We start from the raw sequence: 54,799 nt of genomic DNA on the forward strand, positions 1-54,799 counted from the left end.
GCCGGCATGGGCTGGCTGATGCTGGCGGTGGGGCTGAACCTCTCCGGCGTGTTCCAGCTCGGCGGGCCGGTGGCGCTGGGCTCGGGCGTCGCGGCGGCGGGGCGGGTGCCTGGGCCTCCGCCACGGGAGCGGCGAGCAGCAGGCCGAGCGCCATGGCCAGAACGGCATGGAGACCGGCGCGGCAGCCGGCGCGCGCCGCTCCCGCCGGGCGCGCCCGCGCCCCCGCTGGCCGCCACAGGCTCATAGGGGCATCGGGCCCACGGCGAACTGGCTGTCCGGCGTCACCACCAGGCCCCAGAGCAGGCTCAGCGCCACGCCCAGCACCAGCAGGCCGAGCAGGGCGCGCGTCTCCTCGCCACGCAGGCGGGTGCCCATGCTGGCGCCGAACTGCGCCCCCGCCACGCCGCCGATCAGCAGCAGCAGCGTCAGCACGATGTCGACGCTGCCGGTCTGCACCGCCTGCAGCAGCGTGACGTTGGCGGCGACGAACACCACCTGGAACAGCGAGGTGCCGATGACCACGGCGGTGGGCATGCCGAGCAGGTAGATCATCGCCGGCACCAGCATGAAGCCGCCGCCGACGCCCATGATCGCCGAGAGCACGCCGATGGCCAGCCCCACCAGCAGCGGCGGGATGACCGAGATGTACAGGCGCGACTTGCGGAAGCGCAGCTTGAAGGGCAGGCCGTGCATCCAGAAATGCGCGTGCAGCCGGGCGGGGCCGCCCTGCCGCCGCCGGCGCAGGATGGCGCGCACGCTCTCGCGCACCATCAGCGCGCCGACACTGCCCAGGATGACGACGTAGAAGATCGAGACGGCGAGATCGACCTGCCCCAGCCTTCGCAGCCAGGCGAAGAGCTGCACGCCGAGGCCGGAGCCGATGAAGCCGCCCACCAGCAGCACGCCGCCCATGCGGGGGTCGACATTGCCGCGCCGCCACTGCGCGATGAGGCCGGAAACCGAGGCACCCAGCGTCTGGTTGGCGCCCGAGGCCACCGCCACCGGGGCGGGAATGCCGATCAGGATCAGCAGCGGGGTGAGCAGGAAGCCGCCCCCCACGCCGAACAGCCCCGAGAGCCAGCCCACGCCAAAGCCAATGCCCAGCAGCAGCAGGGCATCCACCGACATTTCGGCGATCGGCAGGTAGACCTGCATCGCGGTTCCAGTCTTTACGCCAGAAGGACAGGCTTCCGGTTTGGACCCGTCATGCCCGGCAGACAAGGGACATTCCGAATGCGGCGGGACTTGGGCTAAAGCGGGGCTGCCCGTGGGGAATCCGTCATGCCGCCCGACTCTCCTGCCCCCTCCCCCGCCGCCCCCGCCCGGCCCGGCCTGCCGCGCCGCGCCCTGCTGCGCGTCGCGCCGCTCGGCTTGGCGCTGGCCCTTCCCGCCCTGCGCCGGCCCCGCGCCGAGGTGGAGGCGCGGCTCGCGCTGCTGCACCTGAACGACTTCCACGCCCGGCACGAGGGCCAGCAGCCGAGCGGCGCCGCCTGCGCGCCGGGGCGGGACTGCCTGGGCGGCAGCGCACGGCTGGCCACCGCCCTGGCGGAGGCCCGCGCCGAGGCCGCCGCCGCCGGCCGCGCCGTGCTGCAACTCGACGCCGGCGACCAGTTCACCGGCAGCCTCTACCACACCGCCCATGGCGGGCTGGCCGAGGCGGCGGTGCAGCGCGCCACGGGCTGCGAGGCCATGGCGCTCGGCAACCACGAGTTCGACCACGGGCCGGAGGGGCTGCTGCGCTACGCCGGGGCGGTGGATTTCCCGCTGCTCTCGGCCAATCTCGACACCCGCCGGATGCCGGCGCTGGCCGCGCGCATCCGCCCCTCGGCCCTGTTCGAGCGCGGCGGCGCGCGGATCGGCGTCATCGGCCTGACGACGGAGACCACGCCGCGCGCCTCCAGCCCCGGCCCCGACCTCGCCTTCACCGACGCGCAGGAGGCCGCCGCCCGGCAGGCCGCCGTGCTGCGGGCGCAGGGGGCCGGCACCATCCTCGTGCTCTCGCATCTGGGCCTGGCCAGCGACCTCGCTTTGGCCGCCGCCGTGCCGGGCCTCGACCTCATCGTCGGCGGCCATTCCCACACCCTGCTGGCCGATGGCCTGCCCGGCGCGGAAGGCCCGCACCCCCTGCTGGCGGATGGGCCGGACCGCGCCGTCCGCATCGTGCAGGCGGGCTCCTACGGGCGCTGGCTCGGCCGGCTCTCGCTGGACCTCGCGGCGGATGGGCGGGTGCTGGCGCATGGCGGCGCGGTGCGCCCCGTCACCGCCGCCCTGGCCGAGGATGCGGCGGTGGCGGCGCTGCTGGCCGGCTTCGCCGCGCCGCTGGCCGCGCTGCGCGCCAGCCCCGCCGGCCCCGGCGCCCCAGGACTGACGCCGGAAGGCTGCCGCGGCGGCGAATGCGCCCTCGGCAACCTCGTGGCCGACGCCATGCTGGCCGCCGAGCCGGAGGCCGAGATCGCGCTGACCAATGGCGGCGGGCTGCGCGCCGGCCTGCCGGAAGGGATGATCAGCCGCGGCGCGGTGCTGGAGGCGCTGCCCTTCGGCAACACCCTCGCCTTCCTGGTGCTGCGCGGCGCCGACCTGCGCGCGGCGCTGGAGATCGGCCTCTCCCGCGCCGGCTCGGGCGGCGCTTTCCCGCAGGTGGCGGGGATGGCGCTGCGCATCCGCCCGCAGGCGCCAGTGGGCGAGCGGGTGGCGGCGGTGACCATCGGCGGCCGGCCGCTGGAGCCGGAGCGGGCCTACCGCCTCGTCACCAACGACTTCCTGCGCCGCGGCGGCGATGGCTACCTGCCCTTTCGCGACCGGGCGCTGATGGCCCGCGACAACGGCCTGCCCATGGACGAGGCGGTGGCCCGCCACCTCGCCGCCGGGGGCGCCGCGCGCGCCGCGCGCGCCGCGACGGAGGGGCGCATCCGCGCGGAGTGATAGGGCGGGTTTTCACGGGCCGCCGGGCATGGTTCTTGCCCCATGGTTCTCGCGCATGATTCTTGCTGCGCCGGACATTACCGGCGCGGCGCCCCGCCCGCCCGCTTTGTAGAGGTTCCCCCGCGATGCTCCGCCGCACCCTCCTCGCCGCTCCCCTTGGCGTGCCCGCCCTGCTCTCCACCGCCGCGCGGGCGCAGTCGCCGGGCCGCGCCGGCACGCTGCGCGTCGTGCCGGAGACGCTGACCACCATCCTCGACCCGCACTTCACCACCAGCTTCACCGCGCGGGACTTCTCCTACCTCGTCTTCGACACGCTCTTCGCGGTGGACGACCAGTGGCGGCCCCGGCCGCAGATGGTGGAGCGCTGGGAGCGCAGCGAGAACGGGCTGGAGTGGCGCTTCACCCTGCGCGAAGGGCTGGTCTTCCACGACGGCGCCCCCGTCACCGCCGAGGATTGCGTGGCCAGCCTGCGCCGCTGGGGCGCGCGGGACGCGCTGGGCGGCATGCTGCTGCGCGCCACCGCCACGCTGGAGCCGGTGGATTCCGCCACCTTCCGCCTGGTGCTGCGCGAGCCCTTCGGGCTGGTGCTGGAGGCGCTGGCCAAGCCGGGCGCCATGGTGCCGATGATCATGCCGAAGCGCCTGGCCGAGACGCCCGCCACCCGCCCGGTCACTGAGCCGATCGGCTCCGGCCCCTACCGCTTCGTGGCCGAGGAATACCGCCCCGGCGACCGCATCGTGCTCGCCCGCCATGCCGGCTACCGGCCGCGCCCGGAGCCCTCCGTCTGGGCCAGCGGGGCCAAGCATCCGCGCTTCGAGCGGATCGAGCTGATCGCCATGCCGGATGTCTCCAGCCAGGTGAGCGCGCTCTCCACCGGCGAGGTGGATTATCTGGAGCGGCTGCCGGCCGATGTGCTGCCCATCCTGGAGCGGAACCGGCAGGTGAAGGTGCAGGTGGTGAGCCCCTTCGGCTACCAGGGCATCCTGCGCTTCAACCACCTCCAGGCGCCGTTCGACAACGTGCAGGTGCGCCGCGCCGTGATGCTGGCGGTGAACCAGGCCGACTACCTGCCCGGCGTCGCCGGCCGCGCCGAATACGGGCGGGAATGCCGCAGCTTCTACGGCTGCGGCACGCCCTACGAGACCGCCGCCGGCATGCCCGCCGCGCCCGATTTCGAAGGCGCCCGCCGCCTGCTGGCGGAGAGCGGGGCCGATCTCTCGAAGCCCGTCGTCATCCTGCACCCGGCCGACGCCCCCGGCATCGCCGCGCTGGGGCTGGTGACGCAGGATCTGCTGACCCGGCTCGGCTTCACGGTGGACATGCAGGCGATGGACCTGAACACCTTCTTCGGCCGCCGCGCCCGGCCGGAGGGCTGGCACATCTTCCACACCACCAACACCGTGCCGGACATGCAGACGCCGTTGCAGAACGTCTATCTGAACGGCGCCGGCCCCGGCCCGGCGGGCTTCGCCGGCTGGCCGAAGGACGAGGCGGTGGAGCGGCTGCGCGCCGCCTTCGCCGCCGCCGGCAGCGAGGACGAGCGCAAGCGGCTGGCGGGCGAGATCCATGCCCGCGCCGCCGAGGCCGGCTTCTACATGCCGCTCGGCCAGTTCGTCGCCGCCTCCGCCTGGCGCGCCGAGCTGACCGGCGTGCCCACCGGCCCGGCCATGTTCCTCTGGAACATCGCCCGCGGGGGGCGCTGAGCGCCATGCTGGGCTATTCCGACTATCTCGACCTCGTGCCGAAGGTCGAGCTGCACCTGCACATCGCCGGCGCGGTGCGCGCCACCACGCTGGTGGAACTGGCGGCGGCCAATGGCGTGCGCCTGCCGCGCCCGGCGGAGACGCTCTACCAGTGGCCGGATTTCTACGGCTTCCTCGAGGTGCTGCGGCTCGGCGCCCTGGCGGTGCGGCGGCGCGAGGAGTTCGCCCGCGTGGCCTATGAGTGCATCGAGGATTTGCACCGGCACGGCAATGTCCGCCACGCCGAGATCTTCTTCAACCCGCACTACTACACGCCGAACGGCGCCACCTACCCGGAGATCGTCGATGGGCTGATCGACGGGCTCGCCCGCGCCGAGGCGGAGTTCGGCACCTCCGCCCTGCTCATCGCCTGCATCGACCGCAGCGTCTGCCTGCCTTCCGAGGCGCTGGAGATGCTGGAGTGGGTGCAGCGCCACCCGCGCCCGCAGGTGGTGGGCATCGGGCTGGATGGCGCCGAGCGCGCCGGGCCGCCGCTGCTGTGGGTGGAGGCGTGGCGCCGCGCCGGCCGCGCCGGGCTGCGCCGCACCGCCCATGTCTGCGAGGACAACCAGACGCTGTTCGAGGGCCCGCCCGCCCACTTCACCCATTGCCGCGACGCGCTGGGCTGCGACCGGCTGGACCACGGCTACAACATGCTGGCCGACCCGGCGATCCTGGCCCGCGCGGCGGCGGAGCAGGTGCCCTTCACCATGGCCTGCTGGTCCTCCATCCCGGCCAACCGGGCGCCGCGCCAGCAGCGCATCCGGCAGCTCTACGAGGCGGGAGTGAACATCGTGCTGGGCACGGACGACCCGACCTTCTTCCACACCAGCATGGGCCATTGCTGGCGCACCCTGTTCGACGCGCTGGGCTGGCAGCCGGCGCAGGCCCGGCAGCTCAGCCTGGCCGGGGTGGAGGCGAGCTGGCTGCCGGAGACGCGCAAGGCCGAACTGCGCGCCGAGTTCAGCGCGCGGCTGGATGCGCTGGAGGCGGCGCTGGACCCGGAAGACCGCAGGCTGGATCTCGCCATCATGCGAGAGGTGAAAGAGTCAGAAAGAAGTTCTTTTTAAAAAAAGAACAAAAAACTTTTTGTCAGTTTGGTGTCACGCTTCTCAACCAGCGCACCGCCAAACTGACAAAGTCTTTTTGCTTCTTTTTCTTCAGAAAAAGAAGATTCCTACCCCCCTGCCACGCCCTGCGCATTGACGTAAACGCTGTAGAGCGAGCGCGAGGCGGCCATGAACAGCCGGTTGCGGTGCCGCCCGCCGAAGCAGATGTTGGCGCAGCGCTCCGGCAGGTCGATCTGCCCGAGCGGGCGGCCCTCGGCGGTGAAGACGCGCACGCCGTCGAACTCCGCGCCGCCCATGCCCCAGCCGCACCAGAGGTTGCCCTCGGTGTCCACGCGGAAGCCGTCCGGCGTGTCGCCCGCGGCGCCCTGCACCACGGTGCGGCGGTTGGAGAGGCGGCCATCCTCGCCCACGTCGTAGCCGACGATGCGGCGCGGCTCGGCGCGGCTTTCCACCACGTAGAAGATGCGCTCGTCCGGGCTGAAGGCGAGGCCGTTCGGCCCGGCCAGCTCGTCGGTGACGAGGGTGACGGCGCCGCTCTGCCCGTCGATGCGGTAGACGCCCTGCGAAAGCTCCGGCTCCGCCTTCTCGCCCTCGATGTAGCCGAGGATGCCGAAGGGCGGGTCGGTGAACCAGATGGAGCCGTCGGACTTCACCACCACGTCGTTCGGCGAGTTCAGGCGCTTGCCGTCGTAGCGGTCGGCCAGCAAGGTGATGGCGCCGTCATGCTCGGTGCGCGTCACGCGCCGCGTCAGGTGCTCGCAGGTGACGAGGCGGCCCTGGCGGTCCCGCGTGTTGCCGTTGGCGTAGTTGGAGGACTGGCGGAAGGTGGCGACCTGCCCCGTGGCCTCGTCCCAGCGCAGGATGCGGTCGTTCGGGATGTCGGACCAGTAGAGGGCGCGCTGGTCGCCGAACCAGACCGGCCCCTCCGCCCAGCGGCAGCCGCCGGCCAGCTTCTCCACCGTGCCGTTCATGGCGCGGAAGCGCAGGAAGGCGGGGTCGAAGGCGCGGAAGCGCGGCTCGGGGTAGCGCTGGCTGGGCTCCCAGGGCGTCTCGTTCAGGCCGGTCGGGGTCATGGTGTTCTCCCTCACTTGTCTGATGAGAAGACTGGCACGGGGCGTGGCGCGGCACTATCCCTGGCGGCCAGGGCGCGGAGGTCGTCGGCCAGCGCCCGCATCCGCTCCGGCCGGGCATCCCAGGCGAACATGAAGCGCGCCCCGCCGCCGATGAAGGTGTAGAAGCGCCAGCCCTTCGCCTTCAGCCCTTCCAGCACCGCCGGCGGCGCCTGGAGGAAGACGGCGTTGGACTGCACGGGAAACATCGGCGCCACGCCGGGGATGCCATCGAGCATGGCGGCGAAGTCCCGCGCGCAGGCATTGCCATGCGCGGCGTTGCGCAGCCAGGCGCCGCTTTCCAGCATGCCCACCCAGGGCGCGGCCAGGAAGCGCATCTTGGAGGCGAGCTGCCCCGCCTGCTTGCAGCGGTAGTCGAAATCCTCGGCCAGGGCGCGGTTGAAGAAGATCACCGCCTCGCCCACCGCCATGCCGTTCTTGGTGCCGCCGAAGCAGAGCACGTCCACCCCCGCCTGCCAGGTCATCTCGGCCGGGGTGCAGCCGAGGCTGGCGCAGGCATTGGCGAAGCGCGCGCCATCCATGTGCAGGCGCAGCCCGAGCGCCCGGCACTCGGCGGCGATGGCGCGGATCTCCGCCAGCGAATAGACCTCGCCCGTCTCGGTGGGCTGGGTGATCGTGACGGCACGCGGCTTGGGGTAGTGGATGTCGCCCCGCGCGGTGGCCAGCGTGCGGATGGCGTGCGGCGTCAGCCGGCCGCCGCTGGCGGGCGCCACCAGCAGCTTGGAGCCGTTGGAGAAGAATTCCGGCGCGCCGCACTCGTCGGTCTCGACATGCGCCGCCTCGGCGCAGATCACGCTGTGGTAGCTCTGGCACAGCGCGGCCAGGGCCAGCGCATTGGCCGCCGTGCCGTTGAACACGAAGAACACCTCGCATTCCGTGCCGAACAGGGCACGGAAGCGGTCGGCGGCGCGGGCGGTCCAGGGATCGTCGCCATAGGCGGGGGCGTGGCCGGCATTGGCCTCGGCCATGGCCTGCCAGGCTTCGGGGCAGAGGCCCGCATAGTTGTCGCTGGCGAATTGCTGGTCCATCGGCGGCGCCCTTCCTTCCATGCTCCGCATCGAGGTGGGCGCCGTTGGATTGCCGAGCGCGGCCACATCCCCCGTCGCCGGGGTGCCACCTTGCCACGGACGGGGCAGGTTGGCGTCGGGGCGGGGCCCGACTCGCGATGCTGGCGCGGCTTCTACACCGGGAGCCTCAGCCCTGGCCAGGGGGAGGGGCAGGGGGCGGGGCGGCCGGGGCGCGGCGCACCTCCCACCAGGCCAGCGCCGCGTCATAGGGCAGGGCCAGCGCCTCCCGCCCGCGCCACCACCAGCGCTCCCGCCAGGCATGGGCGGCCTCGGGCGGCGGCGCGGCGCGCGCGCGCAGGCCGTAGAGCCGCAGCAGCATGACGCAGCGCGGCAGGTGGTAGCCGCTGCTGGCGGCATAGACCGGCCCCTGATGCCCGCGCAGCAGGGCGGCGCAGGCGCGGGCGGAGGAGAGCGTGTCCGTCCCCGTGGGTTCCAGCCGGATGGCGGCGGCGGGCACGCCGAGATCCTGCAACAGGCGGCCCATCACCTCGGCCTCGGCCGGGCCGTGGCGGCCCTTGGCGCCGGTGGGCACGTAGAGCGGGCTGGGCAGGGTGGCGCCGAAGGCGGCGGCGGCCATCACGCGGCGGCGCAACGTCAGGCTCGGGCCGCCATCGGCGCGCACGGCGGCGCCGAAGATGACGATGGCCGGCCGCTGCTCCAGAGGATCGCTCATCCGGGCGGGGCGGCCAGCAGCAGGCGGTTGAGCGGCTCCATGGCATCGCGCAGCGCCGCCCAGTCCCGCGCGAAGGCCTCGCGCGGGATGCCGTTGGCGGCCAGCGCGTCGCCGATCTCGCCGATGCGGCGTTGCCCGTCCACCCGCGCCAGGATGGCGGCGGCGAGGCGCGGCAGCGGGATGCCGAGGCGGATGTCGTCGAAGGTGACGCGCAGCACCCCGTCCCGGGGCAGCCCCTTGGCCAGCGCCGCGCCGTCCAGCTCGCGCAGGACCGGGATGGCGGCGGGGTCGTCCCAGGCGGGTTCCGGGGCCTCGTCGCGCGTCACATAGGCGATGTGGATGCCCATGTTGCCGCAGATCGACTCGGCGAGCGCCGCGCGGGCCACGGGGTCCAGTGCGGCGGTGCGGGCACGCAGGCGCGGGTCCGGCAGATAGCGGTCCGGGTCGTAGCGCAGCGGCTCGACGAAGCAGCGGAGCCTGAGCCCGGCCCCCCCGATCAGCGCCGCCAGCTGCGGCACGCTGAAGGAAGCATCGCGCGGGTTCAGCAGCAGGTCGTAGAGTCCGGCATCGCCGCCATCGAGATGGTCGGTGATCCAGGGGTTGCGGCGCAGCCAGGCGGTCTCGGGCAGGTGCTTCCACAGGCGGCGGGCGGCCTCCACCCGGGCGGCGGGGGGCTCCTCCTCCGGTGCCAGCAGGCGCAGCGCGTCCTGCAGCATGTAGACGCCGGTGCGGCCATGCGGGGCATAGACCATCAGCCCGATGCCGCCCCCCGGCGCCAGCGCGCCCGCCAGCGCCGCCAGCCCCGCCGCCGGGTCCGGCAGGTGGTGCAGCACGCCGCAGCAATCGATGTAGTCGAATGCGCCGAGGCCCAGCGACGGCAGGTCGAGCAGCGAGCCGTTGACGAAGCGGATGTTGGCGAGGCCGCGCTGCCTGGCCCGCGCCTCGGCCACCTGGCGGGCGGCGGCGGAGCGGTCGAGCCACACCACCTCGCCGGGGCGGCCGGCCCATTGCATCTGCTGCGCCAGCATCATCGTGCCGTCGCCGCTGCCGCCGCCCGCCATCAGCGCCCGCAGCGGCTGCGTGGCCGGGCGGCGGGCGCCGAAGATCCAATGGTCGATCTCCCGCAGGTGGCTCGGGCTGCCGACGATCAGGCGCTTCGCCTCCTCGCGCGGGTCGCGCTGCGGGTAGGGGTAGGCCTCGTACTGGGCGGCGAGATGGGCATCGGTGGCGTCCATGCCCCACCGGATAGGCGATGCCGCGGCGCCGCGCCAGCGAGCCTTCCATGCCGGGCCGCCAGGAACCATGTGGAGGGCATGCCGCCGATCTCCACCCTCTCCCGGATCGTCCTGGTCCTGCTCGTGGTCAGCGCGCTGGTGCGGATCGCGATGTTCGCGATGGAGCGCCAGTAGGGGCGCCAATAAAAAAGCCGGGGGAATGAATTCCCCCGGCTCCAAATCGTCATTCCTGCGAGTCGGCGCGCCCGGAGGCGGTCAGTTCTCTTCCTCGCGGTCGGTCTCGACCTCGATCTCGGCGTCGATGTCGTCCTCGGCGTCATCGAGGTCCTCGGCGTCGTCGATCGCGTCATCGGCGTCGACGTCCTCGATCTCGACCTCGTCGCCATCGGCCTCGACCGGGACGGGCCGCTTCTTGACCTTCTCCTCGACCACGGCGGCGGCGCGGCGCAGGCGCGGCTGCTCGGCGGGCTGCTCGGTGCCGCACTTGGGGCACACCGCCGGCTGGCGGGTCAGATCGTAGAACTTGGCACCGCAGGCGACGCAAGTGCGTTTCAGACCCAGTTCGGGCTTGGCCATCAGCGTGAGTATCCCGGGAAAGGCGGGCCAGGGATGGGCCGGCCGAAAAACACGGGGCGCATTGCCACGCACCCCGCCCCCATGTCAAACCCCGCCCTTGTGGAACATGGAACGAATGCAAGGCCGCTGCGCGCCTCCCGGCCGCTTCAGGGCCTCTCCGGCCGCCTGACGGTCGCCGGCGACAAGTCGATCAGCCACCGCGCGCTGATGTTCGGCGCGCTGGCCGTCGGCCGCACCGAGATCTCCGGCCTGCTGGAGGGGGAGGACGTGCTGCGCACCGCCGCCGCCATGCGGGCGCTGGGCGCCACGGTGGAGCGGCTGGGCGAAGGCCAGTGGCAGGTCTCCGGCCGCGGCGTCGGCGGGCTGGTGGAGCCGGCGGACGTGCTGGACATGGGCAATTCCGGCACCGCCGCGCGGCTGATCTGCGGCCTGCTCGCCGGCCACCCGCTCTTCGCCGTGCTGACCGGCGACGCCAGCCTGCGCAAGCGGCCGATGAAGCGGGTGACGGACCCGCTCTCGGCCTCGGGCGCGCGCTTCACCGGCCGCGCCGGCGGCCGGCTGCCGCTCGCCATCGAGGGTGCCGCCCAGCCGATGCCGCTGGACTACACCCTGCCCATGGCCTCGGCGCAGGTGAAGTCGGCGGTGATGCTGGCCGGCCTCTGCGCCCGCGGCGTGACCCGCGTGGTGGAGCCGGAGGCGACGCGCGACCACACCGAGAACATGCTGCGCCATTTCGGCGCCACGGTGCGGGTGGAGGCCGATGGCCACCGCCGCGTCATCGAGCTGGACGGCCAGCCGGAGCTGGTGGCCGCCCCCGTGGCGGTGCCGGGCGACCCCTCCTCCGCCGCCTTCCCGCTGGTGGCGGCGCTGCTGGTGCCGGGCTCGGTCCTGACGGTGGCGCATGTCGGGCTGAACCCGCTGCGCACCGGCCTGTTCACCACGCTGCGCGAGATGGGCGCCGACCTGGCGGTGGAGAATGCCCGCACCGAGGGCGGCGAGCCGGTGGGCGACCTGACCGCCCGCTTCGGCGCGCTGCGCGCCGTGGACGTGCCGCCCGAGCGGGTGCCCTCGATGGTGGACGAATACCCCATCCTGGCCGTCGCCGCCGCCTGCGCCAGCGGCGTCAGCCGCTTCCGCGGCCTGGCCGAGCTGCGGGTGAAGGAGAGCGACCGCGTGGCCGCGACCGCCGCGCTGCTGGCGGCCAACGGCATCCGCGTGGAGATCGAGGGCGACGACATGCTGGTGCACGGCACCGGCGCGCCGCCGCCGGGCGGCGGCACCGTCGTCACCCATATGGACCATCGCATCGCCATGAGCGCGCTGGTGCTGGGCCTGGCCACCGCGCAGCCGGTGACGGTGGACGATGCCAGCTTCATCGACACCTCCTTCCCCGGCTTCGCCGACCTCATCAACCGCGCGGCGGGGGGCGATGCCCTGCGCCGGCTGAACCACCCGGCCACCGCATGAGCGGGGCGCAGCCGGCGCCCGCGCGCAGCCTTGCCGGGGTGGTGATCGCGGTGGACGGGCCGGCGGCGGCGGGCAAGGGCACGCTGGCGCGGCGCCTGGCCGAGTCGCTCGGCCTGCCCTACCTGGACACCGGCCTGCTCTACCGCGCCACCGGCCGCCGCCTGCTGGACGAGGGCGCCGACCCCGCCGATCCGGCCCGCGCCGAGGCCGCTGCCCGCGCGCTGACGCCGGAGGACCTGCGCCGCCCCGACCTGCGCGGCCCGGCGGCCGATCGGGCCGCCAGCGCCGTGGCCGCCATCCCCGCCGTGCGCGCCGCGCTGCTGGACTGGCAGCGGGATTTCGGCCGCACCCATGGCGCGGTGCTGGACGGGCGGGACATCGGCACCGTGGTCTTCCCCGAGGCGCCGGTGAAGCTGTTCGTCACCGCGAGCGACGAGGAGCGTGCCCGCCGCCGCTGGCTGGAGCTGCGCGGCCGCGGCGTGGAGGCCGACCCGGCGCAGGTGCTGGCCGAGCTGCGGGCGCGGGACGCGCAGGATGCCAGCCGCGCCACCGCGCCGATGAAGCCCGCCGGGGACGCGCTGCTGCTGGACACCACCGCGCTGGACGCCGAGGCGGCCTTCGCCGCCGCCTGGGCGCTGGTGCGCGAACGCCTGGGCTGACAACGCCCGGCCTGACAACACCCTGGCTGACGCGGCCGAGAACTTTCGAAAGGAAGAAGAGGGAGGCCGGGCGGGAGAATTCATTCTGCCGCCTGAAATCCTCCCCCGCCGGATTGTTGCGCCTTTGACAGAATCCGCTTGACGCTCGCGGCCCAACTGGCCTAGGCGAGTCCCCCATTCCCGCTGCCGCAGGGCGGCGGGAAGTCCGGACCCTGGCGGGCGGCCCTCGGGCTTCCCACCTTCCCGGACCGGAAAAGGCGGGCCGACACTCCGCCTGTCATGATCTGGACCGAAGGGCGTCCCTCCTGCCGGAGCGGGCGCTCGGTCAAGCCGTGCCCGCGCGAGCGGGGGCGCAGGAATCCTCCCGCGGCGCCGCCGGGGCGGATCAGGAACACTCTGCTTCATGGCTAATGCCAACAGCCCGTCCATGACCGAAGACTTCGCCGCCCTGCTGGACGAGACCCTGGGCGCCGATACCGGCTTCGCCGGCTCCGTCGTCACCGGCAAGGTGATCCGGGTGGACGATGACTTCGCGGTCGTGGATGTCGGGCTGAAGTCCGAGGGGCGCGTGCCCCTCAAGGAATTCGCCCCCCAGGGGCAGCGGGCCGAGGTGCAGCCCGGCGACGTGATCGAGCTGTTCGTCGAGCGCTACGAGGACCGTGACGGCTCCGTCGTGCTCTCGCGCGAGAAGGCCCGCCGCGAGGAGGCCTGGACCAACCTGGAGAAGGCGTTCAACGCGCAGCAGCGCGTCAACGGCGTCATCTTCGGCCGCGTGAAGGGTGGCTTCACCGTCGACCTCGGCGGCGCCGTGGCCTTCCTGCCCGGCTCCCAGGTCGATATCCGCCCGGTGCGCGACGTGGGTCCCCTGATGGGCTCGCCGCAGCCCTTCCAGATCCTGAAGATGGACCGCGCCCGCGGCAACATCGTGGTCTCGCGCCGCGCTGTTCTGGAAGAGACGCGCGCCGAGCAGCGCTCGGAGCTGATCCAGGGCCTGAAGGAGGGCATGATCCTCGACGGCGTGGTCAAGAACATCACCGACTACGGTGCGTTCGTCGACCTCGGCGGCGTGGACGGCCTGCTGCATGTCACCGACATCGCCTGGCGCCGCATCAACCACCCCTCCGAGGCCCTGACCATCGGTCAGCAGGTCCGCGTGCAGGTCATCCGCTTCAACTCCGAGACGCAGCGTATCAGCCTCGGCATGAAGCAGCTGATGTCCGACCCGTGGGAGGGCGTGTCCATCAAGTACCCGGTGGGCGCCAAGTTCTCGGGCCGCGTGACCAACATCACCGACTACGGCGCCTTTGTGGAGCTGGAGCCGGGCGTCGAGGGCCTGGTCCACGTCTCCGAGATGAGCTGGACCAAGAAGAACGTCCACCCGGGCAAGATCGTCGCCACTTCGCAGGAAGTCGACGTGATGATCCTGGACGTGGACGAGCCGAAGCGCCGCATCTCGCTCGGCCTGAAGCAGGCCCAGGGCAACCCCTGGGAGCTGTTCCTGGAGAGCCATGGCCCCGGCTCGATGGTCGAGGGCGAGATCCGCAACATCACCGAGTTCGGTCTGTTCGTGGGCCTGGCGCCCGAGATCGACGGCATGGTCCACATGTCCGACCTCTCCTGGGAGATCCCGGGCGAGCAGGCGATGGCCGCCTACAAGAAGGGCGACATCGTCAAGGCCAAGGTGCTGGACGTTGACGTCGAGAAGGAGCGCATCTCGCTCGGCATCAAGCAGCTCCAGGCCGACCCGGCCGCCGAGGTGCTGGACCGCGTCCGCAAGGGCGACGTCGTCACCTGCGTGGTGACGAAGGTCGAGCAGAACGGCATCGAGGTCCGCGTGGACGAGGTGCTGACCGGCTTCATCCGCCGCGCCGAGCTGGCCCGTGACCGTGGCGACCAGCGCCCCGACAAGTTCGCCATCGGCGAGAAGGTCGATGCGAAGGTGACCGCCGTGGACCGCGCCGCCCGCCGCCTGGCCCTGACCATCAAGGGCAAGGAAGTGGAGGAGGAGCGCGAGGCGATGAAGGAGTACGGCACCGCCGACTCCGGCGCCTCGCTGGGCGACATCCTGGGCGCGGCCATCCGCCGCCGCAACCAGATGGCCTCCGAGGACTGATCCTCAGACCAGCGCGCCCGGCCTCGTGCCGGGCGGGTTGCGCGGCGCCCCGGGTGGACCCTCCACCCGGGGCGTCCGCGTTTCGGGGCCCGGCGACTTTTCCGCACCGATGGCTGGCCTCACGCCTCAACGACTGGGGCTAGGCCGCGTTCTCCCCCGCGAGTGCTGCCGCGCCCGCTCCCTCCTGCGGGTTCCCTGGCGGCGGCAAGGCCCAAGGGAGACCTGCCATGAGCAACGACACGCTGCGCGGCGACGCGCTGCAACCCGCCACCATCGCCGATGCCGAGATCCATCGCGGGGCGGGCGGCGAGACCCACCAGCTCGCGGGCGGCGAGGTGCCGGTGCTGACCACCCAGCAAGGCATCCCCGTCGCCGACGACCAGAACACGCTGCGCGTCGGCCCGCGCGGCCCGGCGCTGCTGGAGGATTTCCACTTCCGGGAGAAGATGTTCCACTTCGACCATGAGCGGATCCCGGAGCGGGTGGTGCATGCCCGCGGCGTCGGCGCGCATGGCTTCTTCGAGCCCTATGAATCGCTCGCCGAGCTGACCCATGCCGACCTGTTCCAGCGCAAGGGCGAGAGGACGCCGGTGTTCCTGCGCTTCTCCACCGTCGCCGGCAACAAGGGCTCGCCGGACCTGGCGCGGGACGTGCGCGGCTTCGCGGTGAAGTTCTACACGCAGGAGGGCAACTGGGACCTCGTCGGCAACAACATCCCGGTCTTCTTCATCCAGGACGCCATCAAGTTCCCGGACCTGATCCACGCCGCCAAGCAGGAGCCGGACCGCGGCTTCCCGCAGGCGCAGACGGCGCACGACAATTTCTGGGACTTCATCTCGCTGAGCCCGGAGGCCATGCACATGGCGCTCTGGATCATGTCGGACCGCACCATCCCGCGCAGCCTGCGCTTCATGGAGGGGTTCGGCGTCCACACCTTCCGGCTGGTCAACGCCGAGGGCCGCGCCAGCTTCGTGAAGTTCCACTGGAAGCCGAAGCTCGGCCTGCAATCCGTGGTGTGGAACGAGGCGGTGAAGCTGAACGGCGCCGACCCCGACTTCCACCGCCGCGACCTGTGGGACGCCATCCAGTCCGGCGACTTCCCGGAATGGGAGCTGGGCCTGCAGGTGTTCGACGAGGATTTCGCCGAGAAATTCCCCTTCGACGTGCTGGACGCCACCAAGATCATCCCGGAGGAGCTGGTGCCGGTGCGCATCGTCGGCCGGATGGTGCTGGACCGGATGGTGGACAATTTCTTCGCCGAGACGGAGCAGGTGGCCTTCTGCACCCAGAACATCGTCCCCGGCATCGACTTCACCAACGACCCGCTGCTGCAGGGCCGCAACTTCTCCTACCTGGACACGCAGCTGAAGCGCCTGGGCGGGCCGAACTTCACCCACATCCCGATCAACGCGCCGAAGGTGCCGGTGCGGAACTTCCAGCAGGATGGCCACATGGCCATGCGCAACCCGAAGGGTCGGGTGAACTACGAGCCGAATTCCTGGGGCGGCGCCGCGGGCGGCCCGCGTGAATCGCGCGAGCGGGGCTTCCGCACCCATCCGGCGCAGGAGAGCGGCGCGAAGCTGCGCATCCGCCCCGAGCTGTTCGCCGACCACTACAGCCAGGCGCGGCAGTTCTACGTCAGCCAGACCCCGGTCGAGCGGACGCACATCAAGGATGCCTTCGTCTTCGAGCTGAGCAAGGTGGAGACGCTGTCCATCCGCGCCCGCATGGTCTCCCACCTGCGCAACGTGGACGAGGCGCTGGCATGGGGCGTGGCCGAGGGGCTGGGCCTGGGCGACATGCCGCCCGCCGCCGAGCCGGCCCGCCCGGTGGTGGCCGACCTGCCGCCCTCCCCGGCGCTCAGCATCCTCCGCAACGGCCCGAAGGACTTCAAGGGCCGCAAGCTCGGCGTGCTGGTGACGGACGGCACGGACGCCGCGCTGCTCCAGGCGCTGCAGGCGGCCGCCGAGGCGGAGGGCGCGCTGGTCGAGCTGGTGGCGCCGCGCGTCGGCGGCGTCACGCTGAGCGACGGCACGACGGTGCCGGCCAAGCAGAAGGTCAATGGCGGCCCCTCCGTGCTCTACGACGCGGTGGCGGTGATCCCCTCGGAGGCAGGCGCGGCGCTGCTGGCGAAGGAGGCGACGGCGAAGGATTTCGTCAACGACGCCTACGCCCACGCCAAGTTCATCGGCCATGCCCCGGCGGCGCAGGCGCTGTTCCGCAAGGCGGGGCTGGACGAGCCGGATGCCGGCTTCCTCCCCCTCGGCGGGGCGGCGGACGCCAAGGCCTTCCTCGCCGCCTGCCGCCAGCTCCGCTTCTGGGAGCGCGAGGCGCAGGTGCACGCCGTCTGAGGCCGGCCGGAGGCGCGGGGCGGCGGGAAATCCGCCGCCCCGGCCCCGGGCGGTCGCTCCCATGCTTGACCCGCCGCCCCGCGCCCCGGCATTGATGCCGGCAGCATGAGCGCCTCCCTCGAACACGACCTGCTGGTGGACCGCCGCCGCCTGAAGCGCCGCCTGGCGCTGTGGCGGGTGCTCGCCGTGCTGGCGGTGCTGGCGGCGCTGTTCGCCGCCTTCGCGCCCGGCCTGGAAGGCGGCGTGGGCGGGCTGCGGGGCCATGTGCTGCGCCTCTCGGTCGAGGGCACCATCACCGACGACCGCAAGATGACCGAGGCCATCGCCCGGGCGGCGAAGGACCCGGCGGTGCGCGGCATGATCCTGTCGATCGACAGCCCCGGCGGCACAGTGGCGGGGGGGGAGGGGCTGCACGCGGCGCTGCTCCGCTTCCGCGACTCCGGCAAGCCGCTGGTGGCGGTGATGCGCGGCACCGCCGCCTCGGCCGGCTACATGATCGCCATGCCGGCGCAGCGCGTCTTCGCCCGCGAGTCCACCCTCACCGGCTCGATCGGCGTCATCCTGCAATCCTTCGACGTGGGCGAGCTGATGCGCACCCTCGGCATCCGCGCCGAGATGCTCACCTCCGGCCCGCTGAAGGGCGAGCCCAACCCGTTCCGCCCGCTCAGCCCCGAGGGCCGCGCCGCGCTGGAGGCGGTGCTGCGGGACATGCACGCGCAGTTCGTGGCCCTGGTGGCGGCGGGGCGCGCCCTGCCGGCGGAGGAGGTGGCGCGCCTGGCCGATGGCCGCGTCTACACCGGCCGGCAGGCGCTGGCGCTGAAGCTGGTGGACGCCATCGGCGGCGAGCCGGAGGCGCGCGCCTGGCTGGAGGCCGAGGCGAAGCTGCCAGCCGGCCTGCCGGTGCGCGACCTCGACCCGCGCGGCCCGGCCGAGCGGGCGCTCGGCTTCTCGCTGCGGGCGCTGGTGCGGGGCATCGCCTCGGAATGGGGCGCGATTGACGGCGTCCGGGCCGTTTGGCAGCTTCCGCGATGACCGGCGCTGGCGCAGCCAGGGGCGGGGGAACGGGCGCGCAGCCCGGCAGGGGCCGCGGCCGGCGGCAGGAAACCCGGCGGCAGGAAACAGGGGCGCCATGACCAAATCCGAACTGATCGCGCAATTGGCCGCGGCCAACCCGCATCTGCGCCAGCCCGATGTCGAGCTGATCGTCGGCACCATCTTCGACGAGATCACCAACGCCCTGGCGCGTGGCGACCGCGTCGAGCTGCGCGGCTTCGGCGCCTTCTCCGCCAAGCAGCGCGACCCGCGCACCGGCCGCAACCCCCGCACCGGGGAAGCGGTTGAAGTGTCCGGCAAGTCCGTCCCCTATTTCAAGCCTGGCAAGGAGCTGCGGGAGCGTGTCAATGGCGGCCCCCTGCAGGCCCCGAAGCGCAGCCCCCGCGGTACGGTGACCCCTTCATGAAAATCCTCGGCTTCCTGCTGACCGCGCTGCTGCTGCTGCTGCTGGTCCTGTTCACCATCTCCAACACCGACCCGGTGTCGCTGCAGCTCTGGCCCTTCGACCTGCGCTGGGAGGTGCCGCTGGCGGGCGCCATGCTGGGCGCCGCCGCGCTGTTCTTCCTGCTCGGCGCGCTGGTGGCCTGGGGCGGCGCGCTGCGCTACCGCCGCCGCGCCCGCAGGATGCAGCGCGCCGCCCAGCTGCTGGAGGCCGAGCTGGCCGAGCTGCGTGGCCAGCAGGAGGCCAAGGGCGCCGTGCCCGGCCTCGAGGCCACCCTGCCCGCGCCTGCCTCCTCGACAGCCGTGGCCGCCCGCTGACGATGCTGCGGAAGCCGAACGCGGCCGGCCTGATCGCCGCGCTGGACACGCCGGACGCGGCGCGGGCCGAGGGCTGGGCCCAGGCGGTGGCGCCGCATGTCGGGCTGGTGAAGGTGGGGCTGGAGCTGTTCTGCGCCGCCGGGCCGGGGGTGGTGGGGCGCATCGCCCGGCACCGGCCCGTCTTCCTCGACCTGAAGTTCCACGACATCCCGAACACCGTGGCCGGCGCCGTGCGCTCCGTCTGCGCCGACCGCGCCGCGGCGCCGGCGATGCTGACGCTGCATGGCGGCGGCGGGGCGGCGATGATCGAGGCCGCGCGCCGCGCCGCCGAGGATGCGCTGGGCGAGGCGCGCCCGGCCATCCTGGCCGTCACGGTGCTGACCAGCTTCACCGCCGCGGCGCTGGCCGAGACGGGCGTCTCCGGCGGCCCGGCGCAGCAGGTGCTGCGGCTGGCGCGCCTGGCGCTGGAGGCCGGCGCCGACGGGCTGGTGTGCAGCCCGCAGGAGGTGAGCCGCCTGCGCGATGCCTTCGGCGACGCGCCGCTGCTGGTGGTGCCGGGCATCCGCCCGGCCGGCAGCGCGGCGGGCGACCAAGCGCGCATCGCCACGCCGGAGGAGACAGCGGCGCTGGGGGCGGATTGGCTGGTGGTCGGCCGGCCCATCACCGGCGCGCCGGATCCGGGCGCGGCGGCGGCCGCCATCGCGGCCAGCCTGCCACGCTGATGCCGGCCCTGCTCCCCATCCCCCAGGTGAAGATCTGCGGCATCAACGACGCCGCGGCCTATGACGCCGCCTGCCATGCCGGGGCGGAGTGGGTGGGCTTCGTCTTCTACCCGCCCTCGCCGCGCGCCGTCCCGCCGGAGCAGGCGGCGGCGCTGGCGGCGCGCGGCGGCACCGGGCGGCGCCCGGTGAATGTCGGCCTGCTGGTCGATGCCGAGGACGCGCTGATCGAGGCGGTGCTGGCCGAGGCGCCGCTCGGCCTGCTGCAGCTGCACGGCATGGAGAGCCCGGAGCGCTGCGCCGCCATCCGCGCGCGCTTCGGCCTGCCGGTGATGAAGGCGCTCGGCATCGCCGGGGAGGAGGATCTCGCCCTGCTGGCCGAATACGCGCCGGCGGTGGACCGCTTCCTGCTGGATGCCAAGCCGCCGCGCGGCGCCGAGCTGCCCGGCGGCAACGCGGTGAGCTTCGACTGGTCCCTGCTGGCCGGCCGGGAGATCCCGCGCCCCTGGATGCTGGCCGGCGGGCTGACGCCGGTGAACGTGGCCGCCGCCATCCGCGCCACCGGCGCGCCGGCGGTGGATGTCTCCTCCGGCGTGGAGCGGATGCGCGGCGTGAAGGACCCGGTGCTGGTCTCGGCCTTCGTCGCCGCTGCCCACGGCGCCTGACGGCCAGAAAAAAGAAGGGGGCCCGGGGGAATTCATTCCCCCGGCCGTCGCTTCGTTTAAAACTATGAGCCGGCCCCAGGGTGGCGCGGTCCGCCCTGGCCCCATATGACAGCGCACGCGTGACGATGCGCGGCCTGGAGGGATGAGTGAACAAGCCTCTGCCAAATTCTCTGCGTCAGGGCCCGGATGGGCGCGGTCGCTTCGGTCAGTTCGGCGGCCGTTATGTCGCCGAGACGCTGATGCCCGTCATCCAGGAGGTCGAGCAGGCCTATAACGAGGCCCGCAACGACCCGGCCTTCATGGCGGAGTGGCGTCGCTTGCTGAAGGACTATGTGGGCCGGCCCAGCCCGCTCTGGCTGTGCGAGCGGCTGACCGAGCACCTCGGCGGCGCGAAGGTGTACTTCAAGCGCGAGGAGCTGAACCACACCGGCGCGCACAAGATCAACGCCGTGCTGGGCCAGATCATGCTGGCCAAGCGGATGGGCAAGCCGCGCATCATCGCCGAGACGGGCGCCGGGCAGCATGGCGTGGCCACCGCCACGGCCTGCGCGCTGTTCGGGCTGAAATGCGTCGTCTACATGGGCGCGACCGACGTGGAGCGGCAGCAGCCCAACGTGTTCCGCATGAAGCTGCTGGGGGCCGAGGTGGTGCCCGTCACCTCCGGCGCCGGCACGCTGAAGGACGCGATGAACGAGGGGCTGCGCGACTGGGTGGCCAATGTGTCGGACACCTACTACTGCATCGGCACCGTCGCCGGCCCCGCGCCCTTCCCGCAGATGGTGCGGGACTTCCAGTGCGTGATCGGCGAGGAGACGCGCCAGCAGATCCTGGCCGCCGAAGGGCGGCTGCCGGACGCGCTGGTCTGCGCGGTGGGCGGCGGCTCCTCCGCCATGGGGCTGTTCCACCCCTTCCTCGACGATGAGGGCGTGGCGATCTACGGCGTCGAGGCGGCGGGGCGTGGCCTCGAGAGCGGCGAGCACGCGGCGGCCATCGCCGGCGGGCGCCCGGGCGTGCTGCACGGCAACAAGACCTACCTGCTGCAGGACAATCACGGCCAGATCACCGAGGCGCACTCGATCTCGGCGGGGCTGGACTATCCCGGCATCGGGCCGGAGCATTCCTGGCTGCACGAGATCGGCCGCGCCACCTATGTCAGCGTCACCGATGACGAGGCGCTGGAGGCGTTCCAGCTCTGCTCGAAGCTGGAGGGGATCATCCCCGCCCTCGAATCCGCCCATGGCCTGGCGCATGTGATGAAGCTGGCGCCGACGATGGACAAGGATAAGATCATTGTCCTCAACCTCTCCGGCCGGGGCGACAAGGACATCTTCACCGTCGCGAAGCACATGGGAGTGACGCTGTGAGCCGCATCGCCGCCCGCTTCGCGCAGCTCAAGGCGGAGGGGCGCGGCGCCCTGATGCCCTTCATCGAGGCCTACGACCCGGACCCGGCCACCAGCATGGCGCTGCTGCGCTGCCTGCCCGGCGCCGGGGCGGACCTGATCGAGCTCGGCGTCCCCTTCACCGACCCGATGGCCGACGGCCCCACCGTGCAGCTGGCCGGCCAGCGGGCGCTGAAGGCCGGCGGCACGCTGGCCGGCGCGCTCGCCATGGTGCGGGACTTCCGGCGCGAGGATGACGAGACGCCGATCGTGCTGATGGGCTACCTCAACCCCATCCTCTCCTATGGGGAGGAGCGCTTCTGCCGCGATGCCGGCGCCTCCGGCGTCGATGGCCTGATCGTGGTGGACATGCCGCCCGAGGAGGCGGACGCGCTGGCCCCGCACGCCGCCACCGAGGGGCTGGACCTGATCCGCCTCATCGCCCCCACCACGGACGATGCGCGGCTGCCCAAGGTGCTCGCCGGCACCAGCGGCTTCATCTACTACGTCGCCATCGCCGGCATCACCGGCACGCGCAGCGCCTCGCGCGACGTGCTGGCGGAGGCCATCCCGCGCGTGCGGCGGCACACCGACCTGCCCATCGCCATCGGCTTCGGCGTCCGCACGCCGCAGCAGGCGGCGGAGGCGGTGCAGATCGCCGATGGCGCGGTGGTGGCCTCGGCACTGATCGACACGCTGGCGAAGTCGCTCGACGACAAGGGCCGCGCCCGCCCCGACACGGTGCGCAAGGTGCTCGACCAGGTGCGCGAGCTGTCGGAAGCCGTGCGCGGCGCCCGCGTCCCGGCCTGAGGATGGGAGCGCGCCGGGCCAGGCCGGCCCGGCGCAACTCCTCCGCTTCCGCCGGGTTCCTGGCGGCAGCATGGCAGGAGGGACGGGCATGAGCCGCTGGCGCTGGCTGCTGCGCAGGCTGACACGGAAGCTCTGGTTCCGCGCCGCCTTCTTCGCCCTGCTGGCGGTGGTGACGGCGCTGTTCTCCGCCGTGGCGGCGCCCTTCATCCCCTACGAGATCACCGCCACCATCGGCGCCGAGGCGGTGGACAACATCCTCGGCATCCTGGCCAGCAGCATGCTGGCGGTGACGACCTTCTCCCTCACCACCATGGTCTCGGCCTTCTCGGCCGCCACCAGCAACGCCACGCCGCGCGCCACCCGCCTGCTGATCGAGGACCGGACGGCGCAGAACGCCATCTCCACCTTCCTCGGCAGCTTCCTCTACGCGGTGGTGGGCATCGTCGCGCTCAGCACCGGGCTGTATGGCGAGAGCGGGCGCGTCATCCTCTTCGCCGTGACGGTGCTGGTGATCGTCTGGATCGTGGTGACGCTGGTGCGCTGGATGGAGCACCTCTCCCGCCTCGGCCGGGTGGGGGAGACCACCCACCGCATCGAGACGGCGGCGCGCGAGGCGCTGCGCGAGGCGGCGCGCCTGCCGCATCTGGGCGGCCTGCCGCCGGTCATGGTGCCGCCCGCCGCCCGCGCCGTGGAGCCGGAAGGGCGGGGCTATGTGCAGTACATCGACACCGGGCTGCTCTCCGAACTGGCAGAGGAGGCGGGCGGTGCGGCGCATGTGGCGGTGCGGCCCGGCGCCTATGTGCATCCCGGCCGGCCGCTGCTGTGGCTCGACGGGCCCTTCGACGACGCGATGGCGGAGCGCCTGCGCGGCGCCTTCACCCTGGCCGAGGAGCGCTCCTACGACCAGGACCCGCGCTTCGGGCTGATCGTGCTGTCCGAGATCGGCTCGCGCGCCCTGTCGCCGGCGGTGAACGACCCCGGCACGGCGATCAGCGTCATCAATGCCGGCGGCCGGCTGCTGGCGGAATGGGCGGTGGCGATGGACCGCCCGCCCGCGGAGGAATGCCGCTACCGCAACCTGCACCTGCCCGGCTTGCAGGCCGAGGAGATGTTCGACGATTTCTTCCGCCCGCTGGCGCGCGACGGCGCGGGCGTGCTGGAGGTGGGGATGCGGCTACAGCGGACCCTGGCCATGCTGGCCGGCGCCGGCCATGGGCGCCTCGCCCCCATGGCCGCCCGGCACGCGCGGGAGGCCCTGGCGCGGGCCGACAAGGCCCTCCTGCTCCCGGCGGAGCGGGAGACGCTGCGCCGGCTGGCGGAGGCGGTGCCCGCCCCCCTTCCGGGCTGAGCGGCCTCAGCCCCGCGCGGCGGCGATGGCGGCCTCGGGCGTGATCCGCCCATCGTAGAGGGCGCGGCCGATGATGGTGCCGGCCACCCCGCCGGCGGCGCGCAGCGCCAGGATGTCCTCCACCCCCGCCACGCCGCCCGACGCGACGACCGGCGTGGACAGCCGCGCCGCCAGCGCCGCCGTGGCCTCCACGTTCACGCCGCCCAGCATGCCGTCCCGCTCGATGTCGGTGTGGATGATGGCGGCGGCGCCGGCATCCTCGAAGGCCAGGGCGAGGTCGAGGGCGGAGACGCTGCTCACCTCGGCCCAGCCCTCGGTCGCCACCATGCCGTCCTTCGCGTCGATGCCCACGGCCACCTGGCCGGGGAAGGCGCGGCAGGCGGCGCGGGCGAAATCCGGGTCCTTCACCGCCGCCGAGCCGAGGATGATCCGGGCGATGCCGCGCTTCAGCCAGGCCTCCACCGTCGCCATGTCGCGGATGCCGCCGCCGAGCTGAACAGGGCGGGTGGTGGCGGCCAGGATGGCGTCCACCGCCGCGGCATTGGCCGGGCGGCCGGCGAAGGCGCCGTCGAGGTCCACCACGTGCAGCCAGCCGAAGCCGGCCTTGTCGAAGGCGGCGGCCTGGGTGGCGGGGTCGCCGTAGATGGTGGCCTGTGCCATGTCGCCGCGCTTCAGGCGCACCACCTGGCCGGCCTTGAGGTCGATGGCGGGGTAGAGCGTGAAGGGCATGGCGCGGTCCGGAGGCTGCTGGCGGAGCGGCGGGGATAGCCCGGCCCGGCCGGGTGGTCCAGCAGCGCCGCCGCCTCTTGGCCGCGGCGTGCCGGGGCTGCATCCTGCGGCGATGAAATTCCGTATCGGCATCGACCTGGGCGGCACCAAGACCGAGATCGTGGCGCTCGACCCGGCGGGCGCGGTGCGGCTGCGCCGACGCGCCGCCACGCCGCAGGATTACGACGGCATCCTCGGCCTGCTGGCCGGGCTGGTGGCGGCGGCGGAGGCGGAACTGGGCGAGGAGGGCGGCGCCAGTGTCGGTGTCGGCATCCCTGGCAGCCTCAGCCCGGCCACCGGGCTGGTGCGCAACGCCAACACCCGCTGCCTGAACGGCCGGCCGCTGGACCGCGACCTGGCGGCGGCGCTGGGCCGCCCGGTGCGCCTTTCCAACGACGCCAACTGCCTGGCGCTGAGCGAGGCGGCGGATGGCGCGGGCGCCGGCTTCGGGGTGGTGTTCGCCGTCATCCTGGGCACCGGCGTGGGCGGCGGTCTGGTGGTGGAGGGGCGGCTGATCGAGGGGCTGAACCGGGTGGCCGGCGAATGGGGCCATACCCCCCTGCCCTGGGCGGCGCCTGGGGAGCACCCCGGCCCCGCCTGCTGGTGCGGCCAGCGCGGCTGCCTGGAGACGCTGCTCTGCGGCCCCGCCCTGGCGGCCGACTGGAAGGGGGAGGGCCAGCGCGATGCCGGCGGCATCGAGGCCGCCGCTGCGGCCGGGGATGCGGCGGCACGAGCCGCGCTGGAGCGGCACGCCGGCCGCCTCGCCCGCGCCCTGGCGGCGGTGACCAACCTGATCGACCCGGATGTGGTGGTGCTGGGCGGCGGCCTCTCCAACCTCGCCACCCTCTACGAGACGGTGCCGCGGCTGATGGCGGCGCATGTGTTCGGCGACGTGGCGCAATGCCGGCTGCGGCCGGCGCGGCATGGCGATTCCTCCGGCGTGTTCGGCGCCGCCCGGCTCTGGGACCTCCCCGGGCCGGGGTGAACAAGGATGGTTGCGCGGACAGGCATAGGACGTATGATGACCTGACAAACAGCCGGAGGAGCCGCGCATGGCCCGCATGACCCCCGCCGAGATGGCGCAGCAGATCGGCAGCGGCCTGCTGTCCTTCCCCGTCACCCACTTCAGGGCGGATTTCAGCTACGACGCCGCGCCCTACCGCGAGCATGTGGGCTGGATGCTGGGCCACGGCCCCGCCGGGCTGTTCGCCGCCGGCGGCACGGGCGAGTTCTTCAACCTCTCCCCCGCCGAGATCGCCGTGGTGGTGAAGGACGCGGTGGAGGAGGTGGGCGGCAAGGTGCCGGTGATCGCGGCGGCCGGCATGGCGACGCCGATCGCGAAGGAGCTGGCGCAATCGGCCGAGGCGGCGGGCGCCGACGGGCTGCTGCTGCTGCCGAACTACCTGGTGAACTCGGAGCAGGCGGGCCTTGCCGCGCATATCGAGGCGGTGTGCAAGAGCACCCGGCTCGGCGTCATCGTCTACAACCGCGACAACGCCATCCTGAACGAGGACACGCTGGCCGGGCTTTGCGAGCGCTGCCCGAACCTCGTCGGCTTCAAGGATGGCGTGGGCGACATCGAGCTGATGACGCGCATCTACGCCAGGATGGGCGACCGGCTGACCTATGTGGGCGGCCTGCCCACCGCCGAGACCTTCGCCCTGCCCTATCTGGAGATGGGCGTGACGACCTATTCCTCGGCCATCTTCAACTTCGTGCCGGAGTTCGCCAATGCCTTCTACAAGGCGGTGCGGGCGAAGGATGCGGCCACGGTCTATCAGGGCCTGCGGGAGTTCGTGCTGCCCTACATCGCCATCCGCAACCGCCGGAAGGGCTATGCGGTCTCCATCGTGAAGGCGGGCTGCGCCGCGGTGGGCCGCCCGGCCGGCCCGGTGCGCGCGCCGCTGACCGACCTGGACGCGGCGGAGATGGACATGCTGAAGGCGCTGATCGCGAAGCTGCCGAGGCCGCTCGCCGCCGCCGCCTGAACCGGCAGGAAGAAGATGGGAGGCCGGGGGAATTCCTTCCCCCGGCCTTTCCAGTTCAGCCGCGCGCCGCCGCGATCTGCGTCTTGGCGCCCTGCAGCATCAGCCCGCTGTCGTTGAGGATGGTGGTGAGCTTGAAGCCCATGCCGATCATCTTCTTGGCGTAGGCGCCGGTGGCGTTGTGCAGGCCGACGGCGATGTTGCGCTTGCCGCACTCGTTCAGCAGCCGCTCGTAGATCTTCATGATCTCCGGCTCGTCGCGGTCCAGCTTCGGCGCCATGCCGAGCGAGAGGCCGAGATCGGAGGGGCCGACATAGATGCCGTCGATCCCCGGCACGTCGAGGATGGCCTCCAGGTTGTCGAGCGCCTGCTTGGTCTCGATCATCGGGATGACGGCGATGTCGCGGTTGGCGGTCTCGAAGTAGCTGCCGGCCTCGCCATAGATGCCGGCGCGGATCGGCCCGAAGGAGCGGGTGCCCTCGGGCGGGTAGCGGCAGGAGGAGACGAGCTGCTGCGCCTGCTCGGCGGTGTTCACCATCGGGCAGATGACGCCCATGGCGCCGGCATCGAGCACCTTGCCGATGATGCCCGGCTCGTTCCACGGCACGCGCACCATCGGCGTCACGCCATGCGGCTGCATGCCCTGGAAGCAGCTGACGGCGGAGAGGTAGTCCTGCACGCCGTGCTGCATGTCGACGGTCAGGCTGTCGAAGCCGGCCTGCGCCATGACCTCGGCGCTGTAGCCATTCGGGATGGCCAGCCAGCCATTGACCACGGCGCGGCCCTGCGCCCAGGCATCCTTGACCTTGTTCGGCATTGTAATTCCGTTTCCTCCAAATCGCCGGAGACGAAACGCTATGCCTGTGCCGAGGGGGCGTCAACGCACCGCCGCACTGCACAGCGCGCTTTGGCGCACCACATTCGGCAGCGTGATCGCGGCAGGAATGACAGGACCGGCATGGACAGCGTGACTCAGGCTCTCTTCGGCGCGGCGGTGGCGGCGGCCGGATTCCGGCGCGGCCTGGGCCGGCGCGTGGTGCTGGCGGGCGCCGCCCTGGGCACGGTGCCCGACCTCGACGTGGTGGTGGGCTGGGTGTCGGACGGCTTCGCCACCTGGCGCCACCACCGGGGGCTGACGCATTCCATCTTCTTCGGGCCGGTGGTGGGGCCGCTGATCGGCCTCGGCTTGGCGAAATGGGAGGCGCGCCGGCGCGGCGCCGCCCCGCCCGACCCGGACCGGCTGCGCGCCTGGATCTGGCTCTCCGTGCTGGTGCTGGTGACGCACCCGCTGATCGACCTGTTCACCAGCTATGGCACGCAGCTGCTGGCACCCTTCTCGGACCACCGCTTCGCCATCAACGCCATGCCGATCATCGACCCCGTCTACAGCCTGCCGCTGCTGGCGGCGGCGCTGGTGGCGGGGCTGTCGCGCCGGGCGGGGCGGGGCGTGGTGGCCTCGGCCCTCGCGCTGTTCTTCGTCGCCGCCTACACGCTGCACGCCTGGAGCCTCGATGCCCGCACGCGCGAGGCGGCGCGCGCCCAGCTCGCGGCGCAGGGCATCGCCGCCACCGATGTCACCGCCTACCCGCTGCTGTTCCAGCCCTGGTACCGCCGGGTGGTGGCGGAGACGCCGGAGAGCATCCGCATCGGCTTCCACAGCATGCTGGCGCCGCGCCCGATCGCCTGGACCGAGGTGCCGCGCCAGCGCGACCCGCGCATCGACGCGGTGGCCGCCACGCGGGAGGGGCGGCTGCTGGAGTGGTTCGCCATGGGGCATGTCGCCTGGCGGGTGCGCGATGCGGAAGGCGCCGCCGTGGTGGAGGGCGCCGACACGCGCTACGGCGCGCGGGGCGAGAGCCTGCTCGGCTTCTGGGGCATCAGCGTGCCGGTGGATGCCGCGGGGCGGCCGGGCGCGGCGCGCATCTTCGCCCGCCGCCCCGCCGCCGATGCGCGCTCCTTCTCCGCGCTGTGGCGGGGCATCACCACCGGGCGGGAGCAGGCGGAGCTTCCCTGAGGCGCGGCCGCCCTCAGCGGGGCGGCATCGCCTTCGCCATGAAGCGGTGCGGGATGCCGGCGTCGAGGAACACCTCGCCCGAGGCGGCGTAGCCGAGCCGCTCGTAGAAGGGGATGGCGTGGAGCTGCGCCTCCAGCACGCAGCGTTCCACCCGGCGCAGCGCCGGGTCGGCCTCCACCGCCCGCATCAGCGCGGCGCCGAGGCCGGTGCCGCGCGCCTCGGCCCGCACCGCCACGCGGCCGATCTTGGCGACGCGCCCGCCCTCCCGGAACACCACCCGCGCCGTGGCCAGCGGGCGGCCCTCCCGCAGGGCGAGGAAATGCAGGGCGGTGGCGTCGTGCTCGTCCCACTCCATCTCGGGCGGGACCTGCTGTTCCTGCACGAACACCGCCTCGCGGATGGCGAGGCAGGCGTCGCGCTGCTCCGGCGTGGCGGCGCGGAGGATGTCGGGAGTCTCGGTCATGGCGCCCAGCCATGCCCCGAAGCGGCGCCCCGGGGAAGGGGGGCGCGCAGCCCTTCCCGCCCCGCCGGCGTTGCTGTGGCGGAACCCAGCAGGAGGAGCCCCGCCATGCCCGAGGAGAAGCCCGACCCGATGCGGCTGCCCGCCCATGAGCGGCCCGGCAACCACACGCCCGGCCGCCCCGGCGCGCGGCCCGACCCGCGCGACCAGAAGCCCGCCTACCGCCCCGGCGAGCCGGGCCTGCAGGGTGGCCCGGCCGGCGCCGGCTCCACCGGCGGCACCGGCGGGAGCCGGGGCTGAGCGTCCGGAGTTGAGCGTCCGGGGCTAAGCGTCCCGGGTTGAGCATCCGGGGCTGAGCCGCCTCAGCGCGTCTGCCGGGAGATCACCGCCAGGGCGGCGGCGCTGATGGAGATCTGCCCCAGCGTCTGCGTCAGGTCGCGCACGAAGCCCCAGGTCTCGTAGGGGCTCGGGTCCTGCGGCACGACGACGAGGCTGCCGGGCGGGATGGGCGGCCCGCCCGCCTGCCAGGCGCCGAGGCCGGCCGGCACGCTCTGCCCGTTCGGCAGCACCACGAAGGCGCGCCCGCCATCGGCGAAGCGCTGCGTGCCGCCCGAGGCGCGCACATATTCCGCCGCCTTCCAGCCGGTGGAGAATTGCAGGCTGCCGGGGTTCAGCACGGCGCCCACCACCGTCACCTCGTTCGGGCGCTTGGGCACCATGATCAGGTCGCCCGGCTCCAGCAGCACGTCCAGCTCCGGCCGCGCGGCGAGGATGACGGGGTTGGCCTCCACCACCATGCGCCCGGCGGCGCGCGCCTCGCGCAGCGCGCCGGCCAGCTCCCGCCCCGCCGTGATGGCGCCGCCGAGATCCATGCCGCCGGCCTTGCTGCCGGCCATGGCCTGCCCCGCCGCCACCTGGATCAGGCTCTGCTCCAGCTCGCGCGCGGTGCGGGCGAAGCCCTCCTGCTGCCGCTGCCGCACGCTCTCGCGCGTGAAGACGGTGCCATAGGGGTAGGCCTGCGGCGAGAGCCCGCCCGCCCGCGTCATCAGCTCCGAGAGGCGCTCGCCGCGGCGGATGTCGTAGATGCCGGGCCGCACGAACTCGCCCGCCAGGGTGACGGGGCCGCTGTCGCGGTCGCCGAAGCCGCGCGGCAGGCGGATGGCGTCGCGCGGCGAGAGCCGCACGGCGGCGAAGTTGCCGCTGCGCAGGTCGAGCAGCACGCGGCTGAGCGGGATGGCGCCCGCCTGCTCCAGCGGCTCGCGCGAGAGCTCGACGGCGGAGAGGTCCACCGTGTCCGTCACGCCGCCGGCGGCGCCCAGCACCTGGTCGAGCCCGGTGTCGTCGAGGACCGGGTAGAGGCCGGGCAGCCGCGCCTCGCCGGCGATCAGCACCGACTGGTCGAGCAGATAGGGCAGCAGCGCCGGGTGGTCGAGGAAGACCTGCGGGCAGGGCGGCGCGCCGAAATCCGGGAAGCCCGCGCCCCGCGCATGGGCGAAGCGGGCGGGCGAGGCGCGGGCGGCGGTGGCGAGGGCGAGCAGGGCGGGGCAGTCCGGCGCGCCGGGCGTCGTGGCGGCCGCCTCGCCGCGCCGCGCGCGCTGCACCGGCGGGCTGGCCAGCCACAGCACCTCCGCCTGCGAGAGCAGGATCACCTCGTCCGCCTCGCGCAGCGGCATGTCGGCCTGGCGCTGCAGCACGCGGCCGAGGTCGAAGGGGATGAAGCGGCGCACCCGCGTCGCCGGGTCCACCCGCCAGACCAGGCCCATCCGCACATAGGGGTCGGGCTTCACCAGCCGCGGATCCGAGAGCAGGGCGCGCAGCCCGCCGCTGCCGGCGGCGCGCAGCAGCGGCGTGGCCACATGGCCGGAGAGCCGCACCTGCCCCGCCGCCACATCGGTGCCCGGCTGCACCAGCAGCGCGTCGCCGCGCCGCAGCCGGGCATTGGCGCCCACCTCGGAGAAGACGCGGCGGCCCTGCGCATCCGTGCCCTGGAGGAGGAAGCGGTTGCCGGCCGGGCGCAGCGCCTGCCCGGCCAGCCGCAGCAGCGACTCGAGCGGCAAGGCGGCGACGCCGGCGGGCAGCTCGTAGATGCCGGGCCGCGTCACCTCGCCGGCCACGGCCACGGCGGCGCCGAGCGGCGGTACCACCAGCCGCTCCCCCTCGCGCAGCGCCAGGTCGGGCGCGCCGGGCTCGCTGCCCAGCACGGCGTAGAGGTCGATGACGCGGCTGCCGCGCGGCCCCTCGGCGCGGATGGCGCGCAGCGTGCCGGTCTTCCTCACGCCGCCGGCCAGGGCCAGCGCCTCCAGCGCCGAGGCCATGGCGGGCAGGCTGTAGAGCCCCGGCCGCACCACCTCCCCCGCCACGAAGACGCCGATCTGCCGCAGCTGCCCGGCCGAGACGAAGGCCTCCGAGCCGCCCAGCTCCCGCGCCACGCGCTGCTCGATCTCGGCGCGCAGCGCGCCGAGGCTGAGGCCGGCGGCGGTGAAAGGCGGCAGGTCCGGCAGCAGCAGCGTGCCGTCGCGGCTGATGCGCAGCGCGTGGTTCTGCCGGGTGCGGCCGCGGATGGAGACGAGGATCTCGTCGTCCCGCCCCAGGATGTAGTCGTCCGGCAGGGTGCCGAGCGCCGCCTGTGCGGGCGGCACCGAGGCCAGCTCGCGGAAGGTGTCGTAGCCGAACTGCCGCAGCGGCTGCTCGAGCCGCGCGGCGAAGAAGGCCTCGGCGTTCGAGAGCGGCTCGGCGGACGCCGCCGGGGGCGGCGGGGGAGGCGGGTGGGCGGCCGACGGGTGGGCGGCCGATGGGGACGCCAGTGGCGGCGTGGCGGGGAGAGGCGCCGGGGCGCGCCCGCCCGAGGCCTCCAGGATGCGTTGCAGGATGTCCTGCTGCAAGGCGGGCGGCAGGCTGGGCAGCGGCATGCCGCCGGGCAGGGTGGAGGGCAGCGCGGGGGGCGAGAGCAGCGGGCTCGGCACCTGGCCGCCGGGCGGGCCGGGCTGGGCCGGGGCGGGGGAGGGCAGCAGCAGCAGGCCCGCCAGCGTCAGGCGGGTCAGGCGGGCCGGCCAGCGGAGAGGACGAGACGGCGCACCGGAAGGCGGCATGCGGAAGGGCCTTTTTCCCGCAACAGGCGGGGCCACGAAATGCTCGCTAAAAAGTGATGATTGGATTATCAGCTTCTTCATGGCGATCCAAGCGCGCAATCCTGAGCCGTCGCGGATGTGGCTGCTGGCGGACGTGGCCTGCCGCCTCGGGCCCCATGCCCTGGCGCAGTACGGGTTGCACCGGCTGCGGCAGGCCGCCGGGCTGCCGCAGCAGGCGCTGCGCGACGCGCCGCCGCCGCCGGTGGGCCTGCTGGGCTTCGCCGCGCTGCCGCCGCCGCCCATTCTGGCGCCGGAGGCGCAGGCCCGGCTGCGGGCCGCGCTGGAGTCGCTGCCCGGCGCCGTCTGCCATGGCCCTTTCGCCGCCGACAGGCCGGCCCTGGCGCTGGACCTGTTCAACCCGGGCGATGTGCGCCCGGTCTGGGAGGCGAACCGCCTGGCCTGCCTGCCGCTGCTGGTGCAGGCGGCGCGGCTGTGGCCGGAGGAAGGCCACCGCGCCCGGCTGGAGGCGCGCCTTGCCGCCTGGACCGACGCCAACCCGCCCTTCCGCGGGCCGAACTGGGCCTGCGGGCAGGAGGCGGCGCTGCGCGTGCTGCATCTGGCCCTGGCGCTGATGCTGGCCGGGCTGCGCCGCCCCGGCCCGGCGGCGCGCGACCTGCTGGCGCTGCATGCCCGCCGCATCCTGGCCACCCGCGCCTATGCCCGGGCGCAGGACAACAACCACAGCATCAGCGAGCCCGCCGGGCTGCTCGCCTGCGGCTGGCTGCTGGGAGACGCGGCCATGGCCCGCCGTGCCGGCCAGGAGCTGGTCGCCGCCCTGGCGCGGCTGGTGGCGCCGGATGGCGGCTTCGCCCAGCTCTCCACCGGCTATCACCGGCTGCTGCTCGACGTGCTCTCGGTGGTGGAGGCGCTGCGCCGCCACCAGGGCGCGCCGCCGCTGCCCGAGCCCTTCACCGCCCGCGCGGCGGCGGCGGCGCGCTGGCTGGCGCGGCTGGTCTCGGCCCAGGGCGCGCTGCCGGCCCTGGGCCACCAGGACGGCTCGGCCCTGGCCGATCTCTCGGCCGGCGGCGTGGCCGACGCGCGCGGCAGCGTGGAGCGGGCGATGCGCCTGTTCGCCGGCGAATCGGCCGGCTTCGCGGAGGAGCCGGGCTGCCGCTGGCTGGGCCTGCCGGAAGGGCTGCCGGCGGCGCTGCGCCCGGCCGAATGGGTGGCCACCGGCAGCCGTGGCTGGGCGGTGGCGGGGGCGCGCGCCCTGCTGCGCACCGGCCCGCTGCGCTTCCGCCCCGGCCAGGCCGACATGCTGCATTTCGAGCTGTGGGACGGCGACCGCCCGGTGCTGACCGATGCCGGCACCGGCGCCTACAACCCCCCCGCCGGCCAGGAATGGTGGCTGGACTATTTCCCCGCCGCCGCCGCGCACAACACCATCACCTTCGACGGGCGGGAGCCGATGCCGCGCCTGTCGCGCTTCCTGCTCGCCCGCTGGCCCCGCCTGCGCCCGCTGCCCGACGGCGCGGCGCTGCGCGACGGCCGGGGCAACCGGCATCACCGCCAGGTCCGGGCCGAGGGGCGCAGCTGGACGGTGCTGGACACGGTGAGCGGACCCTTCCATGCGCTGACGCTGCGCTGGCGGCTGGGGCCCGGCGCATGGCGGCTCCGCCCCGGCGGGGTGGAAGGCCCGGACCGGCTGCGGGTGACTACCGACGCGCCGCTGCACATCACCCTCGAAGAGGGCTGGGAGAGCCCCGCCTATGGCGTGGTGCGCCCCTGCCCGGTGCTGGCCGTGCGGGCCCTGGCGCCCATCACCTGCCTGGCCACGCAGATCGAGCTGGGCTGAGGCCGTGGCCCGCCCGCCACCGACGCGATGCCGCTCGACCAGCTTCTGAGAGGGGTATGGCGCCTCTGGCGCTGGCTGCTGCTGGCGGTGCTGCTGGGCTGGGGCCTGGGCGCCGCGCTAATCCTCGGCTGGCCGCGCGCCTATGTGGCGGCGGCGGTGGTGGCGCCGGCCGAGACCTCCGGCATCGCCGTCTCCACCCTGATCTCGGCCAACAGCCTGGCGCCGGGCAATCTGCTGGACACGCGGCCGGGCGGCAATTTCGCCATCTACCTCGCGGCGCTGCGCAGCCCCGAGGCCACCGCCATGCTGCTGCGCGAGACGCCGCTGGCGGAGGCGCTGGCCGAGTCGCGCGCCGATGGCCCGCTCGCCCCGCTGCGCGCCGCGCTGGGGCTGGACCGCCCGCCGGACGCCGATGACGCGCAGCGCTGGCTGGAACGGAGCCTGTCCGTCACCCAGTCGCTCGCCTCCGTCACCTGGACGCTGGAGCTGGCGCATGCGCGGCGCGAACTGGCGCTGGAGCTGCTGGCGCGGCTGCACGACTTCGCCGAGCGGCGGGTGCGCGAGGAGCTGATGGCGCTGGTGCGCCGCCGCGTCGCCACGCTGGAGGCCCGGCTGGCGCAGGAGCGCGACATCTACCTGCGCACCCCCCTGTTCGAGCTGCTGGCGCAGCACCAGCGCGCCCTGCTGGTGATCGGCGCCGACAGCGCGGTGGCGGCGCGTCTGGTCTCCGGCCCGGCGGTGGAGCTGCGGCCCTCGCTGCCCAACCGGCCGCTGCTGCTGGCCATGCTGGCGGTGGCGGTGCCGCTCGCCTGCGCCTTCCTCGGCGCCTGCCTGGTGTTGCTGCGCGGCCCGCCCCGGGAGGGGCGGCGGAGGCGGTGAGCGCGCCGCGCATCGACAGCGCGGCGCTGGGCAGCTTGGCGGGCGCCGCCGCCGCCATCCTGCATCTGGCGGGCGCGCTGAAATCCACCCCGCTCGGCGCCGCCCTGCCGGTGGACCTGACGCTGCTGGCCGGCGCGCTGCTGCTGCCGCTGCTGGCGGTGCTGGGGCTGACGCGGCGCTGGTGGCTGCATCCGGGGCTCGGGCCGCCGCTGGCGGGGGCGGCGCTGCTGTGGCTGTGGCTGGTGCTGGCGGGAAGCTGGAGCGGCAGCCGCGCCATCCTGGCCGCCAAGCTGCCGGAGGTGGTGCTGCTGGCGCCGGTGATGCTGCTGGCCGGGCTGGCGGTGGGCGCCGATGCCGGGGCGCGGCGGCTGGCGGTGGCCGTCACCCTGGCCAGCGGGCCGCTGGTGGCGGTGTCGGTGGCGGTGGGGCTGGCCACCGGGCAGGTGGTGCTGGGCGGCATGGCCGGCACCGCCGGCCCCGACATGCTGCGCGTGCAGTACCAGCTCGCCGGGCTGGCCATCGCCTGCGCCGCCGGGCTTTCCGCCGTGCGGCTGGTCGAGTCGCACGGCTGGGCGGGGCGGCTGCTCTGGGGCGGGCTGACGGCGCTGCTGGCGGCCGCCTCACTGCTGCCGGGCGGGCGCACGGCGCTGGCGGCGCTGCTGCTGGCGCTGCTGCTGGGCCCGGCGCTGCGCTGCTGGTCGGCCGGGGCGCCGCGCCGCGCCCTGGGCTGCCTGGCGCTGGCCGCCCTCGGCGCCGCCGCCGCCCTGGCCACGCTGCTGCTGGACGAGGACGCCGCGTCCGGCCTGCGCACGCTGGAGCGGCTGACCCAGGGCGACCTGGAAGGCTCCGCCCGCCCCGCCCTGTGGCGCGCCGCGCTGGCCTGGGGGGCCGAGACGCTGCCCTGGGGCCTGGGCACGGGCGGCTTCACCCCCGCCGCCGGGCATGGCGAGCGGCGCGGCCTCTACCCGCACAACCACCTGCTGGAAGCCTGGGCGGAGGGCGGCGTGCCCGGCCTGCTGCTGTGGCTGCTGGCCTTCGGCGGCGGCGGTCTGCTGCTGCTGCTGCGCTGCCGCCAGGTGGCGCCGGCGCGCGTGGCGCGCATCGCCGCGCTGGTGCTGCCGGTGGCGCTGGCGGCGATGGTCTCGACCGACCTCGGCAACCGGATGGTCTGGTTCGCCCTGGGTCTGGCGCTTTCGATCGGAGTGGGAGCCCGCCGTGTATGAACGTTTCGGCAAGCGACTCGGGGATGTGCTGCTCTCGGCGGCGCTGCTGCTGCTGCTCTCGCCGCTGCTGCTGGGGGTGGCGCTGGCGGTGCGGCTGTCGCTCGGCCGCCCGGTGCTGTTCCGCCAGGAGCGGGCGGGGCGCGATGGCCGGCCCTTCACCCTGCTGAAGTTCCGCAGCATGCGCGACGGCCCGGGCGAGGATGCGGAGCGCCTCACCCCCTTCGGCCGCCGCCTGCGCGCCAGCGCGCTGGACGAGCTGCCGCAGCTCGTCAACGTGCTGCGCGGCGAGATGAGCCTGGTGGGGCCGCGCCCGCTGCCCATGGCCTACCTGCCCCGCTACACGCCGCGCCAGCGCCTGCGGCTGCGCGTCCGCCCGGGGCTGGCGGGGGCGGCGCAGGCGGCCGGGCGCAACGCCCTGCCCTGGCCCGAGCGGCTGGAGCTGGATGCCCGCTACGCCGGGCGCGTGACGGCGCTGGCCGACCTGCGCGCCGCCCTTGGCACGCTGCGCATCCTGCTCTCCGGCCGCGGCGTGAGCGCGCCCGGCCACGCCACCATGCCGCGGCTGGACAGCCCGGCCACCCACAGGGCCGCTGGCAGATCCACGGAATTTTAGAACCTGAGGTTGAATTTAGGGCTTGAAGCCACAGCCGGAGTTTGATTGGCTACGCTCATGTTCACAAAAAAGTGATCGGAGCGATGGTGGCATTCCAGAGCAGATCGATCGGCGACGCCTCTGCCCGTCGGGCGGGGGTGCTGCTGTTCTCCGGGCGGGGCCAGGACATGCCGCCGCCACGCCAGCGGCTGCATCTCTCGCCCCCCAGCCTGGCCGGAGGCGAGCTGGCCACCCTCAGCCAGACCCTCTCCTCCGGCTGGCTCGCCCCCGCCGGCCCGATGCCCGCCGCCTTCGAGCGCGCCGTGGCCGAGACCACCGGCTTCGCGCATGCGGCGGCGGTGGCCTCGGGCACGGCGGCGCTGCACCTGGCCTACCGGGTGCTCGGGGTGGAGCGCGGCGACGAGGTCTGGACGCAGAGCCTCACCTTCGTCGCCACCATCGCCCCCGCCGTGCAGATGGGCGCCCGCCCCCGCTTCCTCGACGTCTCGGCCGAGAGCTGGACGCTCGACCCCGACGTGCTGGAGAGCCAGCTGCGCGCCGCCGCCCGGCGCGGGCGCCTGCCGCGCGCCGTGGTGCCGGTCGATCTCTACGGCCAGTCCTGCGACCTCGACGCCATCCTGGCGCTGTGCGGCCGCTGGGGCGTGCCCGTGCTGTGCGACAGCGCCGAGGCGCTGGGTGCCCTCTACCGCGGCCGCCCGGTGGGCAAGGGCGCGGCGCTGGCCGCCTTCTCCTTCAACGGCAACAAGATCATCACCGCCGGCGGCGGCGGCGCCCTGGTGTCGGACGACGCGGCGCTGATCGAGCGCGCCCGCCACCTGGCCAACCAGGCCAAGGAGGTGGCGCCGCACTACCAGCACGAGACCACCGGCTATTCCTACGGCCTCTCCTCGGTGCTGGCGGCGGTGGGGCTGGCGCAGATCACCGCGCTGCAGGCGCGCGTGGCGGCGCGGCGGCAGGTCTTCGCCCGCTACGCCGCCGGCCTCTCCGGCCTGCCCGGGCTGAGCCTGATGCCGGAGCCGGAATGGGGCCACGCCACGCGCTGGCTGAGCGTCGTCCAGCTCGACCCGCGCCGCTTCGGCGCCACGCCGGAAATGGCCCGCCGCGCCCTCGACTCCGCCAACATCGAGAGCCGGCCGGTGTGGAAGCCGCTGCACATGCAGCCCGCCTTCCGCGGCATACGCTGCCATGGCGCCGGCCTGTCCAACCAGCTCTTCGAGCGCGGCCTCTGCCTGCCCAGCGGCGCGATGAGCGCCGAGGAGCAGGACCGCGTCATCGCCGTGCTGCGCTCCTGCTGCCGGGGCTGAGCATGCGCATCCTCTACCTGCACCAGCATTATTCCGGCCCGGCCGGCGCCACCGCCACCCGCAGCCACGCGCTGGCCCATGCCCTGGCGGCGCGCGGCCACCACGTCACCCTCGCCTGCGGCCGCTACGAGGGGGCGGTGACCGGCCTGGCCGGCGCCTTCCGTGGCGGGCGGCGGGAAGGGCTGGTGCGCGGCCTGCGCATCGTCGAGTTCGACATCGGCTGCGGCAACGCGCAGGGCCTCGGCGGGCGCGGCCTCTCCTTCGGCCGCTACGCCGCCCGCGCCGCGCGCCTCGCCCTCGGCGGCCGGTGGGACCTGGTGGTGGCCAGCTCCACCCCGCTCACCGTGGTGCTGCCGGCGCTGCTGGCGCGGCGGCTGCGCGGCACCCCCTTCCTCTACGAGATGCGCGACCCGTGGCCGGAGCTGCCGCGCGCCCTGGGGGGCGTGCCCGGCTGGGCGCTCTCCGGCATGGAGAGGCTGGCCGACGCCGCCTGCCGCCAGGCCGCCGCCGTGGTGGCGCTGAGCGAGGGCATGGCCGAGACGGCGCTGGGCCGCGGTGCCGCGGCCCAGCGCGTGCACGTGGTGCCGAATGGCTGCGACCTCGACCTGTTCGGCCCGCAGGTCGCCCCCTGGCGCCCGGCGGAGGTGGCGCCGTGGGAGGTGCTGGCCGTCTATGCCGGCGCGCATGGCCGCGCCAACGGGCTGGATTCGCTGCTCGAGGCGGCCGCCCTGCTGCGCGCCGGGGGCGAGCGGCGCATCCGCATCCTGCTGGTGGGCGAGGGCGGCGAGAAGCCGCGCCTGCGCGCGCAGGCGGCGGAGCGCGGGCTGCACAACGTCACCTTCCTGCCCGCCATGCCGAAGCGGAAGCTGGCCTCGCTGCTGGCCGGCGCGCAGCTCGGCGTGCAGTGCCTGGCGCCAGTGCCGGAATTCGCCGAGTGGACGGCGCCCAACAAGCTGATGGACTACCTGGCCGCCGGCCTGCCGGTAGTGGCCAATCTCTCCGGCCGCGCAGCCCGGCTGCTGGCCGAGGGCCCCTGCGGCATCGCCACTCCCCCCGGCGATGCCGCAGCGATGGCCCAGGCGCTGCGCTGGATGGCGGACAACCCCGCCCTGCGCCAGGCGATGGGCCGCAGCGCGCGGGATCAGGCGGTGCGCCGCTGGGACCGCCGCCTGCTGGCCAGCCAGTTCGCCGGCATCGTCGAGGAGGCCGCGGCGCCGGCGGCCACGCTGGAGGCGCTGGCCGCCGCATGAGCAATTCCCTCTCCGAGCTGCATTTGGTGGCCGCCGCGCGGCCCAACCTGCCGAAGCTGGCGGCGCTGTGGCACGCCCTGGCGGCGCGCCCCGGCCTGTGCCGGCCGCTGCTGCTGCACACCGGCCAGCACCACGACCCGGCGATGTTCGGCACCCACCTGGCCGATCTCGGCCTGCCGCAGCCCGACCATGCGCTGGGCATCGCCGGCGGTGGCGGGCACGCCGCCGTCACCGGCCGCACCATGATGGCCTGCGCCGGCTTCTGGTCGGCCTGGCGCCCGGCGATGGTGGTGGTCGCCGGCGATGTCGACGGCTCGCTGGCCGCCGCGCTGGCGGCGCGCAAGCTCGGCATCCCGGTGGCGCATCTGGAGGCCGGGCTGCGCTGCGGCGACCGCGACATGCCCGAGGAGATCAACCGCCGCGCCATCGATGCCGTCAGCGACCTGCTCTGGGCGCCGGACGAGGCGACGGCCGCGCGGCTGCTGGCGGATGGCCACGCCCCCGGCGCGGTGCGCGCCGTCGGCAACGCCATGATCGACACGCTGCTGGCCCGCCTGCCCGCCGCCCGCGCGCGGCCGCTGCCGGAGGGGCTGGTGCCGGAGGAGTATGGCGTCGTCACCCTGCACCGCGCCGCCAATGTGGACCATCCGGCGGTCCTGGCGCGGCTGCTCTCGGCGCTGGGCGTGGCCGCCGCGGCGCTGCCCCTGGTGTGGCCGATGCACCCGCGCACGGCGAAGCGGATGCAGGAGGCGGGGCTCGCCCTGCCGCGCGGCGTGCGGGTGTTGCCGCCGCTGGGCTATCTCGACTTCCTCGGCCTGCTGGCGCGGGCGCGGCTGGTGGCCACCGACAGCGGCGGCGTGCAGGAGGAGGCCACGGCCCTCGACCTGCCCTGCCTGACGCTGCGCCCCTCCACCGAGCGGCCGGTGACGCTGGAGGCCGGCTCCAACCGCCTGGTGCCGCCCGACCGGCTGGCCGAATCGGTGGCCGCCGTGCTCGCCGGGCACTGGCCGGCGGCGCGGCCGATCCCGCTCTGGGATGGCCGGGCGGGGGCGCGCATGGTGGCGCACTTGGCCGAGACGCTGGCGCCGCATCTGCGCGAGGTGGCCTGATGCCGGCCGCCGGGCGGCCCGCCCCTTTGGTGTGCATGCTCTCCGCCGCCCATCCGCCGGCCGATCTGCGCGTCGTGGGCAAGGAGGGTGCCGCCCTGGCGGAGGCCGGCTGGCGCGTGATGCATCTCTGCCCCGGCGCGACGGCGCCTATGGCTTCCGGCGCGGCGGCGCCTATGGCTGCCGGCGCGGCCGCCGCCGAGGCGCAGGCGGCGCCGGAGCGGCATGCGGGGGTGGCGATCCGCCGCTACCGGCGGGGCTCGGGCTGGCGCGGCCGGCTGCTGGGCATTCCCGCCCTGGCGCGGCAGGCGCGCGCCACCGGCGCCGCGGTGCTGCACGCCAGCGAGCCGGATGCCTGGCTGGCCGCGCTGCTGGCGGCGCGCAAGAGCGGCGCGCGCGTGGTGCTGGACGTGCACGAGCACTATCCCTCCCGGCTGGATGGGCGGCTGCCGGCGCCGCTGCGCCCGCTCGGCCGGGCGGCGCTGCGCCTGGCCTGCCGCGCCATGGCCCGCCGCGCCGATGCGGTGGTGGTGGCCAAGGACGGGCTGGACGCCGATTTCGCCACCGCGCCCGAGACCATCCCCGTGCGCAACTACGCCGCCGCCGCGTCCATCGCGCCACGCCGGCACGCGGACGGGCCGCTGACGCTGGTGCATCTCGGCGCGCTGGGACGGGCGCGCGGCGCGATGACCATGCTGGACGCGCTGGCGCTCTGCCCGGCCGGCACGCGGCTGCGGCTGATCGGCCGCTTCACCGATGGCTCGGAGGCCGATTTCCGCGCCCGCGCCGCGGCGCTGGGGCTCACGGAGCGGCTGGAATGGCGCGGCTGGATGCCGCATGATGCCGCCCTGGCCGAGGCCGCCACCGCCGATATCGGGCTGGTGCTGTTCCAGCCGGGGGTGGAGAACCACCGCCTGGCCCTGCCGCACAAGCTGTTCGACTGCATGCTGGCCGGTCTGCCGGTGATCGCCCCCGCCTTCGCCACCGAGGTGGCCGCCATCATCCAGGATGCCGGCAACGGCCTGCTGGTGGACAGCGCCGACCCTGAAGGCATCGCCGCCGCCGTGGCCGCGCTGGAGAGCCCCGCGCGCCGGGCCGGGATGGCCGCGCGGGGCCGCGCCGCCGCCCTCGGCCGCTATGGCTGGGCGGGCGAGGCGGAGCGGCTCGTCGGGCTCTACCGGCGGCTGGCGCCGCTGCCGTGAACGGATTGCACGCCCTGCCGCGCGCCCGCGTGCAGGGCGGCGCTTCACCCACCCCTGGCCGGGGCCTATACGCGGCCCTCATGGCCCTCACCCGCATTCTGCTGAATCTTGGCCTGGACGCGCTGCTCGCCGCCCTCGCCCTGCCGCTCGCCGTCTGGATGGCCTCGCCCGGCGGCTGGCCGCCCCCGCCGCTCTGGTGGCTGGGCGCCATTCCGGGCGCGGTGGCGGCGCTGCTGCTGGCCGGCCTGCCGGTGCGGCTGCCGCAGCAATACTGGCGCTTCGCCGCGCTGAAGGATCTCGTCGCCGTGGTCGGCGCCGGGGTGGGCGGCGCGGTGCTGTTCACCCTCGGCCTCGCCCTGCTCGGCGCCTGGCGGCCGGACAACGCGGCCTTCGCGCTGATCCATGCCGGCACCCAGGCGGCTGCCCTGCTGGCGCCGCGCGTGGTGGGGCGGCTGCGGCAGGAGCGGCGCACCAACGGCTCGCTGGGGCTGGCGGCGGCGCAGCCCGCCCAGCCGGTGCTGCTGGTCGGCACGGGCGATGCCGCCGACCTCTTCATCCGCGCCCTGCTGCAGCAGCGCAGCCCGGGCTACCGCGTCGTCGGCATCCTGGCGCGGCGGCCGCGCGCGGCGGGGCGGCGCATCCATGGCTACCCGATCCTCGGCGGCTTCGAGGAGGCGGCGGAGGTGCTGGACCGGCTGCGCGCCGAGGGCCGCCCCCCCGCCACCCTGGTGCTGGCCGACCCCGACCTGCAGGGCCCGGAGCTGGAGTCCCTGCTGGACGTGGCGGACCGCCATGGCGTGCTGGTCAAGCGCGCCCCGCGGCTGACGGCGCTGGACCCGGCGCGGCGCGAGACCCCCGCCGCCAGCCGCCGCTTCGACCTGCGCCCGGTGGCGATCGAGGAGCTGCTGGACCGCCCGCAGGTGCCGCTGGACCGCGAGGGCATGGCGCGGCTGGTGCAGGGGCGGCGCGTGCTCGTCACCGGCGCGGGCGGCACCATCGGCGGCGAGTTGGCACGGCAGGTGGCGGCGCTGGGCCCGGCGCAGCTCACCCTGCTCGACCATGGCGAGTTTGCCCTCTACTCGATCGACCTGGAGCTGGCCGAGAGCCACCCCGGCGTGCCGCGCCGCGCCATGCTGGCCGATGTGCGGGACGCCGCGCGCGTCGCCGCGCTGATGGCCGAGGTGCGGCCCGAGCTGGTGTTCCACGCCGCCGCGCTGAAGCACGTGCCGATGGTGGAGAACGACCCGCTGGAGGGGCTGCTCACCAACGCGCTCGGCACCCGCATCATCGCCGACGCCGCGCGCGCCGTGGGCTGCCGCGCCATGGTGTTCATCTCCACCGACAAGGCGGTGAACCCGACCAGCGTGATGGGCGCCTCCAAGCGCCTGGCCGAGATGTACTGCCAGGCGCTGGACAAGCAGGCGCGGAGCGGCGCGGGCGGCCAGGGGCAGGCCATGCGCTGCGTCACGGTGCGCTTCGGCAACGTGCTGGGCTCCACCGGCAGCGTGGTGCCGCTGTTCCGCCGCCAGCTCGAGCGCGGCGGGCCGCTCACCGTCACCCACCCCGACATGCGCCGCTACTTCATGACGGTGCGCGAGGCGGTGGGGCTGGTGCTGCAGGCCAGCGTCGTCGGCGCCGGGGAACGGCAGGACCAGCCGCCCGAACTGGCCGATGGCGGCATCTTCGTGCTCGACATGGGCAAGCCGGTGAAGATCGTCGACATGGCGCGGCGCATGATCCGCCTCGCCGGCCTGCGGCCGGACGAGGACATCGAGATCCGCTTCACCGGCCTGCGCCCGGGCGAGAAGCTCTACGAGGAGCTGTTCCACGGCCAGGAGCCGCCGCGGCCGACGCGGTTCGCCGGCCTGCTCGTGGCCACGCCCCGCACCACCGATGCCGGCGCCGTGGGCGCGGCGATCGACACCATCGCCACCGCCGCGCGCCAGGGGGCGGCCAAGCCCGCCCTCGCCCGGCTGGCCGAGATGGTCCCCGAATTCGACCACAACCCGGGGGCGCCCCCCGTGACCAGGACCTGACATGACGGCCCTCTCCCCTTTCGGCGCCGCTGCCGCGCTGGTGGATTCGCCGGAACGCTCCGTTCCGGGCTGGGAGAGGGAAATATCCGGCCTCGTCGCCGAGGCGCTGGTGGCGCGGATCGCCGCGCGCACGGCGCGGGTGGGGGTGGTGGGGTTGGGCTATGCCGGCCTGCCGCTGGCGCTGCGCTTCGCCGAGTGCGGCTTCCCCGTCTCGGGCTTCGACATCGACGCGGGGAAGGTGGCGGCCATCGCCGCCGGGCGCAGCCCGGTGCACGGCATCGAGGATGCGCGGGTGGCGGCGGCGGGCATCGCCGCCAGCACCGGCCTGGAGGGGGCGCGGGCGTGCGACGCCCTGGTCCTCTGCGTGCCGACGCCGATCGGCCGCCACAAGGAGCCGGATCTCGGCCCGGTGGCGGCGGCGCTGGCGGCGCTGCGGCCGCATCTGCGCCCCGGCCAGGTGCTGGCGCTGGAGAGCACCACCTATCCCGGCACCACCGAGGATTACGTGCTGCCCGCGCTGCGCGCCGCCGGGCTGACGCCGGGCATCGACGCCTTCGCCCTCTACAGCCCGGAGCGCGAGGACCCTGGCAACCCGGAGGGCACGGTGGGCCGGGTGCCGAAGCTGCTGGCCGGCGCCACCCCCGCCTGCCTCGCCGTGGGGCGGGCGCTCTACGGGCCGGTGGCGGCGGGGCGGCTGGTGCCGCTCTCCTCGCTGCGCGCGGCGGAGCTGGCCAAGCTCTACGAGAACGTCTTCCGCGCCGTGAACATCGGCCTCGTCAACGAGCTGAAGCGGATCAGCCACGCCCTCGGCCTCGACGTGCACGAGGTGATCGACGCCGCGGCCACCAAGCCCTTCGGCTTCATGCCCTTCCGCCCCGGCCCCGGCCTCGGCGGCCACTGCATCCCGGTCGATCCCTACTACCTGGCCTGGAAGGCGCGCGAGCTGGGCGTGCCGAGCGACTTCGTCGAGCTGGCCGGCCGGGTGAACGACGCCATGCCGGGCTATGTCGTCTCCCGCCTGCGGGATGCGCTGGATGCGCGCGGCCGCGCCCTGCGCGGCGCGCGGCTGCTGCTGGTGGGGCTGGCCTACAAGCCCGGCGTGCCGGACACGCGGGAGAGCCCCGCGGCCGAGATCCTGCGGCTGCTGGACGGGCGCGGCGCCAGCCTCGCCTATCACGACCCGCTGGTGCCCCGCTTCACGCTGGAGCGCGGCGCGCGCGGCGGGCCGCTGCGGCTGGAGAGCCAGGCGCTGGCGCCGGATTTCGTCGCGGCGCAGGACGCGGTGCTGATCGTCACGCCGCAGCCGGGCATCGACTTCGCGGCGCTGCGCGCGGCGGCGCGGCTGGTGGTGGACACGCGCGGCGTCTACCGCGACGCCGCCGTGCAGCCGGACGGCGCCCTGCCGCCCGGCACGTTGCCCTTTGAAACGCGCGGTGATTTCCCTCCGCAGGCGGAACCGGCCTATCACCGCGTCATTCAGGCCTGAGGCGCCCCCGCCAGGGGGTGGCCCATGGCCCGCGGATGACGGAGCACGCCCACCGATGAACGCCGACACCTCCCCGCGCCCGATCGGGCTGTTCGACATGAAGGCGCAGCAATCGCTGATCCGTGCCGAGATCGACCGCCGCGTGGCCGCCATCCTCGACAGCGGCGCCTTCATCAACGGCCCGGACGTGCGCGAGCTGGAGGCGAAGCTGGCCGAGTTCGCCGGCTGCGCCCATGCCGTCGGCGTCTCCTCCGGCACGGATGCGCTGCAGATCGCCATGATGGCCGAGGGCATCGGCCGTGGCGACGCGGTGTTCCTGCCCGCCTTCACCTACACCGCCACCGCCGAGGTTCCGCTGGTGCTGGGCGCCACGCCGGTCTTCGTCGATGTGGCGGAGGACGGCTTCAACATCGACCTCGCCGACCTGAAGCACCGCATCGCGCTGGTGAAGGCGGAAGGGAGGCTGCGCCCGCGCGCCGTGGTGGGCGTCGACCTGTTCGGCCGCCCCGCCGACTGGCCGGCGATCCAGGAGATCTGCCGCGCCGAGGGCATGTTCGCGCTCGATGACGCCGCGCAGGCCTTCGGCGCCGCGCTGCACGGCAAGCGCCTGGGCCAGTGGGCCGATGCGGCGGCGCTCAGCTTCTACCCGACTAAGACGCTGGGCTGCTACGGCGATGGCGGCGCCATCCTGACCAACGATGCCGGCCGCGCCGAGCTCTACCGCTCGCTCCGCACCCATGGCGAGGGCCGCACCCGCTACGAGGTGGAGCGCACCGGCATGAACGGCCGGCTGGACACCATCCAGGCCGCCATCCTGCTCTGCAAGCTGCCGCTGCTGGAGCAGGAGCTGAAGGACCGCGCCCGTGTCGCCCGCTATTACAGCCAGCACCTCGCCGGGCATGTGGTGGTGCCGGGCGAGATGCCGGGGGCGGAGAGCGCCTGGGGCCTCTATTCCATCCTGCTGCCGGATGCCGAGGCGCGGAGCCGCGCGCAGGCGGCGATGCAGGCGAGGGGCGTGCCCAGCGCCATCTACTATCCGAAGCCGCTGCATCGCCAGCCGGCCTATGCCGCCGCCCATGCCGAAGGGCTGCGCCAGGCGCCGCCCCTGCCGGTGAGCGAGGCGCTCTGCCAGCGCATCCTCTCCCTGCCGATGCATCCCTATCTGGATGAGGGGCAGCTCGAGCGTGTCGTGGCGGCGGTGATCGAAGGGGTGAAGTAGTAGAAACCTTCTTTTTCTGAAGAATAAAGAAGCAAAAAGACTTTGTCTGTTCTGGCGCCTCGCCGGCCTCATGCGAGGCGCCAGGTTACAGCGTCACGCTCCAGGTGAAGTCCCGGCTCCCGCCGGGCGGGATGTGCAGCAGGCCCGGCTTTTCTGCGAAGTCGCCATCCCAGCCCACCGGGCTGGACATGCCGTGCCAGGGCTCGATGCACAGGAAGTCCGCCCCCTCGGGCTTCGACCAGATGCCGAGATCCGGGTAGCCCTCCCACCGCACGGTCAGCGCCGTGCCGTCCGGCGCCTCGTAGCGCAGGGCGCGGCTGGCCACGTCGGGCAGGATCAGCGCGTCGCGCGCGAAGAGGGCGGGCGAGAGCGGCAAATCCCGGCCCTGCACCGGGGAAGGCTCCGCCGGCCCCAGCAGGCCGCCTTCCAGCCGGTGGGCGGGGCCGTGCTCGGGCTGCTCGAACACCAGGCGGTGCGCCTCCTTCGGCGCGCCCGGCACCAGGGGCCAGCGGAAGGCGGGGTGCGCGCCGATGGCGCAGGGCAGCACCGCCTCGCCGGGGTTGGCGATGCGGGCCGTCACCGTCAGCGTGCCGCCGGCCAGCGCATAGGCCAGTTCCAGCGTGAAGCCGAAGGGGAAGAGGGCGCGGCTCTCCGCGTCATCGGTCAGGCGCAGGCGGCAGGAGGCGGGCTCCCGCTCCACCCATTCGAAGCGGCGGTCGCGGGCGAAGCCGTGCTGCGTCAGGCGGTGCTCCGCCCCGGCATGGCGCAGCGTGTCCCCGGCCAGCTTGCCGACGATGGGGAACAGCACCGGCGCGTGGCGGCGCCATTCCGGCCCGGCCTGCCAGAGATATTCCCCGCCCGCGGCGTCGCACAGGCTCACCAGCTCGGCGCCGCGCGCCTGGATGGTGGCCGAGAGGCCATCGGCCCCGATGCGGTGGCGGTCGGTCATGCGGCGCGTCCCGGGTCCTTGTCCCTCTGGGCCTTCTCCTCGGCCCGCCGTTCCTCATAGGTCTTGGCGTGCAGGTAGGCGATGGCGTGCAGCTCCTCCTCCACGCCGACGCGCCGTGCCGCCGCCAGCAGGTAGCCCAGGATGTGGTCGGCCTCGATGCGGCCGCCCTGCTCCAGGTCGCGCAGCATGCTGGCGGTGTAGCTGCCGGCGGGGTCGGCCAGCATGGCGCGGTATTCCGCCTCGAAGCCGGGCGGCATGGCCACGCCATGCGCGGCGGCGATGGCGATGTTGCGCTCCAGCAGCCGGTGCATGAAGGCCACCCCGCCCGGCGCGCGGGCGATCTGCCCGGTGGAGCCGCGCAGCAGCACGGTGCCGGCCGCCACCGTGCCGAGATGCACCAGCTTGGCCCACATGGCGGCGCGGATGTCGGGCACCGCCTGGGCCTCGATGCCGCCGCGCCGGGCCAGCGCCGCCAGCGCCTCGACGCGCGGCGTCATCCGCCCGTCCATCTCGCCGAAGGTGAGGTAGCGCCAGTCGGAGAGGTTCCGCACCTCGCCGCTCGGCGCCAGGGTGGCGCGGATCTTGGCGAGGCCGCCCAGCACCGCCGCCTCGCCGAAGGCCTCGCGCAGCGTGTCGATGTGCGAAAGCCCGTTCAGCACCGGCAGGATCGCCGTCTCCGGCCCCACCACCGGGCGGATGGAGTCGATCGCCGCCTCCAGGTCGTAGGCCTTGCAGCTCAGCAGCACCACGTCCCAGCCCGGCCGCACCTCGCCGGCCAGCAGCGCCGTGACGGGGCGGCACCAGGCGCCCAGCGCCGGGCAGCGGACCGAGAGCCCTTCGCGCCGCAGCTGCGCCTGGCGCTTGGGGCGCACCAGGAAGGCCAGCTCGGCGCCGGCCTCCAGCAGGCGGGCGCCGAAATAGCCGCCCAGGGCCCCGGCCCCGAGCACCAGGATTCGCATCCGCCACATTCCTCCGGCCTGTCTCGCGAAAGGGGTTCCACACTCCCCGCCCGCTGGCAATCCGGGCGGCGCGACGGCTGGGTGAAAGTTGACTTCGGCGCGGATTGCGGCGGGGCGCATTCTTCATACTATCCGCGCCAGACCGGCATGCAGGGCGTGCGCGGCATGTGGCCAGGGATGCGCCCGGTTGTGGAACCCCGAGACCGGGCCATTTTCAAAGCGATCCTGGGCTCATGATGCCGCCCGCCCGGGGACGGCCACGCCAGGCGCGGTCCGGCCCCTCAGCCCCGATGGAATTTCTCATGGAGCCTGATCCGGCCTCCCGAACCTCCAGCCCGCCCGTCTCCAACAGTGGCGGCAAGCAGTATGGCGACATCTTCTTCGCGGCCGTCGAGACCACGCGCATGCCGATGATCGTCACCGACGCGCGGGCCAAGGACCACCCGATCATCTTCGCCAACAACGCCTTCCTGAAGATGACGGGCTACAGCCTGGACGAGATCCTCGGCACCAATTGCCGCTTCCTGCAGGGGCCCGACACCGACCGGGAGACCGTGGCCAGCGTCCGCGCCGCCATCAGCGAGCGGCGCGAGATCGCCACCGAGATCCTCAACTACCGCAAGAACGGCTCCACCTTCTGGAACGCGCTGTTCGTCTCCCCCGTCTACAACGCCCAGGGGGAGCTGATGTACTTCTTCGGCTCGCAGCTCGATGTGAGCCGCCGGCGGGATGCCGAGGACGCGCTGCGGCAGAGCCAGAAGATGGAGGCGCTGGGCCAGCTCACCGGCGGCATCGCGCACGACTTCAACAACCTGCTGCAGGTCATGGTGGGCTATCTGGAGCTGACCGAGCACGCGCTGGGGCGCCCGGAGCTGGACCGCAACCGCATGCAGCGCGGGCTGCAGAACGTGCGCGGCGCCGTGAACCGCGCCACCACCCTGACGCAGCAATTGCTGGCCTTCGCCCGCAAGCAGCGGCTCGACGGCCGCACCCTGAACCTCAACACGCTGGTCGAGGGCATGCGCGACATGGCCCGCCGCACCCTGGGCGACGCCATCGCGCTGCGGCTGGACCTGGCGGAGGGGCTGGGCAATTGCCGGCTGGACCCGACCCAGGCGGAGGTGGCGCTGCTCAACATCCTGATCAACGCGCGCGACGCCATGGCCGAGCAGCCGCAGGGCCTGCTCACCATCCGCACCCGCAACGTCACGCTCGACGCGGAGGCGACTGGCGCCATCGGCAATCTGGCGCCGGGGCGCTACGTGCAGCTCTCCATCGCCGACACCGGCACCGGCATGCCGCCCGACATCCTGGCCCGGGTGATGGACCCCTTCTTCACCACCAAGGAGGAGGGCAAGGGGACCGGGCTCGGCCTGTCGATGGTCTATGGCTTCGCCAAGCAGTCGGGCGGCGCGCTGCAGATCGAATCGGAGATGGGCGCCGGCACCACGGTCAATCTCTACTTCCCCGACCAGGGAGATGAGGAGCGGCCGGCGGCCCGGCGCAGCCTGCGCGTGATGGACCGCGCCGGCACCGAGCATGTGCTGGTGGTGGACGACCGCGAGGAGGTGGCGGAGCTGGCACGCGCCATCCTGGAGGATTTCGGCTACACGGTGCTGGTGGCCGCCAATGGCCGCGCGGCGCTGGACATCCTCGATCAGGCGGAGCGGGTGGACCTGCTGTTCTCCGACCTGATCATGCCCGGCGGCATGAACGGCGTGATGCTGGCCCGCGAGGCGCGCCGCCGCCAGCCGAAGCTGAAGGTGCTGCTGACCACCGGCTATGCCGAGGCCTCGCTGGAGCGCAGCGATGCCGGCGGCTCGGAGTTCGACGTGATCAGCAAGCCCTATGGCCGGCTGGAACTGGCTCGCAAGGTGCGCCTGATCCTGGACGGGCCGACCGGCATCGGCTGATGCCGGGCGGGGGCGCCTTCTCCCCCGCCCGGCGGCGCCTTCAGCCCACCCGGTTGCCGATGAGGTCCTGCACCACCGTCGGGTCGGCGAGGGTGGAGGTGTCGCCCAGGCTGTCCGTCTCGTTGGCGGCGATCTTGCGCAGGATGCGGCGCATGATCTTGCCCGAGCGCGTCTTCGGCAGGCCCGGCGCCCACTGGATGGCGTCCGGCGCCGCGATGGGCCCGATCTCCTTGCGCACCCAGGCCACCAGCTCCTTCTTCAGCGCGTCGGAGGGCTCCTCGCCCGTCTTCAGCGTGACGTAGCAGTAGATGCCCTGGCCCTTCAGCTCGTGCGGCATGCCGACCACCGCGGCCTCCGCCACCTTGGGGTGCGCCACCAGCGCGCTCTCGATCTCGGCCGTGCCCATGCGGTGGCCGGAGACGTTCAGCACGTCGTCCACCCGGCCGGTGATCCAGTAGTAGCCATCGGCGTCGCGCCGCGCGCCGTCGCCCGAGAAGTACTTGCCGGGAAAGGTGGAGAAGTAGGTCTGGATGAAGCGCTCATGGTCCTTGTAGACGGTGCGCATCTGCCCGGGCCAGGAATCGAGGATGACGAGGTTGCCCTCGGTCGCCCCCTCCAGCAGGTTGCCCTCGCCATCCACCAGCGCCGGCTGCACGCCGGGCAGCGGCAGGGTGGCGGAGCCGGGCTTCTGGTCCACCGCGCCGGGGAGCGGCGAGATCAGGATGCCGCCCGTCTCGGTCTGCCACCAGGTGTCGACGATCGGGCAGCGCTCGTCGCCCACCACGCGGTAGTACCACATCCAGGCTTCCGGATTGATCGGCTCGCCCACGCTGCCCAGCACGCGCAGCGACTGGCGGGACCATTTCCGCACCGGCGCCTCGCCCTCCCGCATCAGGCTGCGGATGGCGGTGGGGGCGGTGTAGAAGATGTTGACCTGGTGCTTGTCCACCACCTGCCAGCAGCGGTCGATGCCCGGCCAGTTCGGCACGCCCTCGAACATCAGCGTGGTGGCGCCGTTCGCCAGCGGGCCATAGACGATGTAGGTGTGGCCGGTGACCCAGCCGACATCGGCGGTGCACCAGTAGACCTCGCCGGGGCGGTAGTCGAACACCAGCTCATGCGTGTAGCTGGCCCAGACCATGTAGCCGCCGGTGGTGTGCAGCACGCCCTTGGGCTTGCCGGTGGAGCCCGAGGTGTAGAGGATGAACAGCGGGTCCTCCGCGTTCATCGGCTCCGGCGGGCAGTCGGCGGAAGCGGCTGCGCAGGCCTCGTGGCACCAGATGTCGCGCCCCTCCTGCATCGGCACGGCGTTGCCGGTGTTGCGCACCACCAGCACGTTCTTCACCGTCGGGCAGGATTTCAGCGCCTCGTCCGCATTGGTCTTGAGCGGCACGGTGCGGCCGCCGCGGCGGCCCTGGTCGGCGGTGATCAGCAGCGTGCTGTCGCAATCCTGGATGCGGCTCGACAGGCTGTCCGGGCTGAAGCCGCCGAAGACGATGGAGTGCACCGCGCCGACGCGGGCGCAGGCCAGCATCGCCACCGCCGCCTCGACGATCATCGGCAGGTAGAGGGTGACGCGGTCGCCCTTCTTCACGCCCAGCGCCTTGATGGCGTTGGCCATGCGGCAGACGCGCTCATGCAGCTCGCGGTAGGTGACCTTGGCGTCGCTGTTCGGGTCGTCGCCCTCCCAGATGATGGCCACCTGGTCGCCGCGCGTCTCCAGGTGCCGGTCGAGGCAGGAGACGGAGGCGTTCAGCACGCCATCCTCGAACCACCTGATCGAGACATCGCCCTCGAAGGAGGTGTTCTTGATCTTCGTCGGCGGGGTCATCCAGGCGATCCGCTTCGCCTCCTCCCGCCAGAAGCCCTCGGGGTCGCGGATGGCCTCCGCCGTCATGGTGCGGTGGCGGGCGGCGTCCACCCGCGCGCCCTGGGCCAGCTCGGGCTTCACGGCAATCAGCGCATCATCCGGCATCGTGTTCCTCCCGCTGTGGTGCGCCCCTCCTGCGGGGCTTCGTCCACTGTTTCAACGCCCATTGGGCCAAGGGGCCATGACCTGCGTCAAGTGAAGCCCACGCAGGGAAGCGGCGGGTGGCCTTCAGGCCCCCGCATCGGCCGGCACCCAGACGACGCCCGCGGCGTCGATCCGCGCCGGCACCGCCTCCAGCGAATCGCCGGCGCAGGGGCCAGAGAGGCAGAAGCCGTCCTCCACCTGGAAACGCGCGCCATGCACGGCGCAGACGATATGCTCCCCCGCCCCGTCCAGGAAGCGGTCCGGCATCATCTCCAGGGCGACCCCGACATGCGGGCAGGAATTGACATAGACATGCACCGCCCCGCCGCGCCGCACGGCGAACAGGCCGATGAAGCTGCCCTCCGGGCCGGGGAAGCCCCGCGCCTGCCCGTCGGCGATCTCGTCGAGGCGGCAGAGGCGGCGTTCATCAGTCATCGGGCATCGGTCATCGGGGGTGAGGTCTCCGGCACGGTGTGGGGGCAGGGCCAGGGATCGCGCGGCGCGGCGGGCAAGGCAAGCGCCCCCTGCCCTTCATGGTCTGGTAATCTTTGGCCCCGACGATAAGGCCACGGAAAGGAAAGGCCGCCAATGCGACAGCACGGAGCCTGGATGGCGATCGGGGTTTGGCTGCTGCTGGCCGGCACCGCCGCGGCGCAGACGCGGCCGGACGTGGACCCCTGGGGCCGCTACAACGGCCGGACGGAGCAGCAGGGCGGCACGCTGCGTCACTACGATCCCTGGGGCCGCTACGAGGGGCGCTCGGAACGCTCCGCCGGCGGCGGCGTGATGCGCCACTACGATGCCGAGGGCCGCTACCTGGGGCGGGACGACATCGAGCGGGATTTCCGCAACCGCCAGCCCGCGCCGCCGCCGGTCTACCGCCCCCTGCCGCAGCCCTACCCGCCGCAGCCGCCCTACGGGAGTGGCTACGGCCAATCCAACGGCTACGGCCAGCCCAATGTGCATGTCTATATCGACCCGGCGCCGCCGCTCTGGACGCCCGCCGAGCCGGAGCGCCCGCAACCCCCGCCGCCGCGCGGCCGCACACCCTGGTTCAACGACCCGCAGCGCGCGCGGCCCTGAGGGAACAACCCAGAGGAAGCGGTCCAGGGAAAGCCGGGAGGGCCTCAGCCCTCCCAGCCCCCCATGCGGCACAGCAGCGCCCAGTGTTCCGGCGAGATCGGCATCACCGAGAGGCGGGACTGGCGGATCAGCCCGATCTCGGCCAGCGCCGGCTCGGCCTTGATCGCCGACAGCGGCACGGGGCGGGGCATCGGCCCCACCGCGCGCATGTCGGTGCAGACCCAGCGCGGGGCACGGCCCTCCGGCACGGCCTCGGTGGGGTCGGGATAGGCTTCCCGCGCCACCTCGACCACGCCGACGATCTCCTTCCCCACATTGGAGTGGTAGAAGAAGGCCCGGTCGCCCCGGCGCATGGCGCGCAGGAAGCTGGCGGCCTGGGCGTTGCGCACGCCGGTCCAGGGTTCCGTGCCGTTCGCCACCTGCTGCTGCCAGGAGAAGGCGTCCGGCTCGCTCTTGACCAGCCAGAAGCGCCTTTCAGCCAAGGCGCTGGCCGCCGGCATAGACCTGCCGGAAGGGGCGGATGGTGGTGCGGGCGAACAGCCCGGCCTGGGCATAGGGGTCGGCCGCCGCGAAGGCCTCGGCCGCCGCCTGGTCCTCCGCCTCGACGATCAGCACGCTGCCGCAGGGCTTGCCCTCGGCGTCCAGCACCGGGCCGGCCTGCACCAGCTTCTCCACCTGGCTGTCCAGGTACTCCAGGTGGGTGGGGCGGGTGGCCAGGCGCAGCTCCAGGGCGCCGGGCTTGTCCTCGGCGACGATGGCGAACAGCATGGTGGAACGTCCTCTCGAAAGGGGCGCGGCGCCAGCCGCCGCTGTTGCATGACGTAACCGCGTGCGGCGATGGCTTCAATCCGGCGCCGCCAGCGCCTAGTTTGCGCCGCGTGAGCACCCCCGCGCCCCATCCGGCCCCCCGGCCCCTCTCCGCCACGCCCCAGCCCGGCACCCCGCAGCCGGGCGGCGGGCTGCACCGCTTCGCCAATCCCGGCCGCTTCCTGCGGCTGACGGACCGCGCGCTGCCCTGGCTGTGGGGCGCCGCCGTGCTGGTGCTGGGGATCGGCGCCGCCTGGGCGCTGCTCTTCTCGCCGCCCGACTGGCAGCAGGGCGAGACGGTGCGGATCATGTACGTCCATGTCCCGATGGCCTGGCTGGCGATGGGCGGCTATCTCGGCCTCGCCATCGCCTCGCTGATGTCGCTGATCTGGCGCCACCCGCTGGCCGACCTCGCGGCGCGGGAGCTCTCGCCCGTGGGGGCCATGGTCACGGCGCTCTGCCTCGCCACCGGCAGCCTGTGGGGCCGGCCGATGTGGGGCACCTGGTGGGCCTGGGACGCGCGGATGACCTCCGTGCTGGTGCTGTTCTTCCTCTGGATGGGCCACGCCGCCCTGGTCCGCGCCTTCGACGAGGAGGAGCGCGGCGCGCGGGCCGGCGCCATCCTCGCCCTGGTGGGGGCGGTCAACCTGCCGGTCATCAAGTGGAGCGTGGACTGGTTCAACACGCTGCACCAGTCGGCCTCCGTCACGCGGGCGGCGGCGCCGGGGCTGCATGTCGATATCCTCTACCCGCTGCTCACCTGCGCGGCGGGGTTCGGGCTGGCCTTCGCGGCGCTGGTGCTGGCGCGCACGCGGGCGGCGGTGATGGAGCGGCGGGTGCGGCAGTTGCAACTGGCCCAGGCACGG

50 protein-coding genes (1 of these 50 cut by a window edge) are annotated in these 54,799 nt (G+C 73.8%); 34 read left to right on the forward strand and 16 right to left on the reverse strand.

All coding sequences use genetic code 11. The features are described from left to right. Positions 1 to 246 (forward strand): hypothetical protein (locus ACFOY6_RS09135; protein ID WP_379650266.1); only part of this gene is annotated, 246 nt, incomplete at its 5' end. On the opposite strand, the gene ACFOY6_RS09140 is transcribed toward ACFOY6_RS09135, so the two are convergent. Further along, on the reverse strand, positions 241 to 1,155 hold the full coding sequence (locus ACFOY6_RS09140) for a sulfite exporter TauE/SafE family protein (protein ID WP_109515752.1): 915 nt from the start codon (positions 1,153 to 1,155) through the stop codon (positions 241 to 243). The two genes, ACFOY6_RS09135 and ACFOY6_RS09140, sit on opposite strands and share 6 nt — an antisense overlap. A 126-nt stretch (positions 1,156 to 1,281) precedes the next feature. Between ACFOY6_RS09140 and ACFOY6_RS09145 the strand changes: the two genes are divergently transcribed. The 3 genes from ACFOY6_RS09145 to add all read left to right on the forward strand — a co-directional run bounded on the left by ACFOY6_RS09145 (position 1,282) and on the right by add (position 5,734). After that, on the forward strand, positions 1,282 to 2,922 hold the full coding sequence (locus ACFOY6_RS09145) for a bifunctional metallophosphatase/5'-nucleotidase (RefSeq protein ID WP_379650268.1): 1,641 nt from the start codon (positions 1,282 to 1,284) through the stop codon (positions 2,920 to 2,922). A gap of 125 nt (positions 2,923 to 3,047) precedes the next feature. After that, positions 3,048 to 4,625 carry an ABC transporter substrate-binding protein gene (locus ACFOY6_RS09150; protein ID WP_379650270.1) on the forward strand — a complete coding sequence of 526 codons (1,578 nt, stop codon included), beginning with the start codon at positions 3,048 to 3,050 and terminating at the stop codon, positions 4,623 to 4,625. Positions 4,626 to 4,630: 5 nt separating this feature from the next. Then, the gene (add, locus tag ACFOY6_RS09155) at positions 4,631 to 5,734 is read left to right on the forward strand and encodes an adenosine deaminase (protein WP_379631864.1); all 1,104 of its coding nucleotides are present in this window, start codon (positions 4,631 to 4,633) and stop codon (positions 5,732 to 5,734) included. A 107-nt stretch (positions 5,735 to 5,841) separates the two neighbouring features. Here add and ACFOY6_RS09160 read toward each other — a convergent pair whose 3' ends face one another. The 5 genes from ACFOY6_RS09160 to ACFOY6_RS09180 all read right to left on the reverse strand — a co-directional run bounded on the left by ACFOY6_RS09160 (position 5,842) and on the right by ACFOY6_RS09180 (position 10,415). Next, positions 5,842 to 6,807 carry an SMP-30/gluconolactonase/LRE family protein gene (locus ACFOY6_RS09160; RefSeq protein ID WP_379650272.1) on the reverse strand — a complete coding sequence of 322 codons (966 nt, stop codon included), beginning with the start codon at positions 6,805 to 6,807 and terminating at the stop codon, positions 5,842 to 5,844. Between the two features lie 11 nt (positions 6,808 to 6,818). Continuing rightward, a complete protein-coding gene (locus ACFOY6_RS09165; RefSeq protein ID WP_379650274.1) occupies positions 6,819 to 7,892 on the reverse strand; it encodes a threonine aldolase family protein in 1,074 nt (357 codons plus the stop codon). A 166-nt stretch (positions 7,893 to 8,058) separates the two neighbouring features. After that, positions 8,059 to 8,604 (reverse strand): YdcF family protein, encoded by a 546-nt coding sequence (locus tag ACFOY6_RS09170; RefSeq protein ID WP_379650276.1) that lies wholly within the window; start codon positions 8,602 to 8,604, stop codon positions 8,059 to 8,061. Next, positions 8,601 to 9,839 carry a class I SAM-dependent methyltransferase gene (locus ACFOY6_RS09175; RefSeq protein WP_379650278.1) on the reverse strand — a complete coding sequence of 413 codons (1,239 nt, stop codon included), beginning with the start codon at positions 9,837 to 9,839 and terminating at the stop codon, positions 8,601 to 8,603. The genes ACFOY6_RS09170 and ACFOY6_RS09175 overlap by 4 nt, the downstream gene beginning before the upstream one ends. A 255-nt stretch (positions 9,840 to 10,094) precedes the next feature. Then, a complete protein-coding gene (locus tag ACFOY6_RS09180) occupies positions 10,095 to 10,415 on the reverse strand; it encodes a TIGR02300 family protein (protein ID WP_109515745.1) in 321 nt (106 codons plus the stop codon). A gap of 81 nt (positions 10,416 to 10,496) precedes the next feature. Between ACFOY6_RS09180 and aroA the strand changes: the two genes are divergently transcribed. The 12 genes from aroA (at position 10,497) to ACFOY6_RS09240 (ending at position 23,740) form a co-directional block, all read left to right on the forward strand. Further along, positions 10,497 to 11,882 (forward strand): 3-phosphoshikimate 1-carboxyvinyltransferase, encoded by a 1,386-nt coding sequence (gene aroA / locus ACFOY6_RS09185; protein ID WP_379650280.1) that lies wholly within the window; start codon positions 10,497 to 10,499, stop codon positions 11,880 to 11,882. After that, complete coding sequence (gene cmk / locus ACFOY6_RS09190) at positions 11,879 to 12,541, forward strand: (d)CMP kinase (RefSeq protein WP_379635803.1); 663 nt, start codon at positions 11,879 to 11,881, stop codon at positions 12,539 to 12,541. Before aroA ends, cmk begins: the two co-directional genes overlap by 4 nt. Positions 12,542 to 12,944: 403 nt before the next feature. Next, positions 12,945 to 14,654: a 30S ribosomal protein S1 gene (gene rpsA, locus ACFOY6_RS09195; protein WP_379650282.1), complete on the forward strand. Its 1,710-nt coding sequence runs from the start codon at positions 12,945 to 12,947 to the stop codon at positions 14,652 to 14,654. A 227-nt stretch (positions 14,655 to 14,881) separates the two neighbouring features. Next, a complete protein-coding gene (locus tag ACFOY6_RS09200) occupies positions 14,882 to 17,005 on the forward strand; it encodes a catalase (RefSeq protein ID WP_379650284.1) in 2,124 nt (707 codons plus the stop codon). 105 nt (positions 17,006 to 17,110) lie between these two features. Further along, positions 17,111 to 18,037, forward strand: coding sequence for a signal peptide peptidase SppA (gene sppA / locus ACFOY6_RS09205; protein ID WP_379650286.1), 927 nt, complete (start codon positions 17,111 to 17,113; stop codon positions 18,035 to 18,037). Positions 18,038 to 18,134: 97 nt separating this feature from the next. Further along, on the forward strand, positions 18,135 to 18,464 hold the full coding sequence (gene ihfB / locus ACFOY6_RS09210; RefSeq protein ID WP_109515740.1) for an integration host factor subunit beta: 330 nt from the start codon (positions 18,135 to 18,137) through the stop codon (positions 18,462 to 18,464). Beyond that, positions 18,461 to 18,817, forward strand: a complete 357-nt coding sequence (locus ACFOY6_RS09215; protein WP_109515739.1) for a lipopolysaccharide assembly protein LapA domain-containing protein — start codon at positions 18,461 to 18,463, stop codon at positions 18,815 to 18,817. The genes ihfB and ACFOY6_RS09215 overlap by 4 nt, the downstream gene beginning before the upstream one ends. A 2-nt stretch (positions 18,818 to 18,819) precedes the next feature. Beyond that, positions 18,820 to 19,539, forward strand: a complete 720-nt coding sequence (gene pyrF / locus ACFOY6_RS09220) for an orotidine-5'-phosphate decarboxylase (protein ID WP_379631875.1) — start codon at positions 18,820 to 18,822, stop codon at positions 19,537 to 19,539. 17 nt (positions 19,540 to 19,556) lie between these two features. Continuing rightward, on the forward strand, positions 19,557 to 20,201 hold the full coding sequence (locus ACFOY6_RS09225) for a phosphoribosylanthranilate isomerase (protein ID WP_456316310.1): 645 nt from the start codon (positions 19,557 to 19,559) through the stop codon (positions 20,199 to 20,201). Between the two features lie 146 nt (positions 20,202 to 20,347). Then, the gene (gene trpB, locus ACFOY6_RS09230) at positions 20,348 to 21,565 is read left to right on the forward strand and encodes a tryptophan synthase subunit beta (protein WP_379650288.1); all 1,218 of its coding nucleotides are present in this window, start codon (positions 20,348 to 20,350) and stop codon (positions 21,563 to 21,565) included. Continuing rightward, positions 21,562 to 22,392 (forward strand): tryptophan synthase subunit alpha, encoded by an 831-nt coding sequence (gene trpA / locus ACFOY6_RS09235; protein WP_109515736.1) that lies wholly within the window; start codon positions 21,562 to 21,564, stop codon positions 22,390 to 22,392. Before trpB ends, trpA begins: the two co-directional genes overlap by 4 nt. A gap of 88 nt (positions 22,393 to 22,480) precedes the next feature. Continuing rightward, positions 22,481 to 23,740, forward strand: a complete 1,260-nt coding sequence (locus tag ACFOY6_RS09240) for a DUF2254 domain-containing protein (protein ID WP_379650290.1) — start codon at positions 22,481 to 22,483, stop codon at positions 23,738 to 23,740. Between the two features lie 6 nt (positions 23,741 to 23,746). Here ACFOY6_RS09240 and hisA read toward each other — a convergent pair whose 3' ends face one another. Continuing rightward, on the reverse strand, positions 23,747 to 24,469 hold the full coding sequence (gene hisA, locus ACFOY6_RS09245; RefSeq protein ID WP_379650292.1) for a 1-(5-phosphoribosyl)-5-[(5-phosphoribosylamino)methylideneamino]imidazole-4-carboxamide isomerase: 723 nt from the start codon (positions 24,467 to 24,469) through the stop codon (positions 23,747 to 23,749). Between the two features lie 112 nt (positions 24,470 to 24,581). Here hisA and ACFOY6_RS09250 point away from each other — a divergent pair, with 112 nt between their 5' ends. Next, the gene (locus ACFOY6_RS09250) at positions 24,582 to 25,493 is read left to right on the forward strand and encodes an ROK family protein (protein ID WP_379650294.1); all 912 of its coding nucleotides are present in this window, start codon (positions 24,582 to 24,584) and stop codon (positions 25,491 to 25,493) included. A gap of 67 nt (positions 25,494 to 25,560) precedes the next feature. Next, entirely contained in the window at positions 25,561 to 26,496 is a 936-nt protein-coding gene (gene kdgD / locus ACFOY6_RS09255) for a 5-dehydro-4-deoxyglucarate dehydratase (RefSeq protein WP_379631882.1), read from the forward strand. Positions 26,497 to 26,551: 55 nt separating this feature from the next. Here kdgD and ACFOY6_RS09260 read toward each other — a convergent pair whose 3' ends face one another. Next, on the reverse strand, positions 26,552 to 27,310 hold the full coding sequence (locus ACFOY6_RS09260) for an HpcH/HpaI aldolase family protein (RefSeq protein ID WP_109515731.1): 759 nt from the start codon (positions 27,308 to 27,310) through the stop codon (positions 26,552 to 26,554). A gap of 141 nt (positions 27,311 to 27,451) precedes the next feature. On the opposite strand from ACFOY6_RS09260, the gene ACFOY6_RS09265 reads away from it, so the two are divergent. Beyond that, positions 27,452 to 28,507 carry a metal-dependent hydrolase gene (locus ACFOY6_RS09265; protein ID WP_379650296.1) on the forward strand — a complete coding sequence of 352 codons (1,056 nt, stop codon included), beginning with the start codon at positions 27,452 to 27,454 and terminating at the stop codon, positions 28,505 to 28,507. Positions 28,508 to 28,520: 13 nt separating this feature from the next. Here ACFOY6_RS09265 and ACFOY6_RS09270 read toward each other — a convergent pair whose 3' ends face one another. Continuing rightward, positions 28,521 to 28,970 (reverse strand): GNAT family N-acetyltransferase, encoded by a 450-nt coding sequence (locus tag ACFOY6_RS09270; protein ID WP_379631888.1) that lies wholly within the window; start codon positions 28,968 to 28,970, stop codon positions 28,521 to 28,523. A 105-nt stretch (positions 28,971 to 29,075) separates the two neighbouring features. Between ACFOY6_RS09270 and ACFOY6_RS09275 the strand changes: the two genes are divergently transcribed. Continuing rightward, positions 29,076 to 29,267, forward strand: coding sequence for a hypothetical protein (locus ACFOY6_RS09275; RefSeq protein ID WP_379631890.1), 192 nt, complete (start codon positions 29,076 to 29,078; stop codon positions 29,265 to 29,267). Between the two features lie 62 nt (positions 29,268 to 29,329). Here the strand turns inward: ACFOY6_RS09275 and ACFOY6_RS09280 are convergent, their stop codons facing one another. Next, positions 29,330 to 32,056: an SLBB domain-containing protein gene (locus tag ACFOY6_RS09280; RefSeq protein ID WP_379650298.1), complete on the reverse strand. Its 2,727-nt coding sequence runs from the start codon at positions 32,054 to 32,056 to the stop codon at positions 29,330 to 29,332. A 79-nt stretch (positions 32,057 to 32,135) separates the two neighbouring features. Here ACFOY6_RS09280 and ACFOY6_RS09285 point away from each other — a divergent pair, with 79 nt between their 5' ends. The 11 genes from ACFOY6_RS09285 (at position 32,136) to ACFOY6_RS09335 (ending at position 46,208) form a co-directional block, all read left to right on the forward strand. Next, positions 32,136 to 33,890 (forward strand): heparinase II/III-family protein, encoded by a 1,755-nt coding sequence (locus ACFOY6_RS09285; protein WP_379650300.1) that lies wholly within the window; start codon positions 32,136 to 32,138, stop codon positions 33,888 to 33,890. A gap of 27 nt (positions 33,891 to 33,917) precedes the next feature. Continuing rightward, positions 33,918 to 34,769 carry a hypothetical protein gene (locus ACFOY6_RS09290; RefSeq protein WP_109515726.1) on the forward strand — a complete coding sequence of 284 codons (852 nt, stop codon included), beginning with the start codon at positions 33,918 to 33,920 and terminating at the stop codon, positions 34,767 to 34,769. After that, the gene (locus ACFOY6_RS09295; protein ID WP_379650303.1) at positions 34,766 to 35,992 is read left to right on the forward strand and encodes an O-antigen ligase family protein; all 1,227 of its coding nucleotides are present in this window, start codon (positions 34,766 to 34,768) and stop codon (positions 35,990 to 35,992) included. The genes ACFOY6_RS09290 and ACFOY6_RS09295 overlap by 4 nt, the downstream gene beginning before the upstream one ends. Beyond that, on the forward strand, positions 35,985 to 36,605 hold the full coding sequence (locus ACFOY6_RS09300) for a sugar transferase (RefSeq protein ID WP_109515724.1): 621 nt from the start codon (positions 35,985 to 35,987) through the stop codon (positions 36,603 to 36,605). Before ACFOY6_RS09295 ends, ACFOY6_RS09300 begins: the two co-directional genes overlap by 8 nt. A gap of 83 nt (positions 36,606 to 36,688) precedes the next feature. Continuing rightward, entirely contained in the window at positions 36,689 to 37,909 is a 1,221-nt protein-coding gene (locus ACFOY6_RS09305; protein WP_379650306.1) for a DegT/DnrJ/EryC1/StrS family aminotransferase, read from the forward strand. Positions 37,910 to 37,911: 2 nt separating this feature from the next. Next, the gene (locus ACFOY6_RS09310) at positions 37,912 to 39,159 is read left to right on the forward strand and encodes a glycosyltransferase family 4 protein (protein WP_379650308.1); all 1,248 of its coding nucleotides are present in this window, start codon (positions 37,912 to 37,914) and stop codon (positions 39,157 to 39,159) included. Next, complete coding sequence (gene wecB, locus ACFOY6_RS09315) at positions 39,156 to 40,268, forward strand: non-hydrolyzing UDP-N-acetylglucosamine 2-epimerase (protein ID WP_379650310.1); 1,113 nt, start codon at positions 39,156 to 39,158, stop codon at positions 40,266 to 40,268. Before ACFOY6_RS09310 ends, wecB begins: the two co-directional genes overlap by 4 nt. Beyond that, positions 40,268 to 41,467 (forward strand): glycosyltransferase, encoded by a 1,200-nt coding sequence (locus ACFOY6_RS09320; protein WP_379650312.1) that lies wholly within the window; start codon positions 40,268 to 40,270, stop codon positions 41,465 to 41,467. The genes wecB and ACFOY6_RS09320 overlap by 1 nt, the downstream gene beginning before the upstream one ends. An 80-nt stretch (positions 41,468 to 41,547) precedes the next feature. Continuing rightward, on the forward strand, positions 41,548 to 43,503 hold the full coding sequence (locus ACFOY6_RS09325) for a polysaccharide biosynthesis protein (RefSeq protein ID WP_379650314.1): 1,956 nt from the start codon (positions 41,548 to 41,550) through the stop codon (positions 43,501 to 43,503). A gap of 1 nt (position 43,504) precedes the next feature. Continuing rightward, positions 43,505 to 44,989 (forward strand): nucleotide sugar dehydrogenase, encoded by a 1,485-nt coding sequence (locus tag ACFOY6_RS09330; protein WP_379650316.1) that lies wholly within the window; start codon positions 43,505 to 43,507, stop codon positions 44,987 to 44,989. Between the two features lie 55 nt (positions 44,990 to 45,044). Beyond that, complete coding sequence (locus tag ACFOY6_RS09335) at positions 45,045 to 46,208, forward strand: DegT/DnrJ/EryC1/StrS family aminotransferase (protein ID WP_379650318.1); 1,164 nt, start codon at positions 45,045 to 45,047, stop codon at positions 46,206 to 46,208. A gap of 85 nt (positions 46,209 to 46,293) precedes the next feature. Here the strand turns inward: ACFOY6_RS09335 and ACFOY6_RS09340 are convergent, their stop codons facing one another. Both ACFOY6_RS09340 and ACFOY6_RS09345 read right to left on the reverse strand, forming a co-directional pair. Further along, positions 46,294 to 47,157, reverse strand: a complete 864-nt coding sequence (locus tag ACFOY6_RS09340; protein ID WP_379631912.1) for an aldose 1-epimerase family protein — start codon at positions 47,155 to 47,157, stop codon at positions 46,294 to 46,296. After that, complete coding sequence (locus ACFOY6_RS09345) at positions 47,154 to 48,116, reverse strand: ketopantoate reductase family protein (RefSeq protein ID WP_379650320.1); 963 nt, start codon at positions 48,114 to 48,116, stop codon at positions 47,154 to 47,156. Before ACFOY6_RS09345 ends, ACFOY6_RS09340 begins: the two co-directional genes overlap by 4 nt. 302 nt (positions 48,117 to 48,418) lie before the next feature. Here ACFOY6_RS09345 and ACFOY6_RS09350 point away from each other — a divergent pair, with 302 nt between their 5' ends. Further along, positions 48,419 to 50,029 carry a hybrid sensor histidine kinase/response regulator gene (locus tag ACFOY6_RS09350; RefSeq protein ID WP_219929679.1) on the forward strand — a complete coding sequence of 537 codons (1,611 nt, stop codon included), beginning with the start codon at positions 48,419 to 48,421 and terminating at the stop codon, positions 50,027 to 50,029. A gap of 40 nt (positions 50,030 to 50,069) precedes the next feature. Here ACFOY6_RS09350 and acs read toward each other — a convergent pair whose 3' ends face one another. Further along, complete coding sequence (gene acs / locus ACFOY6_RS09355; RefSeq protein ID WP_109515715.1) at positions 50,070 to 52,004, reverse strand: acetate--CoA ligase; 1,935 nt, start codon at positions 52,002 to 52,004, stop codon at positions 50,070 to 50,072. A 123-nt stretch (positions 52,005 to 52,127) separates the two neighbouring features. After that, positions 52,128 to 52,478 carry a Rieske (2Fe-2S) protein gene (locus ACFOY6_RS09360; protein ID WP_109515714.1) on the reverse strand — a complete coding sequence of 117 codons (351 nt, stop codon included), beginning with the start codon at positions 52,476 to 52,478 and terminating at the stop codon, positions 52,128 to 52,130. Between the two features lie 174 nt (positions 52,479 to 52,652). Here ACFOY6_RS09360 and ACFOY6_RS09365 point away from each other — a divergent pair, with 174 nt between their 5' ends. After that, on the forward strand, positions 52,653 to 53,126 hold the full coding sequence (locus ACFOY6_RS09365) for a hypothetical protein (protein ID WP_379631919.1): 474 nt from the start codon (positions 52,653 to 52,655) through the stop codon (positions 53,124 to 53,126). Between the two features lie 44 nt (positions 53,127 to 53,170). Here the strand turns inward: ACFOY6_RS09365 and ACFOY6_RS09370 are convergent, their stop codons facing one another. Both ACFOY6_RS09370 and ACFOY6_RS09375 read right to left on the reverse strand, forming a co-directional pair. Continuing rightward, on the reverse strand, positions 53,171 to 53,608 hold the full coding sequence (locus ACFOY6_RS09370) for an EVE domain-containing protein (protein WP_245906100.1): 438 nt from the start codon (positions 53,606 to 53,608) through the stop codon (positions 53,171 to 53,173). Further along, positions 53,601 to 53,894 carry a YciI family protein gene (locus ACFOY6_RS09375; RefSeq protein WP_109515711.1) on the reverse strand — a complete coding sequence of 98 codons (294 nt, stop codon included), beginning with the start codon at positions 53,892 to 53,894 and terminating at the stop codon, positions 53,601 to 53,603. The genes ACFOY6_RS09370 and ACFOY6_RS09375 overlap by 8 nt, the downstream gene beginning before the upstream one ends. A 110-nt stretch (positions 53,895 to 54,004) precedes the next feature. Between ACFOY6_RS09375 and ACFOY6_RS09380 the strand changes: the two genes are divergently transcribed. Next, positions 54,005 to 54,799, forward strand: partial view of a heme ABC transporter permease gene (locus tag ACFOY6_RS09380; RefSeq protein ID WP_109515947.1) — the 5' portion only. The gene runs 54 nt beyond the window's last position; 795 of the gene's 849 nt are visible here — the first part of the coding sequence; it begins with the start codon at positions 54,005 to 54,007; its stop codon lies beyond the right edge, outside the window.

Origin of the sequence: Teichococcus aestuarii, from assembly GCF_042651065.1 — a bacterium.
Taxonomy (GTDB): Bacteria; Pseudomonadota; Alphaproteobacteria; order Acetobacterales; family Acetobacteraceae; genus Pseudoroseomonas; species Pseudoroseomonas aestuarii.

Bases quoted from the DNA above. Each gene is read 5' to 3' on its own strand.
- ACFOY6_RS09250 (WP_379650294.1), top strand. From the start codon at position 24,582: ATGAAATTCCGTATCGGCATCGACCTGGGCGGCACCAAGACCGAGATC.
- ACFOY6_RS09140 (WP_109515752.1), bottom strand. From the start codon at position 1,155: ATGCAGGTCTACCTGCCGATCGCCGAAATGTCGGTGGATGCCCTGCTG.
- ACFOY6_RS09340 (WP_379631912.1), bottom strand. From the start codon at position 47,157: ATGACCGACCGCCACCGCATCGGGGCCGATGGCCTCTCGGCCACCATC.
- ACFOY6_RS09175 (WP_379650278.1), bottom strand. From the start codon at position 9,839: ATGGACGCCACCGATGCCCATCTCGCCGCCCAGTACGAGGCCTACCCC.
- kdgD (WP_379631882.1), top strand. From the start codon at position 25,561: ATGGCCCGCATGACCCCCGCCGAGATGGCGCAGCAGATCGGCAGCGGC.
- ACFOY6_RS09330 (WP_379650316.1), top strand. From the start codon at position 43,505: ATGACGGCCCTCTCCCCTTTCGGCGCCGCTGCCGCGCTGGTGGATTCG.
- ACFOY6_RS09160 (WP_379650272.1), bottom strand. From the start codon at position 6,807: ATGACCCCGACCGGCCTGAACGAGACGCCCTGGGAGCCCAGCCAGCGC.
- ACFOY6_RS09200 (WP_379650284.1), top strand. From the start codon at position 14,882: ATGAGCAACGACACGCTGCGCGGCGACGCGCTGCAACCCGCCACCATC.
- pyrF (WP_379631875.1), top strand. From the start codon at position 18,820: ATGCTGCGGAAGCCGAACGCGGCCGGCCTGATCGCCGCGCTGGACACG.
- ACFOY6_RS09310 (WP_379650308.1), top strand. From the start codon at position 37,912: ATGCGCATCCTCTACCTGCACCAGCATTATTCCGGCCCGGCCGGCGCC.
- ACFOY6_RS09365 (WP_379631919.1), top strand. From the start codon at position 52,653: ATGGCGATCGGGGTTTGGCTGCTGCTGGCCGGCACCGCCGCGGCGCAG.
- ACFOY6_RS09280 (WP_379650298.1), bottom strand. From the start codon at position 32,056: ATGCCGCCTTCCGGTGCGCCGTCTCGTCCTCTCCGCTGGCCGGCCCGC.
- ACFOY6_RS09345 (WP_379650320.1), bottom strand. From the start codon at position 48,116: ATGCGAATCCTGGTGCTCGGGGCCGGGGCCCTGGGCGGCTATTTCGGC.
- aroA (WP_379650280.1), top strand. From the start codon at position 10,497: ATGTCAAACCCCGCCCTTGTGGAACATGGAACGAATGCAAGGCCGCTG.
- wecB (WP_379650310.1), top strand. From the start codon at position 39,156: ATGAGCAATTCCCTCTCCGAGCTGCATTTGGTGGCCGCCGCGCGGCCC.
- ACFOY6_RS09170 (WP_379650276.1), bottom strand. From the start codon at position 8,604: ATGAGCGATCCTCTGGAGCAGCGGCCGGCCATCGTCATCTTCGGCGCC.
- acs (WP_109515715.1), bottom strand. From the start codon at position 52,004: ATGCCGGATGATGCGCTGATTGCCGTGAAGCCCGAGCTGGCCCAGGGC.
- ACFOY6_RS09180 (WP_109515745.1), bottom strand. From the start codon at position 10,415: ATGGCCAAGCCCGAACTGGGTCTGAAACGCACTTGCGTCGCCTGCGGT.
- ACFOY6_RS09275 (WP_379631890.1), top strand. From the start codon at position 29,076: ATGCCCGAGGAGAAGCCCGACCCGATGCGGCTGCCCGCCCATGAGCGG.
- rpsA (WP_379650282.1), top strand. From the start codon at position 12,945: ATGGCTAATGCCAACAGCCCGTCCATGACCGAAGACTTCGCCGCCCTG.
- add (WP_379631864.1), top strand. From the start codon at position 4,631: ATGCTGGGCTATTCCGACTATCTCGACCTCGTGCCGAAGGTCGAGCTG.
- ACFOY6_RS09325 (WP_379650314.1), top strand. From the start codon at position 41,548: ATGGCCCTCACCCGCATTCTGCTGAATCTTGGCCTGGACGCGCTGCTC.
- ihfB (WP_109515740.1), top strand. From the start codon at position 18,135: ATGACCAAATCCGAACTGATCGCGCAATTGGCCGCGGCCAACCCGCAT.
- ACFOY6_RS09350 (WP_219929679.1), top strand. From the start codon at position 48,419: ATGGAGCCTGATCCGGCCTCCCGAACCTCCAGCCCGCCCGTCTCCAAC.
- ACFOY6_RS09375 (WP_109515711.1), bottom strand. From the start codon at position 53,894: ATGCTGTTCGCCATCGTCGCCGAGGACAAGCCCGGCGCCCTGGAGCTG.
- hisA (WP_379650292.1), bottom strand. From the start codon at position 24,469: ATGCCCTTCACGCTCTACCCCGCCATCGACCTCAAGGCCGGCCAGGTG.
- ACFOY6_RS09265 (WP_379650296.1), top strand. From the start codon at position 27,452: ATGGACAGCGTGACTCAGGCTCTCTTCGGCGCGGCGGTGGCGGCGGCC.
- ACFOY6_RS09150 (WP_379650270.1), top strand. From the start codon at position 3,048: ATGCTCCGCCGCACCCTCCTCGCCGCTCCCCTTGGCGTGCCCGCCCTG.
- ACFOY6_RS09360 (WP_109515714.1), bottom strand. From the start codon at position 52,478: ATGACTGATGAACGCCGCCTCTGCCGCCTCGACGAGATCGCCGACGGG.
- ACFOY6_RS09270 (WP_379631888.1), bottom strand. From the start codon at position 28,970: ATGACCGAGACTCCCGACATCCTCCGCGCCGCCACGCCGGAGCAGCGC.
- ACFOY6_RS09240 (WP_379650290.1), top strand. From the start codon at position 22,481: ATGAGCCGCTGGCGCTGGCTGCTGCGCAGGCTGACACGGAAGCTCTGG.
- ACFOY6_RS09260 (WP_109515731.1), bottom strand. From the start codon at position 27,310: ATGCCGAACAAGGTCAAGGATGCCTGGGCGCAGGGCCGCGCCGTGGTC.
- cmk (WP_379635803.1), top strand. From the start codon at position 11,879: ATGAGCGGGGCGCAGCCGGCGCCCGCGCGCAGCCTTGCCGGGGTGGTG.
- ACFOY6_RS09145 (WP_379650268.1), top strand. From the start codon at position 1,282: ATGCCGCCCGACTCTCCTGCCCCCTCCCCCGCCGCCCCCGCCCGGCCC.
- ACFOY6_RS09285 (WP_379650300.1), top strand. From the start codon at position 32,136: ATGGCGATCCAAGCGCGCAATCCTGAGCCGTCGCGGATGTGGCTGCTG.
- sppA (WP_379650286.1), top strand. From the start codon at position 17,111: ATGAGCGCCTCCCTCGAACACGACCTGCTGGTGGACCGCCGCCGCCTG.
- ACFOY6_RS09305 (WP_379650306.1), top strand. From the start codon at position 36,689: ATGGTGGCATTCCAGAGCAGATCGATCGGCGACGCCTCTGCCCGTCGG.
- ACFOY6_RS09165 (WP_379650274.1), bottom strand. From the start codon at position 7,892: ATGGACCAGCAATTCGCCAGCGACAACTATGCGGGCCTCTGCCCCGAA.
- ACFOY6_RS09290 (WP_109515726.1), top strand. From the start codon at position 33,918: ATGCCGCTCGACCAGCTTCTGAGAGGGGTATGGCGCCTCTGGCGCTGG.
- ACFOY6_RS09320 (WP_379650312.1), top strand. From the start codon at position 40,268: ATGCCGGCCGCCGGGCGGCCCGCCCCTTTGGTGTGCATGCTCTCCGCC.
- ACFOY6_RS09215 (WP_109515739.1), top strand. From the start codon at position 18,461: ATGAAAATCCTCGGCTTCCTGCTGACCGCGCTGCTGCTGCTGCTGCTG.
- ACFOY6_RS09335 (WP_379650318.1), top strand. From the start codon at position 45,045: ATGAACGCCGACACCTCCCCGCGCCCGATCGGGCTGTTCGACATGAAG.